This is a genomic window from Nocardia testacea NBRC 100365 (genome assembly GCF_000308775.1).
In the GTDB taxonomy this organism is placed as follows: domain Bacteria; phylum Actinomycetota; class Actinomycetes; order Mycobacteriales; family Mycobacteriaceae; genus Nocardia; species Nocardia testacea.
Window position 1 is genome coordinate 1 of the sequence record NZ_BAGJ01000271.1, and the last position, 57,671, is coordinate 57,671.

Consider the following 57,671-nt stretch of genomic DNA (forward strand, 5'->3'; position numbering starts at 1 on the left):
CATCACCGAGGACCCGGTGCCCGGCCTCACACATATCGCCGACGACGGCCGCTACGCCTATCTCGCGGCGGATGGGGAGACCACCGTCCTGGACAGCGGCAGCTGGGTCGTCGACCACGGCGACCATGTGCACTACTACCGGGCCGAGCCGCGCCGGGTCGGCACGCTGCCGGGGTCCGTCCGGTCCGCGGCCGGTGACACCGTCGTCGCCGCGGCGGTACTGGGCGACGGTTCGACCGCCACCGCGGACCGGGCCGCACTCGACGAGGGCGCCCTCAGCCCCGGTCCGGTGGTGAACGGTCCCGCTCTCCCCTACGGGGGCCACCTCCTCGTCGCGGACGCCGGCCGGGTCCAGGTGCGTGGCCGGGAGAACGCACCGGTGCAGACCCTGGAGCCGCGGTGCGATCGGCCCGGCGGGCAAACGGTGACCCGCCGCGGCGCCGTGTTCTCCTGCGCCGACGGCGCGCTGGTGGTCACCGAACGCGACGACCGGTTCACCGCGGAGAAGATGCCGTACCCGGCGGGGACGACCGGCAGCGCGGCGGGGTTCTTCCACCGGCGCGGCAGCGATGTGCTGGTGGCCGTGCGGGATTCGCGGGTCCTGGTACTCGATATCGCCCGCCGCACCTGGCGGCCGATCGGCCCCGGGCCCGTGGTCGCGGCGACCACGGCGGGGGCGGGCACCGATGTCCTGACCCTCGACGCCGCGGGGGTTTTGCACTCCTACGACCCTGAAACCGGGGCCGAGACCGGGCACCGGGCCCTCCCGTCGGGACCCGTGGACCCCGCGAGGCCACCGGTCCTGCTGGTCGACGCGGATCGCGCCTATGTCAACGAACCGGCCGCCCGCCGGATCCACGAGATCGACTATGCCGACGGCCTCCGGATCGCCCGCACCTTCGATCTCGACATCACCCCCGATCTGATGGTGGAGACCGGCCGATGAACACCGCACTCCGACTCTGCGTGGCGCTGCTCGTCGCGATACTGCCTCTCGCCGGCTGCGGCGTGACGAACTCCGGCGGCGGCGGGATCGTCGTCACCACGGATATTCTCGGCGATATCACCCGGACCGTGGTCGGGGAAGCGGCAGCGGTCACGGTTCTGATGCCGCCCGGTTCCGACCCGCACTCCTTCGCCCTCTCGGCGCAGGAGGCCGCCGTCCTCGACGAGGCCGACCTCATCGTCGAGAACGGCCTGGGCCTGGAAGAAGGATTGGCCCGCCACGTGACGACGGCCGCGGACGCCGGGGTCGCGACCCTGCCGGTCGGCGCCGAGATCGATCCCCTCCCCTACCGCGGTGGGGACGCCGCGGGGCAACCGGACCCACATTTCTGGACCGACCCGCAGCGGGTACACCGCGCAGTCGAGGTCATCCGCGACCGGGTGATCGACACCGTTCCCGGGATCGACGCCGACACCGTGCGCGCCAACGCCGACCGGTACCTCGTCGAACTCGACCGGTTGCAGCGGTGGATGTCGGATCAGTTCGCCGGTATCGCACCCGAGCGCCGCAAACTGGTCACCAATCACCATGTGTTCGGTTATCTGGCGGCACGTTTCGACTTCGAGGTGGTGGGCGCCGTCATCCCCGGCGGCACCACCCTGGCCTCGCCGAGCGCCGCCGACCTCGCGGACCTGGCCGCGGCCGTGCGCAGCACCGGGGTCCCGGCGATCTTCGTCGATTCCGCCCGGCCGGACCGGCTGGCCCGCGCCCTGGCCGAACAAGCGGGCGTGCGGGTGCGCATCGTCGGCCTGCACTCGGAATCACTGACCGCGCCCGGTGCCGGCGCGGCCACCTACCTGGAAATGATGCGCGCCAACACCACCGCGATGGTCGAGGGTCTGGCTTCCGCGTAACCGGGAACGCTGCGATATCCCGCAGCCAGCAGAAAAGAATGAGGGAGCGTTATGCACATTCGGACCGGCCCGATCCGGGCCGCGGCCCTGACCGGCCTGCTCACCGCGGTCGTCGCCGCGAGCGGCTGTGGTACCGGCACCACCGAGGAGACGGCGATCGCCGATCCGCTGGCCGTGACCTACGACGGCGGTATCCATCTCCTGGACGGCAACACACTGGTGCGCGCCGGCGGTGTCGAACTCCCGGGATTCAACCGGGTCAATCCGGCCGGCGACGACCGGCACATCATCGTGTCGACCGCCGCGGGTTTCCGGGTGTTCGACGCCGTCGGCGGCCGGTTCACCGATATCGAGTTCCCCGGGCCGAAGCCCGGGCACGTCGTGCGGCACGCCGGTCGCACGGTGCTGTTCACCGACGGTACCGGCACCGTGACCTCCTTCGACCCGGCCGAACTCGCCGCGGGCGCACCGCAGACCAGCGAATATCGTGCCGCGCACGCACATCACGGGGTGGCTGTGGAACTGGAGAGCGGCGAACTGGCCGTCACGCTCGGTACCGAGGAGGAGCGGGTCGGGCTGGCGATCCTGGACGTCGACCGCACGGAGATCACCCGCAGCGAGCAGTGCCCGGGAGTGCACGGCGAGGCCACCGCGGCCGGCGATACGCTGGTCGTCGGCTGCCAGAACGGGGCACTGGTCTACCGCGACGGCAAACTCACCAAGATCACCAGCCCGGATTCCTACGGGCGGATCGGCAATCAGGCCGGTAGCGAGAAGTCGCCGATCGTGCTCGGCGACTACAAGAAGGACGAGCACGCGGAACTGGAACGTCCCGAACAGATCTCGCTGATCGATACCGAAGCCGGAACCATCCGCCTGGTCGATATCGGCACCAGCTACACCTTCCGTTCGCTCGCCCGGGGGCCGGAGGGCGAGGCGCTCGTCCTCGGTACCGACGGCGGACTGCGGGTGATCGACCCGGTGACGGGCAAGGTCGTGCGGACGATCGATGTGCTCGACCCGTGGCAGGAACCCATCGACTGGCAGCAGCCGCGCCCGGCGCTGTTCGTGCGGGACGGCATCGCCTATGTCAGCGATACCGCGACCAAGCAGATCCACCGGATCGATCTGGCCGCCGGCACGGTGACCGCGTCGGTGACCCTGTCGGAAATCCCCAACGAGATCAGCGGCGTCCTCGCGTCCTGATCGGGGCGCGGAGGTCCGCCCGGCACGGCGTGAGGGGCCGGGCGGGCCTCCTGTCGCAGGCACCGGACAAGACCGCCCGCCACACCGGCGCGATCAGAAGCTCCACGGGTCCGGCCCTTCCGCAGGATCGACGTGGTCCAGGTTGGCGACCCGCATGGCCGAACGCAGGAGGCGGGCTCGATTGACCTCCGTCGGATCGTCGTAGTAGGCCTGCGCCACCGCGAGATGGGCCGCCGACAGCCGGCTGCCGATCGACCATCGGGTATCACGGCCCACGGCGTTCCATTCGGCGGGCGAGATCGCGGCGCGCAGCGCGCGCCCGGAATCCCAGTTCCGCTCGACCCGGCGGATGAAGTCCCGGTCCAGGATCGCTTCCGCGGCGGGCGCGTTGCTGTGCCGCGCGAAACCTTCGGCCGCGACCACCGCCTGCGCCGCGAACGCCCGCGCGCCCGGTTCGTCCGCGCGGTTGTAGGCCGCGAACGCGGCGGCCACGGTCTTCTGCAGGGGCAGGAAACCGTAGGGCCCCTGCGATCTGGTCGACTCCTGCACCGAGAACGCCTCCAGCGCGCCCGCGACCAGGTGGTCGGGGGCGCCGATCGCACGTAGCACCGGGACCAGCTGCGAGTCGGGGATCCTGTTGTCGCGCATCATCTTCAATGTTCGCGCCACCCCCATTTCGCTGCCGGTGCCGCCGAATCGCTCCGCTTCCCGCAAGGCGACCAGGCGCCAGTTGTACCGGGCCAGATGACTCCACCGGAACGATTCCTCCATGCTCGCGCTGGAGGCGATGGCCGCCCGCTGCACCGTGCGGACGCCCCGCGCCAGAGGGTCGAACGGACGTACAGTACCGGCCGCCATCCACGCCACGAGCGGCGAATTGTCGAGGGTGTTCACATCCCCGAGTGTTCTGATCATTCCGGGCGGGGATCCGCCGGCCGCTCGCCCGCCTCCCGCACCGCCGCCGGACCCCGGCCCGACCGCGCGACCGCCGAGGGCCGCACCGATCCGCCCGGCCACCTGGTCCGACCCCCGGGAGAGGCCTCGCCGGAGGCGGGACAGTTGCGAGATCGCCACGATCTCGACGAGTGCCGCGAGCACGAGCACCGGGAACACCTGCCCGGGCGCCTGGCGGAAGAGGTTGCCCAGGAAGAGCAGATAGACCCCCAGGAACACGGTGAACGCGCACATCCGGACCGCGGCGAAGCCGCAGGTGACCAGATTGCGGACGAGGAAGGTCTGGGTGGGGCCGTAGACGTAGCCGCCGGCGGCGAACCCGAAGATCGCCAGGAACCCGTGGTAGATGGAATCCAGCGCGCACCGCAGCACGAGTCCGGCCAGGTAGACGGCGAAGACCAGCAGCACGGTGGCACAGGCGAGCAGCAGCAGGCCCGCGCCGAGCTGACCCATCGTCGGCCGCGCCATCCGTTCCGCGGCGCCGCGATCACCGCACGCCGCGATATCCGCCCGCAGGGCATCGATATCTCCGGCGTTGACCCCCGCGCTCCACACCGCGCCGCACCGATCGTCGAGTACATGCCCGAAATTCCAGACCTGCACCGGGCGCCGGGCGAAATCGTCGGCGGTACTCGCCGACAGGGCCTCGACGAGCCGACCGGGTTCGGAGTTCGCGCCGTCGAGGCCCGCCGCGACCGACATTCCCACATCACGTCCTCGGGCCAGCAGCCCGTCCGAAGACACCAGATCCGCACCGGGACCGAACACCAGCAGCCCGCCGAGCACGCCGACCGCCGCCATCGTCACAATTTGCCGGGCCGCCGCGGCCGGCCTTCCGCGAATTATGAACCACGCCACTATAAATGCGCCGAACGTGGCCGCGGTGAGCGATATCACCGGATCGGAGAGTTGCCTCGAAAGCGCTTCCGCCACACCGTGCAGCGCGGCCGAGAAAAGGTCCAGCCAACGAAAACTCAACGCATATACGATGAACCATATCGCCGTGGTCACGATAACCATATAACCCACGAATTCCAGGCCGATCAACGTCCACAGGACCGTGGCGCCGGGGTTGGCCAGGCTGCTCCGGTCGACCAGGAACGGATAGTCGGCCAGGGCGACGCCACCCGAATCCACCACTCCTGTCCAGGCCAAACCATCCATCCGGGATACCGCCGGGTGCGCCTGCCCGGGCTCCGCGGCCACCGCCACCGCGCCGACACCGCCCGGGATGATCAGAATTACGTAAAGCAATGCGACACAATACTTCCCGCGTCGCCACCACGCATTCGCAGCAGAATTCCGCCCGCGAAACGGCGGAGATATCGAACCCACTCGGGTCAACGTCCGAACAGAACTGGCATGATTTTTGACGCTCTTTTCCACTATCAACCCGGCCTCGGGGTACCGAAGGATTATCCATTTCGATTCGGGACCGGCAAGAAATGAATTCTCGGTGGTGGAAATGGTTGCCGGGCGCCGGGCGGGTGGGAGCGCGAGCGGCGGAGCCCGCGGGTGTCGTGAACCCGGGGCCGGGGCCGGCCGGCGAGACCTAGGCTGGACGCCGACCACCGAGTCGAGCGACCGGAGTGCAGATGTCCCGAGTGATCAGCAAAGGCGGCAACGCCACCGTGGCGGGCGGACAGTTGCGGGTCTCCGCGGCGCCGGCCGGCCTCGACCTGACCGTGCTGTGCCTGCGCCCGGACGGCAGGGTCGGCAGTGATGACGATTTCGTCTTCTACAACCAGCCGGTCTCCCCGGACGGCGCCGTCCGGCTGGCCGGGGCCGCGATCGAGATCGACCTGCCGGGGGTCGCCGCGAGGACGGACCGGCTGGTGGTCGCGGCCTCGGTGGACAGCGGATCCTTCGGTGGTATCGCACTGCACGTGGTGATCGCCGAGCGCGCCGGCGAGACCTACGAACTGCCGATCACCGGGCTCGGCACCGAGACCACCGTCATCCTCGCCGAGGTGTACCGGCGAGGCGGTACCTGGAAGATCCGCAATGTGGGCCAGGGGTACGCCAGCGGACTGGCCGGACTGGCCACCGATTTCGGTATCACGGTGGACGACGCGGCGGACCCGGCTCCGGACGGTACCCCGCCGGCGGTGCCGCAATCCGCGCCGGCGGCCGGATACCCGCCGCCGCTCGCACCCCCGCAGCGACCCACACCTCCCCCACCGGCTCCGTCGGCCCCACCGGCACCGCCCACGATGCCGCCGCCGGGGCCCGTCCCGAATCCCGCGCCCGCCACCGCCTCGGCGCCCGGGGTCGACTTCTCCAAGGGCGCCGTCACTCTCACCAAGGGTGCGCCGCCGGTGCTCCTGCAGAAGGCGCCACTGTTGCGGTTACGGGTGGCCTGGGCCAGCGGTACGGATTACGAGGCATACGCGCTGGTCGTCCTGGCCGACGGGACCGTCGTGCACGTCGCGACCTTCCCGGCCGCCGGTATCCCCGCCAATCCCCGGCACGGCGATCTGGTGCGCCATCTCGGGGACCGGGGCCGCGGTGACATCCGGCGCGGCGGCGGGCAGACCGAGGAGATCATCGAAGTTCGGCTCGCCCCCGAGATCGTGGCGGTGATCCCGGTGGCGTATTCGGCGATCAACAACGGCACCGGCTCGTTTCACAAATACCGGGTGACGTTGTCGATCGAGAACGGCGCCGATACCGTGTCGATTCCCGCCGATCAGGCCAAGAAATCCGGCTGGATCTTCACCTGTGTGCCGGGCATCGTCCACAACCGCGCGGAGGGTGTACTGATCGAGCGGCTCGAGCTCTACAGCCGGCGTTTCTCCGAGCGCCGCCCGGCCGCGATTCTGCACCCGGACGGGCGGGTGGAGGTGCGGATGGACAAAGGCCCGGTGAACCAGTTCAAGGCGGACAACACCTGAATTCTCATCTTTACAAGCATTACAATCTTTTAAGAGCTAATAGGTTCACTGATAAACTCGCGGAATGGTGCACATTCGCGACCGGAAGCGGTTCTCGTGACGGCCCCGCGCCGGGGGCGGGTCACCCAGCACCGGGTGGCCCAGACCGTGGCGGCCGAACTACGGACCCGCATACTCAACGGCACCGACGACTACCGGCTGCCGACCCAGGACCAGCTGGTCCAGGAGTTCGGTGTCTCCTACCCCTCGATCCGGGAGGCCATCCGCATCCTGGAAACCGAGGGCCTGGTCACCGTGCGGCGCGGAAACGTCGGCGGCGCGGAGGTCCACCGGCCCGACGAGACCTCGGCCGCCTACCATCTCGGGCTGGCCCTGCAGGGCGGCCGGGTGACGTTGCGCGATCTGGCCACCGGCCTGCAGATGCTCGAACCCATGTGCGCCGCGGAATGCGCCCGCCGCGAGGACCGGCTCGAGGTGGTGGTTCCGGCGCTCACCGCGAATATCGAGAAATCCGCCGAGGTGATCGACGACGGGGTGGCCTTCACCCAGACCGCACGCGAATTCCACGATCTCGTGGTGTCCTTCACCCCGAACGCCACCGTGCGTTACGTGGTCAGCAGTCTGGTCGCCCTGTGGTCGGCGCAGGAGGAGGCCTGGGCCGAGGCCCTGACCGGCCGGGGCGAATACCCGTCGCCGGAGCAGGCCCGGGCCGCGGTACGCACCCACCAGAAGATTGTCGACGATATCGCCGCCGGGCAGGCGTCGGCGGCCGAGCACATGGCCTGCGCGCATCTGGCCGCCACCCAGGCACTGCTGCTGGAGCGGTTCGACGACGGCATCGTCAACGCGTCGTCGGCGCCGGCCCAGCAGGCCATCCGGTCCGGCGCCGGCCGGCGCTGACTACAGCCGGGCCGCGCTGGGGATCTCGCGCACCGGTCCGGTGTCGAACGCGCGGATCATGGCGTCCTGGGTGAACGACGCGATCAACGCTCCGGCGCGGGTGCTGATCTGACCCCGGATATGGGCCGTACCCGCCCCGACGAACGTCGCTTCGTGGTGGTAGCGCAGCCAGCCGTCCCAGGCCACCGGGTCGTGGAAGGTGATCCCGATACCCATGGGCGCGGTCGACAGCGTGTGGTGTGCCTGTGCCGTGCCCAGGCCCGGATGCGGCCGCAGCGCGGTCGAGATGCCCAGGTGGCCGGTGAAATGGGCGAGCACCGCGCGCCGGAGTTCGTCGGCGGCGGGCACCTCCTCGTAGCGCAGCCACGCGTCCACCACGGGCGGGCCCACCTCGTCCGGATCGTTGATATCGGCACAGTCGATGATGCGCACCTCGCGGCCCGGTAGCGCCAGACTCGCCTCCGGGCCGGCGGTCTCGGGGCCGGCGACCGGCGGTCCGGCGGGGGTGTCCCGGCGCACCAGATCCGGCTGCGGAACGTCCAGCAACAGGGTGCAGCCGGTCCGGATCTTCGCACCCTGCCGGGCGTCGACGGTGACACCGGCGAAACTCCGCCCCGTCCGGATCGGGGTGGCGGTGAACTCCAGCGGCAACTCGGGATCGGCGGCGGAGACGAACAGCGCGTGCGCGGTGCGCACCGTCCGGCCGGGCAGGGCCCTGGACGCGGCGACGATGCTCTGCCCGAGTATCTGGCTGCCGTCCACCACCCGTCGGGTGCCGCCGTCACTGTCGCCGAGGAAGCGCCCGGGGATCGCGGGATCGGCTCGCACATCGAAGATCTCGATCATTCGCGCCATCGACGACGCCGGGCGCTGTCCGGGCGGTTCCGGCGCGGGTTGCCCACTCACGACCGGACCCCGGTGTAACGTCCCGCCCCGATGGTGACGGCGACGGCGCTCTGGTCGAACGCGATGTACCCCGCCAGCCGCGCCACCGGGGGATGGGGCCGCGGATAGGACCAGGCAATCCAGGGCCGATCGCCGCCGGGCAGGGTCCAATAGGACGCTTCACCTTTGAAGGGGCATACGGTGTGCAGCGCGACGGGCTCGAGCTGGGCGGTATCCACCGCCTCGGGCGGGAAGTACACGACCAGACCGTGGTCCTGTTCGTCCACCAGCAGACAGGCGGCGCTGGACGCCAGCTGCCGGGCGCCGACGGTCGCGGTGAAGGAGTTGGTGCGGGCCAGCAGGTCCACCCGGTAGTCGGGACGCTGCCGGTAGCCGGACGGTACTTCGCTCATTGCTGCTCCGAATCCTCGCTGCTCCGAATATGCGCTGTCGGTGTCCGCGCCCCCGGTCCGGACCCGGGCGCGGACCTCGGGGCGCCGCTACTCACCGGGCACCGGAAGGTACGGCTCGACGTCCGGCTCTGGACGCACTCCGAAGGAACGCAGGGCCATGGCATCGCGTAGGTGCCCACGGTGAAGACTATGTCCATAAACTGCTGCGGGTCGAAGGTTTCCGCCAGTACCCGCCAGGTATCGTCGCCGACCACACCGGCGCGGTGCACTTCGGCGGCGGCCCGCAGCAGCGCGGCCTCTTCCGGCGGCCGGCCGAAGGGCAGCCAAGGCCCTCGTGAACGCCGGATAGCGGGCCGGCGTGTCGCCCGGCCTACGCCTCGGCCGCTTCCGGCGCGTACCCGAGAATGCCCTTGACCTCCAGGTATTCCTCGAAACCGGCTTCGCCCCATTCACGCCCGTTACCGCTCTTCTTGTAACCGCCGAAGGGCGCGGCGAAATCGAATCCGCCGTTGATACCGATCGAACCCGCGCGGAGGCGGCGGGCCACCGCGCGGGCCTGTTCCAGATCGCGTCCCGCGACGAATCCGGCCAGACCGTATTCCGTGTCGTTGGCGATGGCGACGGCGTCGTCGATATCCCGGTAACCGATGATCACCAGAACCGGACCGAAGATCTCCTCGCGGGCGACAGTCATCGTATTGGTCACGTCCGCGAACACGGTCGGTTTGACGAAGAAACCCTTCTCCAGGCCGTCGGGCCGGCCGGGACCGCCGGCGACGACGGTCGCCCCCTCCTCGATCCCCTTCTGGATGAGAGCCTGGATCCGATCCCACTGGGCCCCCGCGACCACCGGGCCGAGCGCGACCTCTCCGGTGGGATCACCGATGGTGATGCCCTCGACGGCGGCCCGCGCGGCGGCCACGGCTTCGTCCATCCGGCCCGACGGGACCAGCATGCGCGCCGGCGCGCTACAGGTCTGGCCGGAGTTGCCCATCATATTCGCCACGCCCTGGCCGACATTCACGGCGAAATCCTCGTCGTCGAGGATGATGTTGGGCCCCTTGCCGCCGAGTTCCTGGGTGACCCGCTTGACGGTCGCGGCGGCATTGCGGGCGATATCGATCCCGGCGCGAGTGGACCCGGTGAAGGAGATCATGTCGACCTCCGGATGCGACGACAGCGGCACGCCCACGCTCGGCCCGTCACCCTGCACCAGGTTGAACACACCCGCCGGGACCCCGGCCGCGGCCAGTACCTCGGCGAAGATCTGCCCGGTGAACGGGGACCGTTCGGAGGGTTTGAGCACCATGGTGCAACCCGTGGCCAGGGCGGGGAAGACCTTCACCGCGATCTGGTTCATCGGCCAGTTCCACGGCGTGATCAGTCCGCAGACTCCGATGGGCTCCTTGACGAAAAGGGTCGCCCCGCGTTGCTCCTCGAAGCGGTAGTTCCGCAGTATCCCGGTCGCGGTTTCGAGATGGCCGGCGGCGAGATCGACCTGGAATCCGTTGGCCAGCCCCGCCGGTGCGCCCATCTCCTCGGTGAGCGCCGCGGCCAGATCACCGGCGCGCTTCCGGTACTCCGCGCCGATGGCCCCGAACAGGTCCAACCGCTCGCCGACGGTGCTCGCGGCCCACCCGGGGAACGCAGCGCGGGCCGCTCCGACGGCGGCATCCACATCGGCGGCCGAGCCGAGCGCGACAGTCCCGCAGACCTCCTCGGTGGCGGGATTGATCACCTCGAAGGTCTGGTCACCGGCCGGGTCGGTCCACCGGCCGTCGATATAGAACTTCCGGTATTCGCGCATCACTGCATCCCTTCCGCGTACCAGGTGCGGAACTCGTCGTAGCTGGGCATCTCCTCGGAGTTCGCCTTCGGGTCCACGGCGACGTGGATGACGCCGGGCCTACCGGCGGCGAAGGCGCGTTTGATGGCGGGGGCGATATCGGCGTCGGATTCGACGTATTCGCCGTAGCAGCCGAAGCCCTCCGCGACCTTGTCCAGCCGTGTGTCCTTGCTCCAGTGGACGGCGGTTTCCCGGGAGCCGTGACCGAAGGTGCGCTTGTAGACGCCGACCTCGAGGCCCCACGCGTAGTCCACGGCGACCACGCAGACCAGCGGCAGATTCAGCCGCGCCGCGGTTTCCAGCTCCGCGATCTGGAACTGGAACGAGGAGTCACCGGTGAGCAGCAATACCGGACGCTTCCCGCCGTCGGCGACCGAAGCACCCACCGCGTAGGGCAGGCCGGTGCCGAGGTGGCCGAAGTTCTGGTTCCAGATCACGTCGTGGGGTTTGCACTGGGTGTAGGTCCAGCCGAAGATCGTGGTGGCGCCGCCGTCACGGACCAGGATCCCGTCGGCCGGGAAATCCTTGGTGGCCTCCACGACCAGCCGGGCGGGGTGTACGGGAGTACCGCCGGTGGGCGCGTTCTCGGCGAGTTCGGCGAGCCGGGAGGCATCCTGTTCGATCCACCGCGCGAGTTCGGGGGTCGGGGGGCGCGGGGTGTCCTTCAGGGCCGCGGTGAGTTGCGGGACGATGGCGCGCAGATCACCGACCAGCGGTACGTCGATCGGCCGGTTGACGCCGATGGCGGCGGGGTCCTGTTCGATCAGCACCCATGTGCGATCGGCTTCGCCGGCGACCCAGTGCCGGCCGCGGCCGTAGTGCACGGGTTCGCCGAGTTCGGTGCCGATGGCCAGGCACAGATCCGAATTGACCACCGCGTCCACCGCCGACGGGGAGAACCCGTACGGGAAGGTGCGGTCCTCGAGACCTTCGATGAACGAGGTGCCGCCGGAGGTCTGGATCACCGGGCCGGCCACGAGATCGGCCAGCGCCTGCACCGCGGCAGCCGCGCGCGCGGTGTGCACGCCGTGGCCCACGAGCAGGATCGGCTGTTTCGCCTGGCGGATGAGGTCGGCGGCCGCGTCGATCTTGTCCTGGCCCGCGGTCTGCCCGACCAGCCGGTACCGCTCGGGCGGGAGCGGCGGGGAGACCTCGAGCTCCTCCTGGATGATATGAGCCGGGTATTCGATGTACACGGGGCCGGGCGTGCCGGACAGCGCCTTGCGCAGGCCCTCGCGGATGATCTCGTCGGTCTGATCGGCGTATTCGATACTCGCCGCGTATTTCACCGACGGCTCGAACAGGCCGGACTGTTTCACGAACTGGATCCGGCCCCGGCGCACCCGCTGTTCGGTGATCCGGGCACGCTGACCGCCCAGGAAGATCACCGGTGAGTTCTCCACCTTCGCGCACATCATGGCGCCGGCCATATTCGCCACCCCGGGACCGAGAGTGCCGATGCAGACGGCGGCCCTTCCGGTCATCCGGGAGACGGCCTCGGCCATGAACCCGGCGGATTCCTCGTGGTGCGGGGCCACCACATTCCAGCCCCGTTCGTCGGCGAGGTGGAACAGGTGCACGAAATTCGGGTCCGGGATACCGAAGATGGTGTCGATACCCTCGGCCTCGAAGAGATCCAGAATCCGTTCGTAGACTTTGACCGTCATACTCACTTACCTCCCATGGCCATTGCGAAGCTCCGGCCGATATGGTCGCTGTGGGCCGAGGGCACGACCGGCAACAGCCACGAATCCGCCGTATCGCGTATTTCGCCGATCCGGGCCCCGACGTCCTCGATGGTCCATTCCGGCTGGTACACACCCGGGGTCTCCGCGATATATGCCCGCGCCACCCGGCCCGCCAGTGCCACCAGCATTTCCCCACTGATCGAACAGGATTCGTGGGCCAGCCAGCCCACGGCGGGGGCCACCAGCTCCGGTTCCATCGGCGGATATTTCGATGTGTCGAGGCCGTCGGCGAGCCGGGTGACCGCCGCGGGCACGATCACATTGGATTTCACATCGAATTCGGCGCCCTCGAGCGCCACCACGTTGGACAGTCCGATCACGCCTGCCTTGGCAACGGCGTAGTTGGCGACATTCCGATTGCCGTACAGGCCTCCGATGGAAGAGGTCAGTACGACCCGTCCGTACCCGGCCTCCCGCATCACCGGGAACGCCGCGCGCACGACATGGAACGCACCGCGCAGGTGCACGTCCAGGACGGAATCGAAATCCTCGTAGGTCATTTCGGTCAGCGGCGCGTAGCGCACATTGCCCGCGTTGTGCACGACCACATCGATCCGGCCGTAGGCGTCGAGCGCGGTATCCACGATCGACCGGCCGCCGTCCGCGGTGGCCACCGAATCGGCATTGGCCACCGCCTGCCCGCCGGCGGCCACGATCTCCTCGGCCACCGACCCAGCGACCCCGATATCGCTGTCACCGCCCGGAATACCGCCGCCCACATCATTCACCACGACGCGGGCGCCCCGGGCGGCCAGCAGCAGGGCATACGCCCGGCCCAGACCGCGCCCCGCCCCGGTCACCACCGCGACCCGTCCGTCGAACCGGTTCTCCGGCAACGCTTCTCCCAATTTCTCGCCGCCGTTCGTCATTCGCCGAGCGCCAGCCCCTCCAGCCGGCCGGTTTCGCGCCAGCTCTGCAGGATGTCCTCGAGCGCGTAGAAACCCGGCCAGTACGGTTCGCCGAGATGCGAGCGGATGTTCTGCTCGCCCTCGTTGTTGTAGTAACCGGGAGTGCATTCGCGCTGGAAGTTGCTGTTGTCCACGGCGGTCTCCCGGATGGTGGCGCACCAGCCGGCCACCGCCTCGGCGGTCGGTTCCACCGTGCGCGCGCCCCGGTCCAATGCCTCACCGATGATGTAGGCGGCGTGGGTGGCCTGCTGATCGAACATATCGGTGGTGCTCGCGGTGACTCCGCCCTGGATGAACCCGGTGAAGAAGATGTTCGGGAAACCGTTGCTGGTGAGCCCGTGCAGCGTCCGGTAGCCCTGCGCCCAGTGGTCGTAGAGCGAGAGCCCATCGCGCCCGGCGAAGGGATGGATACCGTAGCGGCGATCGAGTTCGGTGGTGATCTCGAAACCGCTGGCGAAGACGATGCAGTCCACCTCGTGCTCCACCCCGGCGGCGACGATCCCCTTCGCGGTGATCCGCTCGACGCCCTTGGTCGCCGAGACATCGACCAGCGTCACATTGTCGCGGTTGAAGGTGGGCAGGTATTCGTCGTTGAAACACGGTCGTTTGCACAGGAATCGGTAATACGGTTTGAGCGCCGCGGCGGTCGCGGGATCGGTGACGATCTCGTCCACCCGCTGCCGGACCCGTTCCATCGCCCGGTAGTCCTGGTGCTCGCGGATCTCGACGAATTTCTCCGGGGTGAGCTCCGCCCATAGGTGGTTCTCGTCCAGATAGGCCTGCACATTGCGGCTGACCTCGGTCCATCCGTCGCACACCAGATCCGGCTGGCCGGGTGCGAACGCCTCGAACGCTGCGGTGTGGAAATTGCGGCGGCGCTGCAACTGCCAGCCCGGTTGCAGCGATCTCACCCATTCCGGATCGGTGGGGACGTTACCGCGCTCGTTGATATAGGACGGGGTGCGCTGGAAGACATAGAGATGTTCGGCCGAACGGGCGATGTGCGGAATCACCTGGATTCCGCTGGCCCCGGTCCCGATCACCGCGACCTTCTTGTCCTCGAGACCGGTGAGCCCGCCGCGCATATCGCCGCCGGTGTAGGCGTAGTCCCAGCGTGCGGAGTGGAACATATGGCCGGTGAAATCGTTCAGCCCCGGGATACCCGGCAGTTTCGGCTTGTTGAACGGTCCCTGCGCCATCACCACGAAACGGGCGCGGATATCGTCGTCCCGATTGGTACCGATCCGCCACCGCTGGATGGCCTCGTCCCATGCCAGGGATTTCACCATCGTGGAGAAGACGGCCTTCTCGTACAGCCCGAAATGTTTGCCGATCCGCTGCGCGTGCTCGAAACATTCGTCGCCGTAGGCATATTTCTGGGTCGGGATGTACCCGGTCTCCTCCAAGAGCGGCAGATAACAGTATGCGTCGGAATCGCATTGGATGCCCGGGTACCGGTTCCAGTACCAGGCGCCACCGAAATCGCCGGCGAGTTCGATGATCCGGAAATCCTCCACCCCGGCCTGGGTCAGGCGCGCGCCCGCGGTGAGTCCGGCCCAGCCGCCGCCGAGCACCGCGACATCGATCTCCTCCGTCAGCGGTTCCCGCGGCGTCACGGGGGTGTAGGGGTCGTCTTCGAAGAAGTCGGTGAATCCGTCCTCGGTCACCACGTACTGCTTCTGTCCCTCGGGCCGCAGCCGCTTATCGCGTTCGGCCAGGTACTTGGCCCGCAGTGCGGCATGGTCGATCTCGGGGGTCTGCGTGGGTGCGCAGTTGTTCATTCGGATTCCTCGATGGGGTGGATCGGGCCGGCGGCGCCGGGGTCAGGTGAGGTCACGCGGTGCGCCGGTGCCCATGTACTTCGCGAGATTGTGGTGCAGGTTGACGACACTGCGCTCGCGATACGGATTCGGTTTCGGGCCGGAGAAGCCCAGCGTCTTCATGCCCTGCTGGACCGCGGCCATATTGTCGAAGTCCTGCGGGAGGACGGTGCGCCAGCCCGGATCGTCCTGGGGGGTGTGCACCCATTCCGTCTCCGGCGCTTCGCCTTCGGGAAACAGCTCGTAGACCGCGGCCTCGAAAATACATTTATCGGGGTCGTAACCGTAGGGGCGGGCGCTGTAGCAGAGCATATTGTTCACCGCGTGCCCGATCTGGAAGTTCGGGAAGATCTGCCACGCGGTACCGGCCGCCGCGACATCGGCCGGGGTGACGGTCGGCCAGAAGACACCGCGCTTCTCGTCGGCGGCGCGGGCCGAGGCCAGCCAGTGCGCCATCACCTCCGGCGCCGGGGTGCCCTCGGGCAGTTCCTCGGTGAGCCGCCGCGCCGCCTCGACCATGGTCCAGGTGGTGTTGGTGTTGGCGTTCTCCCAGGTGAAGTTCTGCAGTTCGATGGTGGATTTGCGGGCGTCGGGCCCGTGCCCCAGGCGGATCTTGCCCTGACTCTCCTCTTGGCCCTTGGGCGCGTCGTAGCCGATATTGCTGTGTTTGCCCTGTGCCCGCGCCCAGCCCAGGAACATGCCGAAGTTCATGAACTCCGGATGGGTGTAGGGCACGTGGTAGGTCTCCATGAAGGCCTCCAGCGCGACCTTCCAGTTGCAGTCGAACACCAGCCAGCGCCGCCACCGGTAGCGCATGTTCTGCAAGTGGAACGGATCGAGCAGGGTCGCGGCCGGTTCCAGGTACTCCAGCAGCGTTTCCGCCGGGTTCGGATCCAGGTTGATCCAGAGCCAGCCGCCCCAGGTGTCGACGTGCACGTCGACGAGGCCGTCGTTGCGTTCGGTCAGGCCGCAGGGCCAGTCCGCGCGTTCGGGCACGAAGGTGTTGCGGCCCTCGAGGTCGTAGCGCCAGCCGTGGAATCCGCAGACGAACTGCTTCTTGCGACCCTTGGCGTTGCGCTCACCCGCCGGTGTGTCCACCAGGCGGCGGCCGCGGTGCGCGCACACATTGTGATAGGCGCGGATGGTGTCCTCGGCGGTGCGCACGACGATGATCGAGTCGTCGAGGATCTCGTAGGTCAGGTAATCGCCGACCTTCGGGATCTCCTCGACCCGCCCCACCTGCTGCCATACCTTGCGCCACAGTTTGTCGCGCTCGTCCTTCACATAGTCGGGGCTGAGGTAGGCCTCCACTCCGATCGTCATCGGCGTGGACAGCGGTTCGGCGTTCGCGGCGATATCGTCGACGGTCTCACTCATGGTGTTCTCCCACCCCGGGTCCGGGGACAGTCGGTGCATTCGGTATCAGCTGGTGATCGCGGCGCGGAAACCCTCGTCCTTCAGGAAAAGCGAGGTGTTGTCGGCGCCGAGATGGGTCCATTTGAGGTTCAGTCCGCCGTCGACCAGCAGCGTCTGCCCGGTGATGTAGGACGACAGCCGTGACAGCAGGAACAGCACGGCGCCGGCCTGCTCCTCGGGACGCCCGCGCCGCCCCATGGCGATCGCGGTCCGGTCGCGCCGGGGATCCTCGTCCACGTAGGTGCCCGAGGCCGGGGTCTCGGTGACACCGGGGGCGATCGCGTTCACCCGGATATCGCGCAGCGCCAGCTCGACCGCCAGCGTCCGGGTGGCCGCCACCAGCGCCGCCTTGGCGGTGCCGTAGGCGATATGGAAGGGGCGGTGTTCATCCCGCTGATGGACGACAGCGAGACGATCGACCCCGGCCGGCCGGCTCCGCCGATCTCCGCGGCCACGGCCTGGCTCATGAAGAACATGGATTCGAGGTTCTGCTCGAACAGCGACCGCCAGTCCGCGCGCGTCACGCGGGTGGCGGGCATCCAGGTGGCGGGCGCGGCGCCTCCGGCGATGTTCACCAGACCGTAGAGGTCTCCCTCGGCGCGGCGGGCCGCTTCCAGGACGGTGGCAACTCCTTGGTCGGTACCGGCGTCGGCCCGCACCGGAATCACCTTCAGCCCCTCCTCCGCAAGCGGTTCCACATGCTTCGCCAGGTTCTCCGCGCCGCGGCTCACCCCCAGCACGGTGGCTCCGGCTTCGGCGACCAGCCTGGTCACCGCGGTCCCGATCCCGCCGCCGCCCGCACCGGACACGATCACCACACGTCCGCCGAGGCCGAAGAAGTCGGTCGTCATGGATTTCTCACCCGTCCTTCCGGAACGCGAGCACACTGCCCTCGGCATCGGCGGCGACGTAGAGGGTGCCGTCGGCGCCCGCCGTGATACCGGCGAACGGACCCTGCGGCCCCGAGAACGGCGGCATACCGAGCAACGGCTTCGGAGTCACTCCCGGCGGCGCGCCCACCGGCAGGTTCCAGGCCAGGATTTCGCGCGCTTTCGTCTCCAGGTCGACGGCGACCAGATTTTTGGCCCCGGAGTCGACGATCAGCAGTTCGGAACCGCGGATCAGCAGGCCCTGCGGGGTATCCAGACCGTCTACGACGGTATCCACCCCGGTGGCGGTGACCGCGACCACGCGACCGGCGCCGGACTCGGAGACCAGACACGTACCGTCGCCGGTGAACACGACTCCGAGCGGTTTGTCGAGACCGGACGCGAGCACCTCGACTCCGCCCCCGCCGCGCACACCGATCACCCGGCCGGTGCCGAACTCCGCGGTCACGATGAGCCCGCCCGGCGCTACCGCGATGCCGTACAGCTGGTCCAACGGCGTCTCGCCGCCGGCCAGGATCTCGCTCTCCGCGGTGCCGGGCCGCCAGCGGGTCACCTGTCCGCCGGAGGTGGCGACGACGAATTCGCCGGGGCCGGTGGCGGTCACCCCGCGCACGAATCCCGGATAACCCGGATGGAACAGCATGCCGACGGTTTCGAGGCCACCGTCACGGACCGCGTAGAAGTAGGTGCCGTCGGCGACGAACAGGGTGCCGTCCGGACCCACGGTCAGGTCCAGCGGCCAGTTCAGTCCCCCGGGCAGGGTCGTGCGGGTCTCGCCACCGGCCAGGATCTCGGTGATCTCGCCGGTGAAGTTGGAGACGAAGAGGCGGCCGTTCACCAGCGTGCAGTTGTCCAGCCCGGGATTCAGCTGGGCGAGCAGGGTTTTTTCGCCGTTGCGCGGGTCGATCCGCAACACCTGTCCCGACGCCACCTGGGTGGACACGATGTAGCCGTCCGGATCGAACTTCACCGAATCGGGCACCCCGAGATCACCCGCGACCCGTTCCGGTTCACCACCGTCGGGATGGATACGCCAGATCTCGTTGGTCCCCATGACCGGGTAGTAGAGAAGCCCGTCGGGCCCGACCTCCATCGCGTTGGGCTGTTCGATGTTCTCCAGCAGGATGCGGGGAGAGCCGCCGTCCAGCGGGAGCTCCATCAGGCGGCCGCCCGGCCGGCATTCGTTGACGAACAATCTGCCCTGGTGGACGGTGATGCCGTTGGCGCTGGGCAGATCCGCGCGCAGCAGCCGGGTGGTGCCGTCGGCGTGCCGGGCGCTGACCCGGCCGTCCATCACCTCGGTGGCGTAGAGAGTGCCGTCGGGGTGGAAGGCACAGTCGTCGGGGGCGATGATGTCGCCGCCCTTGGCGCTGATGGTTTCGATCGCCCCGGTGTCGATATCGAGCGCGCTGATCTGGCTACCGGTGACCTGGGCGATGTAGATCCGGCCGTCGGGGCCCGTCCGCAGCCCGTTGGCGCCGAACAGCCGGCTCGGCGGCGTGACGCGTCGCTGACTCCACCCCGCCGCGAGCCCGATCGATCGGCCGCCCTGAAAACGGGTCTCCTGCTGCAACATTCCGCGTGACTCCCAACCGACCCGGCCGATAGCGCTGATCCGCCTCGATGTCGAGGACTTGTAAGGAATCTAACGCCGTATCCGGGCAAGCGCAATAAGTATTGCAATCTTTGTAAGGATAGGCCAGGACAGCCGGACCAGACGCCTCCCCGCCCCGCCGACTGCGCCAGTATTTCACTGCCCCCTTGGGAGAATAACATTCTCTAATTAGGAAATATGCAGGTCCGGCGATATCCGAGGATCGCGGCAGACAAGGAACCGGATGCCGCGGCACCGCCGCCGCGACCCGGCGCCATTCCTTCCACCGACCGCTCGGCGGAGTCCGCGTGCCAACCACCGCGGCACCGGACGTCGATGCCCTCAGGGCCCGGCACCGGACGATCCGAATGCCCCGCGCGTAGGCGATTCCGAAATCAATCGCGCCGGTTGTCCCATGCCATCGGGGTCGATGTGAGCACCCCGGCCCTGGACGAGCCGTTCCCGGACCAGGTGCTGCGCGGACCGGCGGATCCGGAGATTCTCACCGGCAGTATCGGCTTCCGCGAATCCATACTCGAACAGATCCGCCAAACCCGGCCCACCGTGCGGGAGTACCTGCGCCAGACGCGCTATTCCGGTTCCGGGCACGGCGGTTTCGTCGGCACCCCCGAGCAGCCGGCCGACCGGATCGAGCAGTGGTATCGCGAATACGCCTGCGACGATTTCGATCTGCAGCCCGATGTGCTGCTCGACAGCCTGGAGGTGATCGCCGACGAGGTGATCCCGCTGCTGCGGACCCGGGGGCTGTACCGCGACGAGTACGAAACGAGCACACTACGCGGCCATTTCGCGTCGGCCCGGCCCGAGCACGCGCCGGCGGTGAGCGCGGGACGGCGCTGAGGCCCGTGCCCGCGGGTGTAGCGTCTCGGAGGTCCACCAGTTCGTCGATTGCGATCTCGTGAGGGTGCCATGCCGCGGGAACTGACCGACCTGCCATTCGCGAACCTGCTGGAGCCGGCCGGTGCGATAGCGGTGAAAGGCGAATACGACTGCCTCCGCTTCGACGGCACGGACCTGTCCGAGCCGGATATCCGCCACACCGTCTTCGACCAGTGCGCCTTCCGGTCGGTGCGGCTGGACGGAGGGACAGCGCGCGGGTCGCGGTTCACCGAGGTCTGGCTGCACGGGGTGCGGATCACCGGAACCGAGCTGGCGGACGCGGCCTGGATGGACGCCGAGATCATGGAGGGCGCCTGGTCCGGTGTCGAGGCGAGCGGCGCCGAACTGCGGCGGGTGGAGTTCCACAACTGCAAACTCGATTCCGTCAATTTCCGGGGCGCGACCCTGACGAAGGTCCGGTTCGTCGACTGTGTGCTCCGGCATGTGGATTTCGGCGGCGCGAAACTGAACGAGGTCGACTTCCCGGGGTCGGAGATCTCGGCGCTGGTGGTCCGGGACGCGCGCTTGACGAAGGTGGATTTCCGCGGGGCCGAAGCGTTACGGGTCGCCGAGGGGGTCACCGCCCTGCGCGGTGCGATCGTCACCCCCGGCCAATTGCTCGATCTCGCCCCGGCCTTCGCCGCCTCCGTCGGGCTGCTGGTCGAACCGGAGTAGACCGGGCCGGGACCTCCCGTGCTTTGCCCGGCCGGTGACCCTGCGCTTCGGCGAATGACCGCGGCGGCCGGCCACGACCGCGCCGATACCGGGTTCACTGCGACATGGTGCCCAGGACCGCCGCCGCCGCGTCGGCGACCGCGGCGTCGGCGCCCGCGGCCATCGGATACCCGGTCGTCGAGCGGCTGAAGATCACCAGCACCAGCGACGTCCCGGTGGGACCCCACACCACGCCGGCGTCATTGGCCGTGCCGTAGGCGCCGCTGCCGGTTTTGTCCGCCGCCACCCACCCGACCGGCAAACCTGCGCGCAATCGTTGCCGCGAGGTGACGCTCGACCGCATCCAGCTGGTGAGCATGCGGCGGTACTCAGTGCTCAGGCCGTCCCCGAGGATGAGTTTGCGGTAGCCCGCGGCGAACGCGGACGCGGTACTGGTATCGCGGGAGTCACCGGCGCGCGCCTCGTTGAGCTCGGGCTCCCAGCGATCCAGCCGGGTCTGCGAATCGTTGATCGAGCGCGCGAACGCGGTGACCGCGGCCGGGCCGCCGAGCCGGCGCAGCAGCAGATTCGCCGCCGTATTGTCGCTGCGTACCAGCGCCGCCCGGCTCAACTCGTAGTAGCTCATGAGCTCGCCGATGTGATCGTAGGAGACCGGTGAGTTCATCACGATGTCCTGGCGGGTTATCGGCACCTTGTCGTTGAGATCCAGTTCCCTGCGTTCGGCGAGCCGCAGGATCGCGGCCACCGCGTACACCTTGAAGGTCGAGCACATCGCGAACCGATCGTCGGCGTTCCATTCGAAGGTCCGCCCGCCCCGGGTATCGACCGCGGCGATCCCGAAGAGCACATTGTATTTCGCCTGCAGCGTCATCAGCGTATTGCTCAGGTCCACGGTCCGCTGCGCGGTGGTCGTGGCGGGCGCGGACGGTGAGCCGGTGTCGCCGCCCCCGCAGGCGGCGGCGGACAATGCGACCGCGGTCAGCGCGAGGGCCAGTGATCGCCGACTCGACGGGATGCGGAATGCGGATCGGTTCGGTTTCACTCCCGCAGCAGACACCGGCCGATCGGTGGTCGCCAATATCCGACACTCCCGCATACCAGTCACATTTGATATGGCCGCAGGTAGTGTCCGGTTTCAATGCTCGAAACGGCCCGGAAATACACAGTTCGGAAGCGGCGCGCCGGGCCGCTGGTTCAATATCGCTATGGACCTGATCCGCCACCTCGGCTATTTCGTCGCGATCGCCGACGAAGGTCATTTCGGACGGGCCGCCACGGTACTGGATATGACCCAGCCGCCTCTGTCACAGGGACTGCGGCGGCTGGAGGCCCGGCTGGGCGTCGAACTGGTCCACCGGACCCGTCAGGGGGCAGTGCTCACTGCGGCCGGCCGGCAACTGCTGCCCCGGGCACGGCTGCTGGTCGACGACGCGGAAAGACTGCTCGCCGAGGCGCAACGGATCGCCCGCACGCGCGGCACGGTGCACTGGGGCGCCACCTCCGCCCTGCCCGACCGGATCGTCACCGCCTGCGTCACCGCGCTGCGTACCGGGAACACCTCCGGTGAAGCGGTATCCACCGATACCGGTCCGACGGTGGATCTGGTGGCGGCCGTCCGGTCCGGTCTGTGCGATCTCGCGGTGATCGAGCATCCGGCGCTGGTGGACGGGGTGGAGGCCCGGTCGGTGGTGAAACTCCCGCGCTGGATCGTGGTTCCGGCCGACCACCGCAGCGCGGCCACCGAGCGCCCCACCTTCCCGATGCTGGCCGATCTGACCCACGCCGCGTACCCCCGGGCCGCCAACCCCCCGGCGTCCGACACCGTCCGCGACCTGCTGCGGGAACGCGGCCTGGACGCGCAGACGGTCACCGTCCACGACGATCGCGCGGTACTCGCCGCGGTCGCCGCGGGGCGAGTTTCGGGCTCACCACCACCCCGCCGTCCGATATCCCGGGGGTGTCCTGGTTGCGGATGGCCCCGCAGGCGGTGGCGCTGCGCTGCCGGGTGATCCACCGGCCCGGCGCCGAGCACCAGGCCGACGCGGTGGACCGGGTGCTCTACCGGGAACGGCTGCGATGAGCGCCGCCGAGCGGATCCGCGCGATCTTCGCCGACGCCGGGTGCACCGGCCGGCTGCACGCGCGCCGCTGCGACGGCAGCGACGAGGAGGTCTGTATCGGCGGGACCGAGCGGGTGGTCACCGCCTCGGTCTACAAGCTTCCGCTGCTGCTCGCCTACTGCCGCGCCGTGGACGCCGGCCGGCTCGACCCGCTGGCGCGGCTCACCCTCACGCCCTCGGAATGTACGCCCGGCCCCACCGGGATCTCGGCCCTGCACGATCCGGTCACCATGAGCCGGCGCGATCTGGCGACCTCGATGATGACGGTCTCCGACAACGCGGCCGCCGATCTGCTGCTCGGCGAGGTGGGACTGACCGCGGTACACGAACTGCTGGAATCGCTGGGACTGGACCGGACCCGGCTGGTCGGCGGCACCGCCGATATCCACCGCAGCCTGGTCCGCGACACCGACACCCACGGCACCGCGGAGGCGTTCGCCGCGCTGGCCGACAACGACGAGGCCTGGACGGTCGCCGCCTACGATCCGGCGTACACCAGCGCGACGACCCCGGCGGAGATGACCCGGTTGCTGGCCGCGCTGTGGCGCGGGGAGGTGGTGTCCACGGAGCAGACGGATTTCGCCCGCGCGGTCATGCGCCGCCAGGTCTGGCCGCACCGGATCGCGGCCGGATTCCCCCACCGCGGCGTGGCGGTGGCCGGGAAGACCGGCACCATCGGCATCATCCGCAACGAGGTCGCCGTGGTGGAGTTCCCGGGCGAATATCCGGTCGCGGTGGCTGTTTTCACCCGGGCCGCCCGCGCCGACCCGGCACTGCCCGCCGTGGACGCGGCGATCGCCGAGGGCGCGCGGATCGCGGTGACCGAGTTGCGCCGGGCCCTGCCCACCGACTGATCCGGGCCGGGCACCGATTACGCACCGCCGAGCCGCCTTCCGAGCCCACGACCGTCGGGTTCGCGACCGGCGCCCGGCCCGGCGGCCATCATTGCGCGGTGACCAGCAGTTCCGCGCGATAGTCCGCCGCCGGGACCACTGCGCTCTCCGGCCGGGACGGCCGCAGCGCGACCAGTTCGATCCGGTAACCGCCCACCGCGGCCCCGGTGGCGAAACGCCCGTTCGTATGGAGTTCGTGCCGGGAACTCCGGCCGCCCACCGCCACTTCGGTGACCACCGTGGCGTCACCTTCCCATACACACGTGGTCCCGGCCGGGCACCTGCTGTCGGCGGGCACCTCGCCGAACGACACCGCCAGCCGGTCCCGGTCCAGCCGGGCCGTTTCGCCCGGCGCCAGCGTGAACGGGGCGCCCAGTCGCGGGGACACCGGCAGCGGTTCGGCCGACGCGCCGCAACCCAGCGCGGCCGTCAGCGCCACCGTCACGACTGCCCACCGGCCGATCCGCCCATCCCGCATGGCAACCGATCATGGCATATCGAGCGGCCGTGACCCCGCCGGAAGTACCGGTGAGCGCTGCGGATCATCCCGGACGGGACGTGCCGCCGATCGGCCGGGCTCTCCACGCCTCACGCAACCGGAGCCACGACGAGTCGCCGACGAAGGTGAGACCGAATCGAGCGCCCAGCCGGTTGAGCGCATCCGGGTCGCCGAATACGGCCTCCACGCCGTGGTCGTCATCGGTGGGCTCCACTGAACACAGACAGCCGAGGCGGTTTCCGGCCAGGCCGTGCACAGAGGTGGCGAAGACGAGGGCGGCCTCCATCTCCTCGTCGTCGTCACCGGGAAAGATCGGCCATGCTTCGGGAACACCGTCCCAGTCGAATCGCAGCTCCCATTCGCCGTCCTCCTCGACCATCTGCACCTCGGTAACCGTCACGGTGCCCCGGGTACAGGCCGCGACGGACTCCAGCTCGTGCCGATACCACGCGAGCCGGGTCACGTGGTCGAGGTCTGCGACACCACGGAAAGCCTTGTTGCCCAGCGTGTAACGGATGCCGAGGCGCCCGAGCAGACTGCGCACGGCATCCCGATCGGTATGACCGAACCGGCTCAGCGGCCCGGCGAATACGCCGGATTCGAATACCTCACCCGGCGTCGACGGATCGACCAGGCCGAGTTCGACGATCAGGTCCACCACCTCCCGAGTGGTGTACTCCGAACCCACACTTCCTCCTCCCGGCGGGGGCCGGGTGGCGCCGCCCGGGCGAGTATCCACGGCGGGCAGGCCCGGTACCAAGCGATAGCTTCCCATGGCCGGTCACCCGTGCAGGGAGGGGCCCTTGGTGGTGGCGGTCCGGCTCGACGCATGGGCGCAGACCCGGCGCGGTCGCCGACGGCGGCACCGTGGGGCCGTGCCGGCCGTGGCCCGGGCGGTGACCCCGCCCGGGCCGCGGCCGCGAGACCGCAGCGGACTACTTGAGCATCGACCCACAGTCCACCGGCAGCGTCACACCGGTGAGATAGCGGGCTTCGTCGGAGGACAGGTACAGCACCGCGTTGCTGATATCGATCGGGTCCACCCACGGCACCGGCAGGGTGTGGAACAGCTGGCAGATCGGCGCCATATCGTCGGCGGTCGGGTTCTCCAGATCCGGGCGGAACATCTTGAAGGTTTTCTCGTTCATGATCATCGCGGTGCTCACATGTGTCGGGTGCACCGAGTTGACCCGGATATTGTGCTGCCCGAGTTCCACCGCGAAGGCCCGCATCAGGCCGACCACACCGTGTTTGGCGGAGACGTAGTGCCCCGTCTGCGGGTATGCCTTGAGACCGCCGACCGAGCTGGTGAGCACGATCGACCCGCCGCGGCCGCCCTCCAGGATGTGCGGGACGCCGGCCTTCACCGATTTCCACACCCCGCTGAGGTTGACGTCGATCATGTCCTGCCAGACCTGTTCGTCGGTCTCGGCCAGGGTGTCGCCGCCGCTGGCGATCCCGGCGTTGGCGACGATGATGTCGAGCCGGCCCAGTGTGCCGACCGCTTCGGCGAGCGCGGCCTTCAGGGCGGCCGAATCGCGCACGTCGACCTCGGCGGTGACGACCCGGCGGCCGGTGGCCTTGACCAATTCCTCGGTTTCGACGAGATCGTCCGGTGTGGCCAGCGGTATCTCGACCGTATCGATCGGTTTACAGATATCGATGGCGATGATGTCGGCGCCCTCTTCGGCCAGCCGCACCGCGTGGCTGCGGCCCTGGCCGCGGGCCGCGCCGGTGATGAAGGCGACCTTGCCCTCGACCCGTCCGGTCATGACTTCCTCTTTTCCTCGTTCCAGCGGACCGCTGAATGGCTTTGCTGTGACTTCTGTTTCACGACTTCGGCGTATAGGTGATGTGCAGATCGGTCAGGCCGCGCAGGATGAAGGTCGGTTCGAAATGGAAGGTGGGATCGTCGAGCGGGCCGTGCTTGTCCGTATCGAGCCGGATATCGAGCATCCGGTCCAGGATGCGTTCCAGCGAGACCCGGCCCTCGACCCGCGCCAGCGGACTACCTGGGCAGGTGTGCACACCGCGGCCGAATGCCATGTGCTCGCGAAAGTTCGGGCGGTCCAGGTCGAATAGGTGCGGGTTCTCGAAACGGCGCGGGTCGCGGTTGGCCGCGCCGGGGCAGACCATCACCAGCGAGCCCGCCGCCAGGGGTACGTCACCGATCTCCACGGGTTTCTTCGCCAGCCGGAATCCGCTCTTCACCGGCGCCTGCATCCGCAGGGTCTCTTCGATGAACACGGGGATCCGGCTGCGGTCGGCCCGGAGCGCCTCCTGCAGGTCGGGCCGGACGACCATGAACTGCATGGCGCTGCCGAGCAGTTTCGCGGTGGTCTCCTGGCCGGCGCCGAAGAGGAAGGTCGCGGTGCGCACGACCTCGATCACCTCGGGCGTCGACCCGTCGGGATATTTCGCCTGGGCCAGCGAGGTGAGCACATCGTCGCGCGGATTGGTGCGCCGCTCGGAGATGAGCTCGCTGAACAGGTTGTCCAGCCATTCCAGCGGATTGACCGGCACGATCTCCTTGTCGATCGAACCGACCGTCGGCCCGCCGGCCAGGTTGATGCGCAGTTCCTCGTGATATTCCTCCGGGACCCCCAGCAGGTCGGCGATCACGAGCAGAGTGAAGACCTTGGCGTAGGCGGAGAGGAATTCGCAGCGGCCGTCGTCGATGAACTCGTCGAGTTGTCTATCGGCGAGTTTCCACATGAACTCCTCGTTCTCCTTGAGCCGGGAGGGCACGAGCAGTTTGTTGAGCAGCGAGCGGGCGGCGGTGTGATCGGGCGGATCCATGGTGACCATGTGCTCGTGCATCGGCAGTTGTTCGCGGTGTGCGGCGATCTGGCCGGTGATGTCGTCGCCCTCTGGGGTGAACGGCAGCGGCGGGAAGGGCCCGCCGACGGCGATGCAGGAGGAGAACGTGTCGGAGTCGCGGAGGACCTCGACGGCTTCCTCGTAGCCGGTTACCGCCCAGACGCCGTAGTTGGGTTCCCGGGTCACCGGGCATTTGGCGCGCAGATGGTCGTAGTACGGATGCGGGTCGGGTACCAGCGCGGGATCGGTGAAGTAGTCGACCGTATCGAAATCGGTCACGGGAACCTCCTGATATCAACAGAATCTTTTCGCCAACCGTGGGTCACCGGTTGATACGGCTCGGTTGCTGCGCGGCCCTCGCGGCCTGTCGCCGCCGGAAGCCGTCCACGGCGCGCGCTGCTGCTCCGGATCGCCCCACAGCCGCCTCCTCGCGCCGCCCCACACACTCCATCCGACGCCGCGGCCGGTACCCCGGTATCGAGCCGGGACAGCTGCTGAGCGAGCGCTCAGATGTGATGCTGAGCACATGCTTAGCATGGGCGGAGGGAGCGCGTCAACAGTCGTCGACCGCGGGATACGATCGCCGGTGATCTCGCGACCGGCGTGGTAATACGAAAAGTCCAGAGGAGGCCTGAACATGTCATCACCCCGCCGGCTCGGCGCACCCGAGGCCAAGAACCGCGGCGTCCTGATGGACGCGGCCGAACAACTGATGCTGGAACAGGGCTGGGCCGCGGTGACCTCGCGGCGACTCGCCGAACACGCCGGTCTCAAACCACAATTGGTGCACTACTACTTCCGGTCGATGGACGACCTCTTCCTGGCGGTGTTCCGGCGCCGCGCCGAACAGGGGCTGGAAACCCTCGCGCAGGTCCTGAAATCCGACCGGCCGCTGCACGCACTGTGGGAGTTCAGTACCGACACCACCGCCGCCCGGTTCACCATGGAGTTCGTCGGCCTGGCCAATCACAAACCGGCGATCCGCGCCGAGGTGGTGCGCTATTCCGAGCAGTTCCGCGCGGCGCAGACCGAGGCACTGGCCCGGCTGCTCGACGGCTACGGCGTGGACACCGGCAGATTCCCCGCCGATGTGCTCTCGGTGCTGATGACCAGCGCGGCGCGGATGGTCGTCCTGGAACAGGCGCTCGGGATGACCGCGGGACACGCGGAAACCTTCGCCTTCGCCGAACGCGAGATCGGATTGCTCGAGAACGGGTCGTAACCGGCGGCTCATCCCGGCCTCACTTCCCGCGGTTCATCACCCGGTCGGCCGCCGCCCAGTGCGCGTCGGCCACCCACAGTTCGGCGAAGGCCGCCACCGCCTCCTGCGGACTCGCGCCGTCGACCACTCGTTTGACGGCTCCGGCCGAGGGGTTGGCCAGCGACCGCGCCAGCGCCCGCCAGCCGGTATCGAACTCGGCGCGCGGCAGCACCCGGTCCACCAGGCCGACTCGTTCGGCGTCCGCGGCCGACAGGATTTCCCCGGATCCCGCCAGCAGCAGCGCCCGGCCGCGGCCGACCAGCCGCGCCAGCCGTTCCGCCCCGCCCCAGGCCGGCATGATCGCCAGCGCCACCTGATTGAAGCCGATCCTGATATCGTCCGCGGCGATCCGGATATCCGCGGCCACCGCGACCTCCGCGCCGCCACCCAGCGCGTGACCGTTCAGTGCGGCGAGCACCGGCCCGGGGAATCGTGCGATCTTGTCACAGACCTCTCGCATCCGATTGGCCATGGCCGAGGCCTGTTCCACCGTCCGCAGCGCGGCCAGTTCCTTGAGATCACCGCCGGAGACGAACGCACGGTCGCCCGCACCGGTGATCACCAGCGCCCGGGCACCGGCGGCGCCGTCGATCGCCTTGTCCAGCTCGTCCATCGTGTCCAACGCGATGGCATTGCGCGCGTGCGGCCGGTTGATGGTGACGACGGCCAGACCGTCCGCGAGTTCGAGCTCGATCATCGTCTTGTTCTCCTCGGCGGAAATATGATTCTCTTACTCAGAGAACCATATACTTTCCGCTGGACTCCGGCGGTCGGATCGGGAGTTCGATATGGCGCAGCCCCGGCACGAGAGCACAGACCCCGCGTGGAAACACTCCACCTCCGTCGCCTCCCCGCGTGAGGTCCCCGCCGAGCTGGGCCTGCGCTATCGCGAGGCGGGCTGGTGGACCGACGAGACACTCGGCGAACTGCTGGCGCGCGGCCTGGCCGCGGCACCCGCCGCCACCTTCGCGGTGCATTCCCGGATCCGCCCCTGGACGGGCACCTTCGCCGAGGTCGAACGGATCGCGCGGCGACTGGCCGCCGGATTGCGCCGCCGCGGGGTGGGGCCGGGCGATATCGTCGCGTTCCAGCTACCGAATTGGATGGAGGCGGCGGCCACCTATTGGGCCTCGGCGCTGCTGGGCACCACGGTGGTCCCGGTCGCACACTTCTACGGCCGGCGGGAACTCGGCTACATCCTGGGCGCGGTCGCGCCGAAGGTATTCATCACCTGCGAACGGTTCGGGCACAACGAATTCGACCCGGGCCTGTCCGCGACGGTGCCGGTGGTAGGCGTGGTGGATCGGGATTTCGACGCCCTGCTCGAACCCGAGCCCATGACAGGTGCGCTCCGGACCGACCCGGACGGCCCGGCGTGTATCGCCTTCACCTCCGGTACCACCAGCGCACCGAAAGGCGTGGTACACAGCCACAACACCCTGGGTTACGAGGTCCGCCAGCTGGCCGGGATGTACCCGGACGACCGAGGCGATCAGCTCACCTCGGCGCCGGTGGGCCATTTCATCGGCATGCTCAACGCCCTGCTCATCCCGGTCCTCGACGGCGCCCCGATCCATCTGCTCGACCTCTGGGATCCCGGCCGGGTCCTCGAACTGATGGCGAGCGAGAACATCTGCGTGGGCGGCGGAGTGAGCTATTTCGTCACCAGCCTGCTCGACCATCCGGACTACACGCCCGAGCACCTGACGCAACTGCGCTACGCCGGCCTCGGCGGCGCGGCCGTACCGGCGGCGGTGAGCACCCGCCTCGAGCGACTCGGCATCACCGTTTTCCGCTCCTACGGCAGTACCGAACATCCCTCGATCACCGGTTCACTGTCCACCGCACCGGCGGACAAACGCCTCTTCACCGACGGTAAGGCGCTGCCCGGCGTCGAATTCCGGCTGACCGGCGACGGCGAGATCGTCAGCCGCGGCCCCGACCTGTGCCTGGGCTACACCGATCCCGATCTCACCGCCCGCGCTTTCGACGCCGACGGCTGGTACCACACCGGTGATATCGGCACCGTGGACGCCGACGGTTACCTCACCATCACCGATCGCCTGTCCGACATCATCATCCGCGGCGGCGAGAACGTGAGCGCGCTCGAGGTGGAGGAGGTGCTGCTCACACTGGCGGGCGTGGCCGAGGGGGTCGCGGTCGCCGTGCCGGACCCACGCCTGGGTGAACGCACCGCCGCGGTGGTGCGGTGCCTGCCCGGCCACCGGCCACCCGATATCGAGGCGCTGCGCGCGCATTTCGCCCGGGCGGGCCTGGCCAAGCAGAAGTGGCCCGAGGAATTGCATATCGTCGCCGACTTCCCACGGACCCCCAGCGGAAAGATCCAGAAGTTCGCCATCCGGCGGGAGCTGACCGCGGCGCGCGACGAGGCCGTTGCGACCGAACCATAATGAGAATACGATTCTCATAAATAGCCAAGGAGGATTCCATGAGCAAAGTCGAGCTGCCGTACCAGCTCTTCGACGCGGACAACCATCTCTACGAGACCAAGGAAGCGCTCACCCGCCACCTGCCCAAGCAGTACGAGGGAGCCATCCAGTACGTCGAGATCAACGGCCGCACCAAGATCGCGGTACTCGGCCAGATCAGCGAGTACATCCCCAACCCCACCTTCGAGGTGGTGGCCCGGCCCGGCGCCATGGAGGAGTACTTCAAGCACGGCAACCCCGAGGGCAAGAGCCGGCGTGAGATCTTCGGCAAGTCGATGAAGGCGATCGACGCCTTCCGCAATCCCGAGGCCCGGCTGAAGGTCATGGACGATCTCCAGCTCCAGCGCGCGCTGATGTTCCCCACCCTGGCCAGCCTGGTCGAGGAACGGATGCGCCACCACCCCGAACTGATCCACGCCGTGATCGAATCGCTGAACCGCTGGATGCTCGACGACTGGGGCCAGGACGGCAACTTCGTGCACTCCGGCCGGATCTTCACCGTCCCGGTGATCACCCTGCCGATCGTCGAGCGCGCTATCGCCGAACTGAACTGGGCCGTGGTCGAACACGGCGCCAAGGCCATCCTGGTACGCCCGGCCCCGGTCCCCGGCTTCAAGGGCATGCGCTCGTTCGCGCTGCCGGAGTTCGATCCGTTCTGGAAGCGCGTCGTCGAACTCGATGTGCTGGTCACCATGCACTCCTCCGACAGCGGCTATTCCCGCTACGACGCCGAATGGGACGGCAACAGCCTGGAGATGCTGCCGTTCCAGACCAATACCTTCGCCATGACCAACCAGTGGCGCCCGGTCACCGACGCGGTCGCGTCCTGGGTGTGCCACGGTGCGCTGAACCGCTTCCCGGATCTGAAGATCGCTGTCATCGAGAACGGGTCCGCCTGGCTCGAGCCGCTGCTGCAACAGCTGTCCGACGTCTACAAGAAGGCACCGGAGGGCTTCGGCTTCCGCAACCCGATCGAGGCCATCAAGCAGAGCCTCTACGTCAGCCCCTTCTGGGAAGAAGACCTGGTGCGCCTGTCGGAGGTCATGGGCGCCGATCATGTGCTGTTCGGGTCCGACTGGCCGCATCCGGAGGGCCTGGCCGAACCGGCGCGCTACATCCACGAGATCAAGGACATGCCGCTGGAGAACCAGGCCAAGATCATGGGCGGCAACCTGGCCCGGCTGCTCGAGGTCTGAGCGCGGTGGCGGACACAGCATGACCTGGGAAACCATCCCGCAGCTCGCCCTGTCCACCGCGGACCGCTTCGGTGATGCCGAAGCGGTCGTGGACGGGGACCTGCGGTGGAACTACACCGAACTGGTGGACCGGATCCGCCGGGCCGCGGGATCGTTCGCCGAATCCGGGATCGGCAGAGGCGACCGGGTGGCCATCTGGGCGCCCAATTCGGCGGAGTGGATCGTCGCCGCCCTCGGCCTGCTGACCGCGGGCGGGGTGCTGGTGCCGGTCAACACCCGGTTCAAAGCCGAGGAGGCCGCCGATGTCATCCGCCGCAGCGGGGCGAAGGCCCTGCTGGTGCAGAAGGGTTTCCTCGGCGCGGACTACCCGGCGCCTCCCGGGGTGCCGGTCTACGATCTGAAATCCGATTTCCTCACCGCCGGTGCGCCGTTCGAACGCGATGTCGCCGGCACCGATATCGCCGACATCATCTACACCTCCGGGACCACCGGCCGCCCCAAGGGCGTGATGATGAACCATCTGCAGACCCTGCGGCTGTACTCGGAATGGTGCGATCTGGCCGATCTGCGCCACGGCGACCGCTATCTGATGGTCAACCCGTTCTTCCACACCTTCGGTTTGAAGGCGGGCATCGTGGCCTCCCTGGTCCGCGGCGCGACCATGCTGCCGGTGCCGGTGTTCGACGTGGACCGGGTGATCGAGCTGGTGGAAACCGAACGCATCACCATGCTCCCGGGCCCGCCGACGCTGTACCACTCACTACTGGAATACCGGGGTGCGCGCGATATCTCCTCATTGCGCGCCGCGGTGACCGGCGCCGCCGATATCCCGGTCGACCTGATCCGCCGGGTCCGGCAGGAACTGCCGTTCCAGTCGATCATGACCGGCTACGGTCTCACCGAAGCCGGTACGGCCACCGCCTCCCGTCCCGGGGACACCTTCGAGCAGATCGCGACCACCGCGGGCACCGCCTGCGACGGTATCGAACTGCGGATCGCCGAGGACAGCGAAGTACTCATCCGCGGCTACAGCGTGATGCAGGGTTACCTCGACGACCCGGAGAGCACTGCCGCCGCGATCGACAGCGACGGTTGGCTGCACACCGGCGACCTGGGCAGCCTCGACGAGGATGGCCGATTGAAGGTGATCGGGCGCAAGAAGGATATGTTCATAGTCGGCGGATTCAATGCCTACCCGGCCGAGATCGAGGGGTTTCTGCTGGAGAATCCGGCGGTGTCCCAGGCGGCGGTGATCGGGGTCCCCGACGAGCGCTTGGGCCAGGTCGGCAAGGCGTTCGTCGTGCACAACCGTGACAGCGCCGCCATCGATGCCGAGACACTCATCGCCTGGTGCCGGACGCGTATGGCCGGATACAAGGTTCCGCGCACCGTGGTGTTTCTCGACGAGCTGCCGTTGAATGCCACCGGCAAGGTCATGAAGGATCACCTGAGGTGATCGACGTGCACTGAACGACGGGCGGCATCCGGCACAGGCATTCAGCAGCGGGAACACCACGCGGGACCCCGAACGAGGGAGAACCAATAGAGTTCCCCCGTGGCATGCGTACGGTCCGAGTCGGCGAGCTGAAACGATATGATTCCCAATCGCTGCTTCTTCGTGTGTCTCCAGCCGATGGAGTTCTCGCTCGTCAGCTACCTGGCGGTCCGGTCGGCGGCCGAGGTCAACACGCCCGATGAGCTGATCGTCTACTGCGACCGCATCCCGTCCGGCGCCTGGTGGGACGCGGCCGACGACTACATCACCGCGGTGGTGCGGATCGACCCACCGGATTCGATCGGCGGAGTTCCGGTCCCGCACCCCGCGCACCGGTCCGATCTGGTCCGACTCGACGTGCTGATGCGCGACGGCGGTATCTATCTGGATCTGGATGTGTTGTCCGTTCGCCCTCTCACTCCTTTCCTGGGTGAGTCGTTCGTACTCGGACAGGAGGGAGTGGGGGGCCATATCGGTCTGTGCAACGCGGTGATCCTCGCCGAGCCGGACGCACCGTTCGGACGGGAGTGGCTGCGCGGGTGGGATCCGGCGACATCGCGCTGGAGCGGTTTTCGTTCCACCGGGATGGATCAGTTCTGGTCGGAGATGTCGGTACAGTACCCCGCCTACCTGGCCGGATTGTTTCCGGAACTGATCACCGTGGCGCCCATGACAATTTCCACTGGCCCACTTGGACCGCCGAGCATCTGGCGTGGTTGTTCGAGGGACAGGGCGACGAGTTTCCCAACGCCTTCTGCCATCATCTGTGGCAGACGGCATCGGGGCCACGGTATCTCCAGCACCTGACGCCGGAAATCATCATGCGGAGCGACACGAACTTCAATCTTCTGGTACGTCGATACTTCGACGGTTCGGCGGTATCGACTCCCTGACCGGCGCGCGGTGATTCGATCACCACGCCTTCGCGCCCGCCACACGGCCCCGGCGGCGGCCGACGTGGCGTTCGGCATCCCGGCCGGGCGCGATCGCCACTCGGTGAGCCGCCCGGACGCAAAAGCTCTCGTCGCCCGGTCGCGGCAAGGCACTCCCGCCCGGCGGTGCGTCGTTCCCGCATACCCCCACGAGGTCGCGCCGGCAGAAGGCACCCATGCCCTGAAGCCGAAGATGCCACCGGTACTGCGCAGTTGTCGACCCCGCAGCCGGGTGTATCGTTTATCCTTGACGAGAGTGACATTCTCTTATTGGCAGATTTGCAATCTCGCAACTCGGGATGCCCGAGCGTCGACCATGAACAGCGAGGAGTCCGGTGAATATCGACGACATGATTCTGGTGAGCATCGACGACCATGTGGTCGAGCCGCGCGATATGTTCGACAATCACGTGCCGAAGAAGTACGCCGAGTACGTTCCCAAGGTCGTCGTCGACGACGCGGGGATCGATCGCTGGATCTACCGGGACCGGCCCACCGGTGTCACCGGCCTCAACGCGGTCGTCTCCTGGCCGCCGGAGGAATGGGGTTACGACCCCGCGGGGTACGCCGAAATGCGGCCCGCCGTCTACGACATCCACGACCGGGTACGCGATATGGACGCCAACGGCGTTCTCGGCTCCATGTGCTTCCCCACCTTCACCGGTTTCAGCGCCGGGCATCTGAGCCGCGGCGGGATGGACGAGATCACCGTCGCGATGATCTCCGCCTACAACGACTGGCATATCGAGGAATGGGCCGGCGCCTACCCGGATCGCTTCATCCCGATCGCCATCCTGCCGCTGTGGGAGCCGCAACTGGCCGTCGACGAGATCAACCGCGTCGCCGCCAAGGGCTGCCATTCGGTCACCATGCCGGAACTGCCGCATATCGACGGCCTGCCCAGCTATCACGACATCGACTACTGGGGGCCGGTGTTCCAGGCGCTCAGCGATAACGACACCGTGATGAACCTGCATATCGGCCAGGGTTTCGGCGTCCTCAAGCTGGCCCCGGACGCGCCCATCGACAACCTGATGGTCCTCGCGCCCAGTATTTCGCTCATCGGCACCCAGGATCTGCTGTGGGGTCCGGCCTTCCGTAGTTATCCGAAACTCAAGGTCGCCCTGTCCGAAGGTGGCGTGGGCTGGATCCCGTTCTTCCTGGACCGTTCCGACCGGCACTACACCAACCAGCGTTGGCTGCGGCGCGATTTCGGCGGCAAGATGCCCAGCGAGGTGTTCCGCGAGCATGTGCTCGCCTGCTACGTCACCGACCCCACCTCGCTGAAACTGCGGCACGAGATCGGCATCGACAACATCGCGTGGGAATGCGACTACCCGCATTCGGATTCACTGTGGCCGGGCGCGCCGGAATTCGTGCTCGCCGAGCTCGAGGGCGCGGGGGCCGACGATTCCGATATCGACAAGATCACCTGGCAGAACGCCTGCCGCTTCCTGAACTGGGATCCGTTCGCGCGTACCTCCCGGGAGCAGGCGACGGTCGGCGCGCTGCGCGCGAAGGCCACCGACGTGGACCTGTCGACCACGACCCGCGCCGAGTACGCCGAGCGCTTCGCGGCCAAGCACGCGAGCTGAGCCCCGGTCGCGGCCGGGCATTCCCTCATGAGCCCGCCGCGACCGCCGGTACGCCGCCTCCCGGACTCCGTGGAGCCCGGGAGGCGGTCGGCGTTCCCGCGCACCGCGCCGCCGCCACGCCGAGCCGTGGCAACGGCCCGGTCCGGTCCGGTCACCCCCTCCGGCCCACGATCACGCGGGGCCGGCAGGCACCCACGGTCGCGGATCCCCCTCCCCGGCGCCGCGGTAGCCGGCGCCGTCGTGGATGTGCAGGATCGCATCGGCGCCGTCGATCGAGGCGCGGTCGAGCGGGAAGAAGCCGTGCTCCGGGCGGTGATCGGCCCGGGTGCGGGCGGTGGGGATCTCGGTGGGTGCGATCAGCCCCCGGTCCGGGATACGGGTCTGCAGGAAACCCTCGTAGGTATCGGGCCCGGGCTCGGGCAGGCCGAAGGTCTCGTCGCGGCCCAGGCTGCCGAGGATCAGGGCGTAGCCGGTGCCCACGAGGGAGTGCACGACGGCGCCGGCACTGTGCCAGTCGAGTTCCATGGGTCCCATGGTCATATGGCTCGGATTCCGTTGCAGATGCGCGTTCTGCGCGAATACCAGCGTCGGACCCCGGTCGGCCTCGAAGCGGCGGATATCGAGGAGGTTCTGTGCCATCAGCGCGTCCCGGGCGGCACACATACGGGTCCAGCGGGCAGTCTGGTCGACGTGGCGGGCCGCCAGTTTGTGGTACCGCAGCAGACCGAGGCCCGCGGTGAGATACGTTTCGGCCCGGAACCACTCGGCGCGTGTGGTTTTGCCCATCAGCTCGGGTGCCCGGAGGTACAGCTCGATGAGCATATCGTCGGCGTGCGCACGGAGCGTATCGGCCGCCGCGGTCGCGCCGATCGATTCATCCGGGTCCATGACCGCCGCTGTGCGGTGCCACTGTTCGTCCGCGCCGAGCAGGCCGGCCAGGTCGAGGTCGAGGCCCAGGTAGTCGCGGGCGTATTCGAGGTACCGACGGGGACTGAACGCGCTCATCGTCTCCGCCGACATATCGAAGCCGTGGAATGCCAGTCGCTCTCCGGCGGGACGGTTCTCGTTGTATTCCCGCATCCAGGCGACCAGCTGCCGGTTGGCGGCGAGACCACCGAACCCGTGCGAGAAACCCTCGTCCATGACCGTATCGAGGGTGCCCACACCCCGCTGGACATAGTCGCCCACGGCGAGGGCGGCCACCCGATCGGTTTCCAGGGCGATCGATCGATAACCGCGGCCGGTCAACTCGGCGAACAGATCGTTGCGGGTCCAGGCGAAGGCGGGTTCCAGATGGGTCGGTTCACCGAATGCCAGCAGTTCGGGGGAGGTGGCGACGAAAGTGTCGATGTCGAAGTTCATTTCTTCGATCATATCTTTGAAGTCTCGGTTGAAACTTTTCGCGCGTCTACTCGGATATTGGCGGTAAAGTCTCAAATCGATGATCACTCTGCGGCCGGCCGACCTCGCGCGCGAGCACGGGCTCTCGTCCCAAGCCGTCCGTAACTACGAACGAGCCGGGTTCCTCCCGGCCGCCGAACGCACGGACAGCGGCTACCGGATCTACACCGAGGTCCACGCGGCGGCCCTACGCGCCTTTCTCGCCCTTGTCGCGGCATACGGGCACGCGCTCGCCGGCCGGATCATGACCGAACTCCACGCCGGCGACCTGGACGCCGCCCTGAAACTGATCGACCGCGGCCACCAGCAGCTGCTCCGCGACCGCGAAACCCTGGATACGGTCCGGCGGGCCATCGCCCACCTCCCCACCGGGCGGCAATCGGCACCCGATCGTTCCCGCGCGTCCACCGACCGCACCGTGGGCGAGCTGGCGAACCATCTGCGTGTCACCCCGGCCACGCTGCGAGCCTGGGAAACCGCCGGCATCCTCACCCCCGGGCGCGACCCGGGCACCGGGTACCGGATCTACCGCGCATCCGATATCCGCGACGCCGAACTGGCCCATTTGCTCAGGCGGGGAGGTTACGGGTTGGACCGGATCGCCGTCGTGGTCGATCAGGTCCGGACAGCCGGCGGCACCGACGCCCTGGCCACCGCGCTCGCCGCCTGGCAGCGCCGGCTCACCGACCGGGGGCTGGCCATGCTCCGGGCGGCGGGCCGGCTGGGAGATTACCTGCACCATCTCCCGCCCGGACAACACGAGCGAACCGGATGACGGTCCCCGGGCGGATGCATCGCGACACTCCGAAGAGGGCCGATGACCGGCGGTATCGATCGCACCCCTGAATCCCACCGGCCGAACGTGAATACTGCGAACAGGTACCCGAACAGCCGTCCCTTTCCCGAGACGAGAGGAGCAGCGACAGTGCGATACCTCGCGAACACCCTGGGCGTCGTCGTCACCGGCGCGGCGGTCACGCTGGCCGTCCCGCTCACCGCGCACGCGGATCCCGGCGACTTCGTCTACGTGTCACAGCAGGGCGGCCCCGCCGTATTGAGCGATCCCGTCCCCGATCGATGCCACAACACACCCGGGGCCGCCGGCATGATCGCCAACGACACCCGCCTCCGAGTCGCCGCGTTCCCCGGGCCGAATTGCGAAGGAGCCCCCACGGCCCCGGAGCAGAAGTCGGCCTTCGAGAGCGTGGTGTTCAGCGCGTAGTTCTCCGGCCGCACCCGTCGCGGTGGCCGGAACCCCGACGAGCGGGCGGCCGACACCGCCGTGCTCGGGCCCGGAATCGCGACCGGGTCAGAAGCCGCGTATGCGGTCGGGCACCACCCGGAGGGGCACCGAGTACTCGGCGCGGAACTGATCGCCGGTCATGGACAGACCGGCCAGCCCCGACTCGTACTTGCCGAGATAGGCGGCGATCTCGTCCGCGTCGACGGTGGGGTCGAGCTGGGCCGCGCCGCCGAAGACCACGACTTCGCCCCCGCTCTCGGTGCTGTTGAAATGCAGCGCCACTCGCGGATTGCGGGCGATATTGCGGAGCTTGGGACGGTCGGGCTGACTGAATATCAGAAAGCTGCTCCCGTCCCACCGGAACCACACCGGGTTGGGCTGTGGGGTGCCGGTGGGGCCCACGGTGGTGAGCCAGACGATCTGCTCGCGGTCCAGCCGCTCGGCGACGCGGGCACCGAAATCCGTGGCGGGGTCGATCAATTCATGCGCGCGCGGTGTCGTCATGAGCGGCCTCCGGAGGATGGGCGGGCGGGATGCGCCCGGAACAACATCCGGGCCCACGCGAGGATTCCCGCCCGAGAACGCGGTTGCCCTGCGTTCCGGTAAGTATCCGGTAACTATTTTTATAGGTCACTTTTCCATTAAATCCAGGCTCGTCCGGCCCGAGTCGTGCAAAACTTCGGCGATTCGTCCTTCCCGCGGAAAGAAGCCTTGATGAAAACCCTGTCCATCCTGGGCACCGCCGCTCTCGCCGTCGGCTCGTTCGGCCTGACGGCAGCCGCCCCGGCCGGGGCGGCACCGGCCGGATGCCACGCCTCCTACGACCCCTGCGTGCCCATCACCAGCGATGTCGACTGCGCGGGTGGCAGTGGTAACGGCCCCGCCTACACCGGGCGGGTACGGGTGATCGGACCCGATGACTACGACCTGGATCGCGACGGCAACGGAATCGGCTGCGAGAGCAGCTGAACGGACACGCGGCGGTGCCGGAACCCCGGGGTTCCGGCACCGCCGCGTGCTGTCGGTCAGGCCACCGCGCCGCTGGTCTTCAGCTCGATGATCCGGTCCCAGTCCCAGCCGAGTTCGAGCAGGACCTCCTCGGTCTGCGCCGCGAACTCCGGCCCGGGGCGCAACTCGGGCGCCCTGACGTCGAATTGCACCGGGCTCGAGACCAGCTCCAGTTCTCCGGCCGGGAGAATGTACTCGTTGGACCTGATCTGATCGTCCTGCCCCACCTGATACGAGTCCTGGACCGGGGCCCAGGGGCCCTTCAGTGTCGCGAATTTCTTCGTCCACTCGGCCAGCGTCCGTTGCGCGATGGCCTCGCGCAGGATCTCGACCCCGGCCGCGGTATTGGCGGCGATCTGCGCCGCGTCGGCGAAGCGGGGGTCCTCGGCCAGCTCCGGGCGGTCGATGTGGCGGCAGACGTCGGCCCAGAACTTCCCGGGTTGCAACATGACGAACGAGAGGTAGCGGTCGTCGGCCGTGCGGTAGAGACCCGACAGCGGATTCGCCATCGCGCCGTGCGTCCCGGGCCGGGGCGCGAGCATGGGCTCCCCCTGATACGCCGACAGCGCGACCGTGTGCCCCAGCGACCAGAGGCCGCTGCCCAGCAACGAGACATCCACGACGGACGGTTCCCCGGTGCGCTCCCGCTTCAGTAGCGCCGCGGCGATCCCACCGGCCAGGTTCGTCCCCGAAATGGTGTCCCCGAACGCCGGACCGGGCGGCTGGATCATCCCGTCGGTGCCCTCCGGAGTGATGGTGGCGGCCACGCCGCCGCGGCACCAGAAGGCGGTCATGTCGTAGCCGCCGCGGTCGGCCTCTTGGCCGCGCGGCCCCAGGGCGCTGCCCCGCGCGTAGACGATCGAGGGGTTCACCGCGCGGATATCGCCGACATCGATCCCGAACTTCGCCCGCGCCGAGGGCAGGAAACTGGTGAGGAACACATCCGCGCGCCGCGCCAGTTCATGGATGACCGCACGGCCGTCCGGATTCGACATATCCACGCCGATACTGCGTTTCCCGCGGTTGGCGTGCTCGATATTGGGGTTCGGATCGCCCTCTACCTTGAACTTGCCGATCTGGCGCAGCCCCCGCTGCGGATCACCGGTGACCGCGTGCTCGACCTTGATCACATTCGCACCCCAGTCGGCGAGCACCGCGCCCGCCGAGGGCACGAACCCGTACATCGCGACCTCGAGAACCGTGATCCCCTCCAGCGGTTTCACGAAACCACCACTTCCGCGATGGTCTTGCTCTCCATGAACTCCTCCATGCCCACGACGCCCATCTCCCGCCCGACACCGGACTGTTTGTAGCCGCCGAAGGGCGCGTCCGGGTGGAAGTAGTTGCCGCCATTGATACTGAAGGTGCCGGTGCGGATCCGGCGGGCCACGGCCCGCGCGCGCTCCGCGTCGGCGCCGAAGACGCCGCCGGACAGGCCGTAGATGGAGTTGTTGGCGATCCGCACGGCGTCGTCGATATCGTCGTACGGGATCAACGCCAGCACCGGGCCGAACACCTCCTCTTGCGCGATCTCGCTGTCGGGATCGACATTCGCCAGCAGCGTCGGCTTGTAGAAGTAACCCGGGTCCACCTTCTCGCCACCGGCCACCAGGGTGGCGCCCGCGGCGACCGCCCGCTCCACCAGACCGTGCACCTTGTCGCGCTGGCGTTCACTGATCAGCGGGCCCATGTAGTTCTTCGGATCGGCCGGGTCGCCATAGGTGATGTTGGCGAGATTGGCCGCGACCAATTCGGCGACCTTGTCGTGGTCGGCCCGGGGCACCAGCAGCCGGGTGGTGATGGCACAGCCCTGCCCGGCGTGCGAGCAGATGCTGAAAGCGGCGAACATGGCGCCGAGGTTGTAGTCGGCGTCGTCGAGCAGGATGGCCGCTGATTTTCCGCCGAGTTCGAGGAAGACCTTCTTGAGGGTGGCGCTGGCGGCGGCCATGATCTTGCGGCCCACCGGAGTGGAGCCGGTGAACGAGACGACATCGACGTCGGGGTGCGTGGTCATCCGTTCCCCCACCGCCACCTCGGAGCTCGCGAGGATGTTCACCACCCCGGCCGGGATATCGGTGTGGTTCGCGATGAGCTCGCCCAGCGCCAGGGTGATGAGCGGGGTGTCGGGAGCGCCCTTGAGCACCACCGTGCAGCCCGCGGCCAGCGCCGGCGCGAGTTTGGCGAAGGCCAGCTGGTAGGGATAGTTGTAGGCGGCGATGGCGGCGACGACGCCCGCACCCTCCCTCTCCACCCAGCGCTGGTGCTGCGCACCACGGATCTCGACCGGGCCGAGGTCCTCGGTCCAGGTGTAGTCCTTCAGCACGCCCGCGTAGTACTTGACGATCTCGAACGGGGTCTCGAGCTGGTTGCCCTTGGTGAGGATGTAGCTCGCGCCGACCTCGGCGATCATCAGCGCGCGCAGGTCCTCCACATTGTCCTGCAGCGCCTGGTAGAGCTGTTCCAGGCAGCGCGCGCGGAATTCGTGGTTCGTCGACCAGTCGGTGGTGTCGAACGCCCGGCGGGCGGCGGCCACCGCGGCATCGACCTCGGCGACACCGGCCTCGGGCGCGTGGCCGACCACTTCCCCGGTCGCGGGGTTGAGTGAGGCCAGGGTCGCCCCGGTCTCGACCAGCTGGCCGTCGATGAGCAACCGCTGGGTGGCCGTCACCGCCTCTTCCTGCGTTGACATCCCGCCTCCTCGAAAGTTTATGAAAATTGCATTCTCGTTTGAGGAGAATAGTACATTTGGCAAGGGAGTCCGGCTGCCGATTCGGTGAGCTGGGGCAATCCGGAACCGTCCGCAGGCCGGCCGCCTTCACGCGGCACCCGCCGATCTTGCGGACCCGAACTGGACGAGAGTACGGTTCTCACTATTCGGAATGCATATTCTTGCGCCGGTGGGCGCGGGAGAGGAGAGGCAGGCGTGAAAACCGCAGTTGTCACCGGCGGCGCCTCGGGCATCGGACTGGCCATCGCGCGGCGGTTGCGCAGCGACGGGTTCCACGTGGCCGCCCTGGACCGTAATGCCGCCGCGGAGGACGATTCCGCCTACCGGGCCGATGTGACCGATCCGGACAGCATCGCCGAAGCCCTCGGGGCCGTGCGCGAGAAATTGGGGCCGGTCACCGTGCTGGTGAACGCGGCCGGGGTCGACGGGTTCAAACGGTTCCAGAACATCGACTTCGCGGAATGGCAGCGGGTCATCGAGGTGAACCTGCACGGCGTCTTCCACACCATCCAGGCCGTACTGCCGGATATGATCGACGCCGGCTGGGGCCGCATCGTGAACATCTCCTCCTCGAGCGCACAGTCGGGTCAGCCGTTCATGTCCCACTATGTCTCCTCGAAATCAGCGGTCAACGGCCTCACCAAATCGCTGGCGCTGGAACTGGGCCCATCGGGGATCACGGTGAACGCGGTGCCACCCGGTTTCATCGACACCCCGATGCTGCGCCGCTCCGAGGAGCGCCGGCTGCTCGGCGGCACCGTCGAGGACCATATCCAGCGCACCCCGGTGCGGCGTGTCGGCAAACCCGAGGATATCGCCGCAACCTGCGCTTTCCTGATCTCCGAGGAGGCCGGCTACATCACCGGCCAGATCATCGGCGTCAACGGCGGACGCAACACCTGACAGCCCCGGGTAACCGCCACCGCATCCGAAGGGAAGTGACAACCGTGAAGGTTCATGTCGATCAGGAACGCTGCCAGGGGCACACCCTGTGCTCGATGATCGCGCCGAAAGCGTTCGAACTCAGCGAAATCGACGGGCATTCCTCGCCGGTCGACGAAAACGTAGCCCACGACCAAGAGGACCTGGTGCGCGAAGCGGTGCACTCGTGCCCCGAGCGCGCGATCTCACTCACCGAATAGCACGAGGGGGGACCGATGTCCGCCGCCGAATCCACCGACCGCCTGCATCCCCGGCTCGATTTCGACCGCTACGGCCCCGGCTACCGGGAAGCGTTCCAGTCGATCACCGAGCATATGCACCGGCAGTGCCCGATCGCCTGGACCGACCGACACGACGGTTACTGGGTGGCCGCGGGAAACCGGGAGGTCTTCGAACTCGCCCGGTGCCCGTACGTCTCCAACGACCGTGACGTCGACGGTGTGCGGCGCGGGTATCAGGGCATCACCATCCCTTCCACCAACCAGGCCGCCATTCGCAACGGCATCCTCGAGATGGACGACCCGGAGCACCGCGAACTGCGGGCGGTGCTCAACCCGTATCTCTCGCCCGCCGCGGTGCAGCGGTGGATACCGTTCGTCGACGAACTGGTCCGCGCCGCGCTCGACGAGAAGATCAGCACGGGCCGTATCGATTTCGTCGACGACCTGGCCAATATCGTGCCCGCGGTGCTGACTTTGGCCATGTTGGGCGTACCGCTGCGCAACTGGTCGGTCTACAGCGAACCCGCGCACGCCACGGTGTACACCCCGCCCGACTCCCCCGAGTTCGAGCGGGTACACCGGATGCACCAGGAGATGGGCCTGGACCTCTACACCAATCTCACCGAGATCCGGGCGAATCCGCGGCCCGGTCTCATCCACGCCCTCGCGACCGAGGCGACGCTCGGCGGAAAGCCGCTGTCCGATATCGAGATCCTGGGCATGCTCGGCCTGCTCATCGGCGGCGGGTTCGACACCACCACCGCACTCACCGCGCATTCGCTGGAATGGTTGTCCGAGCATCCGGGCGAACGGGAAACACTCAGCCGGGAACGGGACCAGCTACTGGATTCGGCCACCGAGGAGTTCCTGCGCTACTTCACCCCGGCGCCCGGTGACGGCCGCACGGTGAACGCCGATGTCGAACTGGCCGGGGCGCGGTTCGCCGAAGGCGAACGACTGTGGTTGTCCTGGGCCATGGCCAACCGCGATCCGGCCGTGTTCGACCGGCCCGATACGGTCGTGCTGGACCGTAAAGGCAATCGGCACTTCAGTTTCGGATTGGGCATCCACCGGTGCATCGGATCCAATGTGGCCCGCGCGGTGTACAAGCGGATGCTGGTCGCGGTGCTGGATCGGCTACCGGACTTCCGGTGTATCCCGGAGGAAACCGTGCACTACGAGACCATCGCGGTGATCCAGGGGATGCGGCACCTGCCGGCCACCTTCACCCCCGGGACCCCGGTGGGCCCCGGGCTCACCGAGACACTCGAGAAACTGCAGACCATCTGCGATGAACAGCGGCTCGCCGAGCCGGTGACCGTCCGCAAGGACGCGGCGCAGATCTGACGCGGGCCCGCACAACACGATTCCACCCCGGGCGGGCGGCCGCGCGGCTCGCCCGGGGGTCGGAACACCGGACGAGGTCGCCACCGGCGGCACCGGGCCCCGGCACCGACGCCACGAGGAGGCGATATGTCATCGACGACCGGCGAGGAACCGGCACCCCGATCGGGGCGGCCGCTACCGCTGCTGTCCCTGGACACCGAGTTCTTCTGGACGTCGGGCGCCGACGGGAACCTCCGGATCCAGGAGTGCCGGGCGTGCGCGGCCCTGATCCACCCGCCGCAGCCGATCTGTCGCTACTGCCGGAGCCGCGAGCTGGCGCCCCGGATCGTCTCGGGCACGGCGGTACTGGCCTCGTTCACCGTCAACCACCGATTCGGCCTGCCGGGTCTCCCACCGCCGTACGTGGTGGCGACGGTGGCGCTGGACGACGATCCGCGGGTCCGGCTGACCACCAATATCGTCGACTGTGATCCCGGCGAGCTCACTCTGGGCATGCGGCTGGAGGTGGTGTTCCGGCAGGACGACGATGTGTGGCTGCCGCTGTTCCGGCCCGCTGCGCACCAACCCGGCCCGGCCCCGCTTCCGGTCGACGAGATACCCGCCGATCAGTTCGCCCTCCACGTCACCACGAGGCGGCCGCGCGCCAAGTTCGAGGACAGCGTCGCACTCACCGGAATCGGGATGTCGCGGATAGGGCGGCGGCTCATGCGGCCACCGCTGGAACTCACCGTCGACGCCTGCCAGCAGGCGATCACCGATGCGGGCCTGGGCCTCGACGATATCGACGGGCTGTCCTCGTATCCTGGTGGCGGCAACCTCGGCGGTTTCGGGGAGGGTGGGGTCACCGCGCTGGAGTCCGCGCTCGGTATCCGGCCCACCTGGCACAACGGTGGAATAGAGACCTTCGGACCGGGCGGGTCGGTGATCGCGGCCATGCTCGCGGTGCACGCGGGTCTGGCCACCCACGTGCTGTGTTTCCGCACGGTCTGGGAGGCCACCTTCAACGAGCTGATGAAACGGGGCACGATTCCCGCGTCCGGCGGCGGCCGCACCGCGAGCTGGATGCATCCCTTCGGTTCCACCTCCGCCGCGCATACCCTGGCGCAGAAGGCGCAGCGGCATTTCCACGACTACGGCACCACCCGCGAAACCCTCGGCTGGATCGCGCTGAACCAGCGCGCGAACGCCGCGCTGAACCCGAGCGCGGTCTACCGCGATCCGATGACGATGGACGACTATCTGAACGCGCGGCCGATCACCACACCGTTCGGACTCTACGACTGCGATGTCCCCTGCGACGGCGCCGTCGCGGTGATCGTCTCGGCCCGGGAGGCCGCCGCGGATCTTCCCGTACCCACCATCCGAGTGGAGGCGGTGGGCACCCAGATCGTCGAACGAATCGAATGGGATCAGAGCACGCTGACGCACGAACCGCAGGTCCTCGGTCCCGCGGCCCATCTGTGGACCCGCACCGAGCTACGACCCGACGATGTGGATGTCGCCGAGCTGTACGACGGATTCACCATCAACTGCCTGTCCTGGATCGAAGCGCTCGGCTTCTGCAAGATCGGTGAGGCCAAGGACTTCCTGGACGGCGGGAAGAACATCGCCCGCGACGGCATCCTGCCGCTGAACACGCACGGCGGCCAACTCTCGCACGGCCGCACCCACGGCATGGGGCTGATGCACGAGGCGATCGTCCAACTGCGCGGGACCGCCGGGGAACGGCAGGTGCGCGACGCGAAGGTGGCGGTGGTGTCCAGCGGGGGCCTCACACCGGGCGGTGCGGTGCTGCTGCGGAGCGAATCCTGATGGCCCGGGGCGCGCGGTGACGCTGACCGGGTCCGAGCTGACGCCGGCCGAATCCACCGGCCCGCTGCCGGTGGTCGCCGAAGTGCCCGGAGTCGACGGGATTCCGGTATCCGGACTGCTGGCCGAGGCGCCCGACCCGCGGGCGGTCGTGGTCGCCCTGCACGGCGGCGCCGTGGATTCGCGGTATTTCGACTGTCCCGGCCATCGGGATCACTCGCTGCTGCGCACCGGGCAGCGGCTCGGCTACACCGTGCTCGCGCTGGACCGCCCCGGCTTCGGCAGTTCGGCTCCGCACGCCGAGTTCCTGGAGCCGCCGCGGCGCCGGGTGGACCTCGTCTTCGGAGCAGTCGACGCGCTCCTGGACGGGCTGCCCCGCGGTGCGGGCGTCTTCCTGCTCGCGCATTCGGCGGGTTGCGAACTCGCGGTCCGGATGGCGGCGTCCGAACGCGGCGCCGACCTGCTCGGACTCGAACTCGCCGGAACCGGGCGCCGGCACCGGCAGGCCGCCCACGACCTGCTCTGGGGCGCCGACCGGGTGGCCGGCCGGCGGCCACGTGGGGTCGGCCGGCTGATCTGGGAGCCGGCCCGGCTCTACCCCGACGACGTCCTGGGCGGTGGCACGGTCTCCGCACAGGGCTCGCATCTGGAGTCGCGGGCGCTGCACGACTGGGCCGCGCGGGAATTCCTCGGCCTGGCGCCCGATATCGGTGTTCCGGTGCGGTACAGCCTGGGTGAATACGAACGGGTCTGGCGCAACGATCCCGCGGAGATGGTCGCGGTCGGGGGCCTGTTCACCCGCTCCCCTCGGGTCGTGGTGAACCTCATGCCCAATACCGGTCACAACGTGAGCCTCGGCCGCACCGCCCCGGCCTACCACCTCACCGTCCTGGCCTTCGCCGAGCAGTGCATCATCGCCCGCAGGACCGGAGAGTTCTCCGGCCCTGCCCTGCAATTCGACGGCGGCGCGGCCGCGCCGCCGGGAAGGTAACCGAATGGACGTCACCGATATCGCATTGCTGCTGCTCCGACTGGTCGTGGGCGGCACCATGATCGCGCACGGGGTCAACCACTGGATCGGCGGTGGCAAGATCGCCGGCACCGCCGGCTGGTTCAGCGGACTCGGGTTACGCCACGGCGTACTGCAGGCCTGGTTGAGTGTGATCACCGAGATCGGCGCGGGAGCACTGCTGGTCGTGGGTTTGCTCACCCCGCTGGCCGCCGCGGCGGTGATCTCGGTGATGCTGGTCGCCGCCCTGCTCGCGCACCGCAAGAACGGCTTCTTCGTGTTCAAGGACGGCTACGAGTACGTCCTGGTCCTCGCCGTCGTCGCGCTGGCGCTCGGCATCCTCGGACCCGGATGGCTGTCGCTGGACCACGCTGCCGGGATCGAGCTCACCGGCTGGGGCGGCGGCGCCGTCGCGCTGGGGGTCGGTGTGGTCGCCACCGCCGGTCTGCTGGCGGTGTTCTGGCGACCGGCCACCCCGGAACCGGAGTCGGCGGACGCCGATTCCTGAGCTGTGTGAGAGAGGAACATCATGCGCGTCGGATTCATCGGACTGGGAAGTCAGGGCGGGCCCATGGCCCGCCGAATCGTCGAGTCCGGGTACCGGACCACGCTGTGGGCGCGCCGCCGCGCCGCCACCGAACCCTATGCGGATACCGCGGCGAAAGTGGCCGGCAGTCCCGCGGAACTCGCCGGCGACAGTGATCTGGTGTGCCTGTGCGTGGTCGGTGACGCCGATGTGCGTGAAGTCCTCGAACGCGCCGACGGCGTGCTGGCGGGATTCGCCGCCTCCGCCGCCGGGCGCGAGACGGCACCGGTGATCGCGATCCACAGCACGGTCCATCCCGACACCTGTCGCGAGCTGGCCGAAATTGCTGGCACCCAGGGGGTTTCGCTCATCGACGCACCGGTCAGCGGCGGGGCACCCGCCGTCGCGGCCGGGCGGCTGCTGGTGATGGCCGGGGGCGACGAGCAGACCTTCGCCCGCTGCCGGCCGGTATTCGAGACGTACGCGAACCCGGTCGTGCATCTGGGCGGTGTCGGCGCCGGGCAGACCACCAAACTGCTCAACAATCTCCTGTTCACCGCGCATATGGCCACCGCGGTGAGCACCTTGGAACTGGGCGCCCGGCTGGGTGTGAGCCCCGACCGGCTCGGCGAGGTGATCGGCAACGGCAGCGGGAACAGTTTCGCGCTCGGCCGCATCCTGGCCGGTGGTGGAACTCTCGACCAGATCGCCGCGCATGCCGGTGATCTACTGCGCAAAGACGTCCGGCTGATCAGCGAACTGGCCGATGCCGCACAGATCGCCCCCGGCGTGGTACTCGATACCGCCGACGCCACGCTCGCCCTGATGGGCCGCCCCCGCTGACCCTTCGGCACCGCATCCCTGCCGACCCTGCCGAAATCGGCAGCCCCGGCGCCACCGATGCGTCCGCACGACCGCCGGCCCCACCGCGGAGCGGGAGGCACAGCAGACCGGGACTTTTCGAACGAAGGAGAACCGAGTGCGTATCGGATTCATCGGCGCCGGCCGCATGGGAACCCCCATGATCCGGCGCCTGACGGCCGCCGGGCACAGTGTCCGCGCGCTCGGGCGCGATCCCGGCGCCCGCGCCGCGATCACCGCGACCGGCGCCACCGCGCTCGGCTCGGCGGCCGAGGCCGGCCGGGACGCCGAGGCGGTGGTGGTCTGTGTTTTCACCGATCAGCAGGTCCGCGAGGTGTGTCTGGACAGCGGACTACTCGAGACGATGCCGCCCGGCTCGGTCCTGATCCTGCACACCACCGGCAGCCCCGACACCGCGACGACGATCGCCGCCGCCCCGGCCGCTGCCGGACGCCATGTGGTCGACGCCCCGGTGAGCGGGGGCCCGCACAATATCGCCGACGGTTCCCTCACGGTCTTCCTGGGCGGCTCGGCCGACGCGACCGCGCGGGCGCGACCCGTGCTGGCCGCGTACGCCGATCCGGTCTTGCCGGTCGGGGAACTGGGTAACGGGCAGCGCGTGAAACTCGTCAACAATTCGCTGTTCGCCGCCCAGATCGGCCTGGTCACCGAGGCCGTGCGGCTGGCGGGGGAACTGGGCCTCACCGAGGCCGAAATCCTTTCCGCACTGCCCCATGCCAGCAGTTCTGGGCGTGCGGTACTGAGTGTGGCGGCCAAGGGATCGGTGGCGGCGTTCGCGGAGTCGGTGGGCGATTTCCTGCGCAAGGATGTCGCCGTGGCCCGCGAAGTCGCCGACCGGCTGGGCAGCGATCTCGGCCTGCTCGATCCGGCCATCCGCGCGGCGGTCGGACTGGGCCCTACCGCCGTGAGCAAGGGATAGAGCCCGGGACAACGGCCGCCGGGTCGCGATGGGATCGGGCGGGACCGGCGGGCCTCAAACCGGCAATGCGCCGAACCTCCCTCCCCCGGAGGCCAAGTGCGGCTGAACCACACGCGCCCGTGCCGACCGGATCCCCGGTGGCCCGGGACGAGCCGCTTCGGTGGGCATGTCACACCCGGCGAGCCCGCTCCGTCGACTCTGTAGCGGTCACCAACGGGTGCCGCACCCCCGAGATCCACGGAGTTCCGATGACCGCTGCCGCGCAGACCGCCCCCGTCCTGGTTCGTTCCGATGAGGCCGAAGCCCTCCAGGACGGCGCGCTGAGCCTGATCACACTGCTCGCCGACGCAGACGCCACCGGCGGCGCGCTCACCGCCAACAAGGCGACGCTGCGCAAGGGTTCCCCCGGTGCGCCGGCGCATTTCCACACTGCCGCCTCCGAGATGTTCCTCGTCATCGACGGTTCGGTGCGAATCCTGCTCGGCGAGGAGATCGTGCGGCTCGACAAGGGCGACTTCCTGACCGTGCCGCCCACTGTCCCGCACGCGTTCGCCCCGGCCGCCGAGACCGAGGCCGAACTGCTCGTGGTCTTCACGCCGGGGTTGCACCGGTTCGACTACTACCGGTTGCTCGAGCGGGTTCATCGCGGTACGGCGAGCGTGGCGGACATCCGCGCGAGCTCCGAACTCTACGACAATCACTATGTGGACAGCCCGGTGTGGCGCAAGGAGCTCACGGGTGCGTGATCGCACGAGCCCGCCGCGCCGTCCGCTGGCGCGCTACTCGCTTTTCGGCCATGCGGGCGAGCGCCCGAGCAGTCGCAGGATCCGGTCCAGCGGCGCGCCCGGGTCGCCATCCGGCAACGCGTGGGCGAAGGGGGATCCGGGCTGTTCGCGCTCCGGGCCGTCGGGGACGGATTCGGCGATACGCAGCACCGGGCCGGCCGCGGCCTCGTCCAGTTCGTAGCCCACTCCGAGGGCTCGCGCGAGATCCCAGCCGTGGACGACATAGTCCACCAGATGGAAGCCGAGGGCCTGATGCCCCGGGACCGTCACATCCGGCCCGAACTCCGGCATCGCGAAGAGACGTTCGGTCGTCCCGGGCTCGGCGAAGGCCCGCAGCACCTCGGCCGCGGACTCGGTGTACTCGGCCGGGGTGTGTGGTCCCGGTGGCCGCTGCCGCCAGTGCGCGAGATCGGCGCCGTCGCCGCGTGCGCCGGCGGCGAAGCCGCGATGCTGGGCGGCCATATGCGCCAGCAGATCGCCCACTGTCCATCCCGCGCACGGGGTGGGCAGGCCGAGCTGGTCTGGGGTCACGAGTTCGGCGGTGGTCACGGTGGCGAGCACCGCTCGGCGGTCGAGTTCGATGAGGTCTGTGGTCATAACCGCAACAGTACGCAGAAGCTTATAATACGTCAATGCTTATTATTTTCGTATGGGTAGGTTCTACTCATGGGAACCACGGACCGACCGGATCTGGCCGCGATGCTCGCGCCACTGACCCGCACCCTCATCGCCCTGGAACGCCCGATTCTCGAAGCCCACGGACTGACCATGTGGGCCTACACGGTCCTGATCGCGCTGAGCCGGGGTACCGCACGCGGGCAGGGCGTACTCGCCCAGGAGATCGGCGCGGACAAGACCCGGATCATCGCGGTACTCGACGACCTCCAGGACCGCGGCCTCATCGAACGCACCCCCGACCCCGCCGACCGCCGGGCCAGGCTGCTGGAGTTGACGGCGGAGGGCCACCGGATCGCGGCCGCGGTGCAGGCCGAGATCCAGGCGCGTGAGAACGAACAGGTCCTCGAGCAGCTGCCCGCCGCCGACCGCCGCGGTTTCCTGAACGCGCTGCGCATCCTGACCGCGCTCCCCCGGGATCCCGCACCGGACGGCAGCGACTGACAGCACCCCTCGATTACCGCACTCGCCGAACTACCCGGCTTCGCTCGCCCGGAGTACCCGCAGCGGCGCGTGATTCGCCCAGCCCTCCGCCGGCCAGTTGAACCACCCGGCCGACGCCCATGTCCCCCCGTCGGGGTGCAGGGTGGTCCCGGTGAGGTAGGACGACAGGCGGGAAGCCAAGAACACCGCGCACTCCGAGATATCGGTGAGGTACCCGGCCCGGCCCATGGGTATGGCCACTTTCACACCTTCCGGATCGGTCATGGCGTTGTCACCGGTGCCGATGCGCTCCAGGTTCGGTGTGGGGACGAAATCGGGGGCGATATTGTTCACGCGGATCCCGTCCGGGGCCACTTCCACGGCCAGGGTGCGGGCGAACTGCTCCACCGCTGCCTTCGCCGCGGCGTACACCGCGAAACCAGGGGCGGCGCGATGGGCTTCGATGGTCGTGATGTTGATGATGCTGCCGCCGCGTCCGCCCGCGCGCATCCGGGGTACGGCCAGATGACAGGCGTGCAGGACATGGGTGAGATTGGTCCGCAGCAGCGCGTCCCAGCCCTTCGGGCCGGTTTCGGTGAAGGGGGCGCGGAAGGTGCCGCCGACCACATTCACCAGAGTGTCGAGACGCCCCCACCGGGCGTCGGCGGCCTCGAACAGTGCCGTCAGGACCGCCGGGTCGCGGGCATCGCCGTGGTGCACGACGGCCTCCTGCCCGGCCGGCGAATCCCGTAGCTCCGCGACCCCGGCGGGATCGAGATCCACTACCGCCGGATGTACACCGTTCGCGACCAGATCCGCCACGATCGCCCGGCCCAGACCGCCCGCACCGCCGGTCACCACCGCGACCGTCCCGGCGAGACCGCCTCGTTCCTCGAACCAGCCCATTGCGATCCGCCTCGCTAACCGATGTAGTCCGCGCCGAAGGACGCCAGGAAATCGAAGGTGACCGCCGGGTCGAGGGTGTCGTGTACACCGGCGCGGGTGGAGACGGTGATCCAGTCGACCCCGGCCCGCGCCAATTCGCCGAATGCTTCCCGGTGCGGCCCCGGATCGGTGCCGGGGCCGGTGAGCCCGGCGTGGCTGTAGGAATACACCAGGTCGATATGGTCGGTGCGGCCGCTGTCCGCGGCCGCCGACCGCACCTCGGCGATCTTGCCGGCCAGCTCCGCGATCGTGCCGAGCTCCGGGGTCCGGGCGGTGCTGCTGAGTTCGGCGCCCCCGGACATCGGGATCCAGCCCTGGGCCGCCCGGGCCACCCGGCGCCGGCTCAGCGCGGAATTACCGCCGATCCAGATGGGGGATCGGCTGCTGGACCGGGGTCGGCCGGGCCTGCACTTCGCGGGCGCTGAAATGTTTACCGGTGTAACTGAACGGCTCGCCTGTCCAGTGCAGGGGCAGCACCTCCAGGGCTTCGTCGAACAGGATGTTGCGCTCCTCGAAATCCACTCCCACCGCGTGGAATTCCCCCTTCAGATACCCGGTGCCGATCCCCAGGACGGCTCGGCCGCCGGACAGTTTGTCCAGGGTGGCCGCCGCTTTCGCCAGCAGCATCGGATTCCGGTAGGGCGCCACCGACAGGTAGGTGATCAGGCGGATTCGTTCGGTCAGCGCCGCCGCGTAGCCGAGAGACACGAAGGGGTCCAGGGTCTGATGCCCGCCGGCCCCCAGCCAGCGGGCGCCGGGCGCCGGATGCTCGCTGAGCGAGAAGCCGGCGAAACCCGCCTGCTCGGCCGCGCGCGCGACCTCTCCCAGCGGGCCCGGGTCGAGCACATCGCCCGCCGCACCACCGGTCTCGGGATAGTGGAAGATGAATCGCATCGCTACCTCCGTGCCCTCGCACCGGTTCCGGTGTCACCGGCCACGCTTCACCTCGTTGAACGGCACATCCCGGTCGGCGGCGTACTCTCGCGGCATCCCGAGTACACGTTCGCTGATCACATTGCGGGCGATCTCGGTGCTGCCACCCGCCAGGCTCCACGCGGCCCGGAACAGGAAATCGGTGCCGATACGCGCGGTGTCCACCGGATCGCCGGGAGCGTGCGTCGCGGCGGCCGCACCGGCGACCTTCACCGCCAGATCGGTTTGCAGCCAGGAATTCTCGGCACTGAACAGGCGGGTGATGGATCCGGCGGCCGGCGGCAGCTCCCCGGCGAGCACACTGCGGGAGATGTGGTCGATCAGCTGATCGCGCACCACCTGCATGGCCCGTGCCTCGCCGATGTCCTCACGGACCCGGATATCGTCGAGCTGACCACTGTTGCGGGCGATATCCAGAATCGGGGACTCCTCGCCGCCGATATGCGGCCGGGCGCCGCTGAGATACGGCGAGGTCCCGCCGATGGCCGCACGCTCGTGGTAGAGCAGCCGGGACGCGGCCTCCCAGCCGTCGTCGACCCGGCCGATCACGGCCTCGTCACCGAGCACCACATCGTCGAAGAACTCCTGGCAGAACTCGGTGGATCCGGTGACCTGTTTGATCCGCTGCACGGTCACCCCCGCGGCCGCGATGGGCACCAGGAACATGGTGAGCCCACGATGCTTGGGCACCTCCCAGTTGGTACGGGCCAGGCACAACCCGTAGTCCGCCGCGTAGGCGCCCGAACTCCAGATCTTCGAGCCGTTGAGGATCCAGCGGTCGCCGTCCCGTTCGGCCCGGGTGGTGAGTCCGGCCAGATCCGAACCACCGCGTGGCTCGGACAGCAACTGCACCAGTACCTCGTCCCCGCGCAGCACCGCGCTCAGATGCTCCCGCTTCTGTTCCTCGGTACCCAGGTCGAGCAGGGTGGCCGCGCAGATGGACAGCGTCGGCACATTGAGGATCACCGGCATCTCGTAGGCGTAGGACTCCTTGGTGAACGCCTGCTGATGGGCGGGAGTCAGGCCGAGGCCGCCGTATTCCTCCGGGAAGCAGATACCCGCGAAACCACCGTCGTGGAGTATCCGCTGCAACTGCCGCGCCCGGTCCCACTCCTCTTTGCTGTCGGGCGGGCCCTGATCCGGCGGAGCGGGTGGAAGATTGGCGCGCAGCCAGAGCCGGGCGCGCTCGCGGAACTCGGCTACGGGTTCGAGCTCGGTGGTCATAGGAGTACTGCCTTCCGGAGAGCGGCCGCGCTAGGCGGCGGTGAGGAGGAGATCGGTGATCCGGCGGCGATGCTCCTCGGGCGTACCGTAAAGCGCGCGACCCAGTCCGATCCGCCGCAGATACAGATGCAGATCGTGCTCCCAGGTGACCCCGATACCGCCGTGCAACTGCACACAGTCCTGACCGATCACCGGAGCCTTCGCGCCGACATAGGATTTCGCGACGCTCACCGCTTCCGCTGCGGACAGCGGATCGTCGTCACAGGCCGCCGCGGCCGCGGCGGTGGTCGCCCGGCAGGCCTCGTACCAGGTCTTGTTGTCGGCCATCCGATGTTTGAGCGCCTGGTAGGAGGCCAGTGGCCGGCCGAAGGTGAAGCGGTCGGCGAGCCAGGCCAGAGTCGCCTCCATCGCCTTGCCGGTGGCGCCCACCGTCTCCGCCGCCGTCAGTACCGCGGCGGTGTGCAACTGGGTGCGGACGGCGGCGGCCGCGGCGGCGCCGGTGTGCACCACGGCTGCCGCGGGTACCGCTACCTCCGCGAATTCGATCCGGGCGGTACGGCGGACCAGGTCCAGGGTCCAGGTCGGAGTGACGGTGACGCCCGGTGCGTCGGTGGGCACCAGCAGTTGTACCGGGCCGTCCGCGCTCTGCGCGCTCACCAGCAGGATATCGGCGCGGTCCCCGGCCTCGACGCGGTCCTTCGCTCCGGTCAGCCGGTAGCCTGCGCCGTCCCGGACCGCGCGTGCCCATTCGCCGTCGGTGGGCGCTTCGCGATCGGCGAGCGCGTCGACGATATCGAGACCGCGTCCGGGTTCGTAGACGGCCCAGGAGGCGATCAGGGTGCCGGCCACGATCCCCGTGATCGTGTCGCCCAGCGCCGCGCTCGCGCTCGCCAGCCCGGCGAGTACCGCGTTGGTGGTGACGAAGGGGCCCGGCGCACAGGTCCGGCCGAGTTCGGTGGCGATCAGCGCCAATTCGGTCATCGGGCGCCCGGATACACTGCCGCCGCCGTATTCCTCGGCGACCAGCATGGCGGTCCAGCCCAGTTCGGCGGCCGAGCGCCACCACTCGTCGTCGAATCCGGTACCCGCCTCACCGAGCGCGCGTACTGTCGGCACCGGGACGGTATCGGCCAGGAATTCGCGGGTTGTCTGCTGGAAGAGCCGCTGGTCAGCGGTGAGATCAAGGGTCATGTTCGCCGGTCCTCCGGTTGACGCACGGCACACCGTGTGGAAATCTCATATTCACAGATGAGAGTTATATTCTCAATTGCGAAAGTCAACCGGCGGAGCTGCTCGTGGCGGTGGGTGCCGGCCGAGCGAAGGGAACCCGTCACGTGAAAAACTTCGAGGATCTGGACTTCTTCCTCGGCCAGGAGCTGGTCGCCGATCCCTATCCGTACTTCGACGCCCTTCGCGAGAAGTGCCCGGTGACCCGCGAGAAGCACCACAACGTCATGATGGTGACCGGCTACGACGAGGCACTGGAAGTTCTCAACGACGCCGAGCGCTTCTCCTCCTGTATCTCGGTGACCGGGCCGTTCCCCGGCTTTCCCGTCCCCATCGACGAGAACTCCGACGCCGACGCCCTCATCGCCGAACACCGCGATTCGCTGCCGTTCAGCGACCAGCTGCCGGCCCTGGATCCGCCGGCCCATACCGCCCACCGTGGGCTGCTCATGCGGCTGATCACCCCCAAACGCCTCAAGGAGAACGAAGAGGCGATGTGGGATCTGGCCGACAAGATGCTCGACGAGTACCTGGCGCCCGGAAAAGGGGAACTCATCCGGGATTTCGCGGGCCCCTTCACCCTCTACGTGATCGCGGACCTGCTCGGTGTACCGCCGGAGGACCAGGAGGAGTTCCTCAACACGTTGCAGCGCGATCCGCACCGTACCGGCACGGTCGGCAGCACCAGCTCCGATCACGCCATGGAGCACAACCCGATCGAGTTCCTGTACGAGAAGTTCTCCACCTATATCGAGGACCGCCGCAAGAACCCGCGCGGCGACGTGCTGACCGGTCTCGCCGAGGCCACCTTCCCCGACGGCAGCCGGCCGGAGGTGATCGACGTGGTCCGGGTCGCCGCCAACCTCTTCTCGGCCGGCCAGGAGACCACCGTGCGGCTGCTGTCCTCGGGATTGAAACTGATCGCCGAGGATCCGGAACTGCAGTCCTGGCTGCGCGGAGACCCGGAACGCATCAACAACTTCATCGAAGAGATGCTGCGGATGGAGAGCCCGGTGAAGGGTGATTTCCGGCTGGCGAAGACCACGACCACAGTAGGCGGCGTGGAGGTCCCGGCGGGCACGGTCCTGATGCTCGCCAACGGTGGCGCCAACCGCGACCCGCGGCGTTTCGAGAACCCGGGCGTTTTCGACGCCAAGCGGTCCAATGCCCGCTCCCATATCGCCTTCGGCCGGGGTATCCACACCTGCCCCGGCGCCCCACTGGCCCGCACCGAGGCGAAGGTGGCGTTCAAGCG

General features: G+C 68.5%; 51 protein-coding genes and 4 pseudogenes (1 of these 55 running past the window's edge). 29 read left to right on the forward strand and 26 right to left on the reverse strand.

Going from position 1 to position 57,671, the window contains the following annotated elements; translation table 11 throughout:
- The 3 genes and pseudogenes from ON38_RS30955 to aztD all read left to right on the forward strand — a co-directional run.
- Window positions 1-946, forward strand: a pseudogene (locus ON38_RS30955) (zinc ABC transporter permease AztB); the annotation flags it as partial.
- Entirely contained in the window at window positions 943-1,860 is a 918-nt protein-coding gene (aztC, locus tag ON38_RS30960; RefSeq protein ID WP_039828695.1) for a zinc ABC transporter substrate-binding protein AztC, read from the forward strand. The pseudogene ON38_RS30955 and the gene aztC, both read left to right, overlap by 4 nt.
- A 51-nt stretch (window positions 1,861-1,911) precedes the next feature.
- Entirely contained in the window at window positions 1,912-3,066 is a 1,155-nt protein-coding gene (gene aztD / locus ON38_RS30965) for a zinc metallochaperone AztD (protein WP_039828696.1), read from the forward strand.
- Between the two features lie 93 nt (window positions 3,067-3,159).
- Here the strand turns inward: aztD and ON38_RS30970 are convergent, their stop codons facing one another.
- A complete protein-coding gene (locus ON38_RS30970; protein ID WP_039828697.1) occupies window positions 3,160-5,274 on the reverse strand; it encodes a hypothetical protein in 2,115 nt (704 codons plus the stop codon).
- A gap of 341 nt (window positions 5,275-5,615) precedes the next feature.
- On the opposite strand from ON38_RS30970, the gene ON38_RS34515 reads away from it, so the two are divergent.
- Window positions 5,616-6,914, forward strand: coding sequence for a TerD family protein (locus tag ON38_RS34515; protein ID WP_157182018.1), 1,299 nt, complete (start codon window positions 5,616-5,618; stop codon window positions 6,912-6,914).
- 96 nt (window positions 6,915-7,010) lie between these two features.
- On the forward strand, window positions 7,011-7,814 hold the full coding sequence (locus ON38_RS30980; RefSeq protein ID WP_039828698.1) for a FadR/GntR family transcriptional regulator: 804 nt from the start codon (window positions 7,011-7,013) through the stop codon (window positions 7,812-7,814).
- Here the strand turns inward: ON38_RS30980 and ON38_RS30985 are convergent, their stop codons facing one another.
- From ON38_RS30985 to ON38_RS31025, 9 genes and pseudogenes are all read right to left on the reverse strand, one after another.
- The gene (locus ON38_RS30985) at window positions 7,815-8,720 is read right to left on the reverse strand and encodes an acyl-CoA thioesterase (protein WP_245564444.1); all 906 of its coding nucleotides are present in this window, start codon (window positions 8,718-8,720) and stop codon (window positions 7,815-7,817) included.
- Window positions 8,717-9,112 carry a DUF427 domain-containing protein gene (locus tag ON38_RS30990; protein WP_039828702.1) on the reverse strand — a complete coding sequence of 132 codons (396 nt, stop codon included), beginning with the start codon at window positions 9,110-9,112 and terminating at the stop codon, window positions 8,717-8,719. Before ON38_RS30990 ends, ON38_RS30985 begins: the two co-directional genes overlap by 4 nt.
- 370 nt (window positions 9,113-9,482) lie before the next feature.
- The gene (locus ON38_RS30995; protein WP_039828705.1) at window positions 9,483-10,919 is read right to left on the reverse strand and encodes an aldehyde dehydrogenase family protein; all 1,437 of its coding nucleotides are present in this window, start codon (window positions 10,917-10,919) and stop codon (window positions 9,483-9,485) included.
- Entirely contained in the window at window positions 10,919-12,625 is a 1,707-nt protein-coding gene (locus ON38_RS31000; RefSeq protein ID WP_039828706.1) for a thiamine pyrophosphate-binding protein, read from the reverse strand. The genes ON38_RS30995 and ON38_RS31000 overlap by 1 nt, the downstream gene beginning before the upstream one ends.
- Before the next feature lie 2 nt (window positions 12,626-12,627).
- Window positions 12,628-13,542, reverse strand: coding sequence for an SDR family NAD(P)-dependent oxidoreductase (locus ON38_RS31005; protein WP_039828790.1), 915 nt, complete (start codon window positions 13,540-13,542; stop codon window positions 12,628-12,630).
- A 29-nt stretch (window positions 13,543-13,571) separates the two neighbouring features.
- Window positions 13,572-15,395, reverse strand: a complete 1,824-nt coding sequence (locus ON38_RS31010) for a flavin-containing monooxygenase (RefSeq protein ID WP_039828709.1) — start codon at window positions 15,393-15,395, stop codon at window positions 13,572-13,574.
- A 42-nt stretch (window positions 15,396-15,437) separates the two neighbouring features.
- Entirely contained in the window at window positions 15,438-16,811 is a 1,374-nt protein-coding gene (locus ON38_RS31015; protein WP_039828711.1) for an aromatic ring-hydroxylating oxygenase subunit alpha, read from the reverse strand.
- Between the two features lie 45 nt (window positions 16,812-16,856).
- Window positions 16,857-17,701, reverse strand: a pseudogene (locus tag ON38_RS31020) (SDR family NAD(P)-dependent oxidoreductase).
- Between the two features lie 7 nt (window positions 17,702-17,708).
- A complete protein-coding gene (locus ON38_RS31025; protein ID WP_039828713.1) occupies window positions 17,709-19,316 on the reverse strand; it encodes an SMP-30/gluconolactonase/LRE family protein in 1,608 nt (535 codons plus the stop codon).
- 450 nt (window positions 19,317-19,766) lie between these two features.
- Between ON38_RS31025 and ON38_RS31030 the strand changes: the two genes are divergently transcribed.
- Window positions 19,767-20,195: an LLM class oxidoreductase gene (locus tag ON38_RS31030; RefSeq protein ID WP_174372475.1), complete on the forward strand. Its 429-nt coding sequence runs from the start codon at window positions 19,767-19,769 to the stop codon at window positions 20,193-20,195.
- Between the two features lie 69 nt (window positions 20,196-20,264).
- Window positions 20,265-20,909 (forward strand): pentapeptide repeat-containing protein, encoded by a 645-nt coding sequence (locus ON38_RS31035; protein WP_039828717.1) that lies wholly within the window; start codon window positions 20,265-20,267, stop codon window positions 20,907-20,909.
- A gap of 94 nt (window positions 20,910-21,003) precedes the next feature.
- On the opposite strand, the gene bla is transcribed toward ON38_RS31035, so the two are convergent.
- Complete coding sequence (gene bla, locus ON38_RS31040; protein ID WP_051165513.1) at window positions 21,004-21,951, reverse strand: class A beta-lactamase; 948 nt, start codon at window positions 21,949-21,951, stop codon at window positions 21,004-21,006.
- A gap of 163 nt (window positions 21,952-22,114) precedes the next feature.
- On the opposite strand from bla, the pseudogene ON38_RS31045 reads away from it, so the two are divergent.
- Both ON38_RS31045 and ON38_RS31050 read left to right on the forward strand, forming a co-directional pair.
- A pseudogene (locus ON38_RS31045) lies at window positions 22,115-22,989 on the forward strand (LysR family transcriptional regulator).
- On the forward strand, window positions 22,986-23,882 hold the full coding sequence (locus ON38_RS31050; RefSeq protein WP_039828719.1) for a serine hydrolase: 897 nt from the start codon (window positions 22,986-22,988) through the stop codon (window positions 23,880-23,882). The pseudogene ON38_RS31045 and the gene ON38_RS31050 overlap by 4 nt, the downstream one beginning before the upstream one ends.
- A gap of 88 nt (window positions 23,883-23,970) precedes the next feature.
- Here ON38_RS31050 and ON38_RS31055 read toward each other — a convergent pair whose 3' ends face one another.
- The 4 genes from ON38_RS31055 to ON38_RS31070 all read right to left on the reverse strand — a co-directional run bounded on the left by ON38_RS31055 (window position 23,971) and on the right by ON38_RS31070 (window position 27,519).
- A complete protein-coding gene (locus ON38_RS31055) occupies window positions 23,971-24,399 on the reverse strand; it encodes a hypothetical protein (RefSeq protein WP_039828721.1) in 429 nt (142 codons plus the stop codon).
- A 64-nt stretch (window positions 24,400-24,463) separates the two neighbouring features.
- Complete coding sequence (locus ON38_RS31060) at window positions 24,464-25,108, reverse strand: hypothetical protein (protein ID WP_157182019.1); 645 nt, start codon at window positions 25,106-25,108, stop codon at window positions 24,464-24,466.
- Window positions 25,109-25,355: 247 nt separating this feature from the next.
- A complete protein-coding gene (locus ON38_RS31065) occupies window positions 25,356-26,192 on the reverse strand; it encodes a mycofactocin-coupled SDR family oxidoreductase (RefSeq protein WP_039828723.1) in 837 nt (278 codons plus the stop codon).
- A gap of 58 nt (window positions 26,193-26,250) precedes the next feature.
- Window positions 26,251-27,519 (reverse strand): cytochrome P450, encoded by a 1,269-nt coding sequence (locus ON38_RS31070; protein WP_039828724.1) that lies wholly within the window; start codon window positions 27,517-27,519, stop codon window positions 26,251-26,253.
- Window positions 27,520-27,877: 358 nt separating this feature from the next.
- On the opposite strand from ON38_RS31070, the gene ON38_RS31075 reads away from it, so the two are divergent.
- Entirely contained in the window at window positions 27,878-28,462 is a 585-nt protein-coding gene (locus tag ON38_RS31075; protein WP_039828725.1) for a TetR/AcrR family transcriptional regulator, read from the forward strand.
- Window positions 28,463-28,481: 19 nt separating this feature from the next.
- Here ON38_RS31075 and ON38_RS31080 read toward each other — a convergent pair whose 3' ends face one another.
- Window positions 28,482-29,198, reverse strand: coding sequence for an enoyl-CoA hydratase/isomerase family protein (locus ON38_RS31080; protein ID WP_039828726.1), 717 nt, complete (start codon window positions 29,196-29,198; stop codon window positions 28,482-28,484).
- 91 nt (window positions 29,199-29,289) lie between these two features.
- On the opposite strand from ON38_RS31080, the gene ON38_RS31085 reads away from it, so the two are divergent.
- From ON38_RS31085 to ON38_RS31105, 5 genes are all read left to right on the forward strand, one after another.
- Complete coding sequence (locus ON38_RS31085; RefSeq protein WP_083873243.1) at window positions 29,290-30,912, forward strand: AMP-binding protein; 1,623 nt, start codon at window positions 29,290-29,292, stop codon at window positions 30,910-30,912.
- Window positions 30,913-30,950: 38 nt separating this feature from the next.
- Entirely contained in the window at window positions 30,951-32,147 is a 1,197-nt protein-coding gene (locus ON38_RS31090; protein WP_039828727.1) for an amidohydrolase family protein, read from the forward strand.
- 19 nt (window positions 32,148-32,166) lie between these two features.
- Complete coding sequence (locus ON38_RS31095; protein ID WP_039828728.1) at window positions 32,167-33,603, forward strand: FadD3 family acyl-CoA ligase; 1,437 nt, start codon at window positions 32,167-32,169, stop codon at window positions 33,601-33,603.
- Window positions 33,604-33,780: 177 nt separating this feature from the next.
- A complete protein-coding gene (locus ON38_RS31100) occupies window positions 33,781-34,449 on the forward strand; it encodes a glycosyltransferase (RefSeq protein WP_051165514.1) in 669 nt (222 codons plus the stop codon).
- 460 nt (window positions 34,450-34,909) lie between these two features.
- On the forward strand, window positions 34,910-36,169 hold the full coding sequence (locus ON38_RS31105) for an amidohydrolase family protein (RefSeq protein WP_039828729.1): 1,260 nt from the start codon (window positions 34,910-34,912) through the stop codon (window positions 36,167-36,169).
- 171 nt (window positions 36,170-36,340) lie between these two features.
- Here the strand turns inward: ON38_RS31105 and ON38_RS31110 are convergent, their stop codons facing one another.
- Complete coding sequence (locus ON38_RS31110) at window positions 36,341-37,531, reverse strand: erythromycin esterase family protein (RefSeq protein ID WP_051165527.1); 1,191 nt, start codon at window positions 37,529-37,531, stop codon at window positions 36,341-36,343.
- A 79-nt stretch (window positions 37,532-37,610) separates the two neighbouring features.
- Here ON38_RS31110 and ON38_RS31115 point away from each other — a divergent pair, with 79 nt between their 5' ends.
- Together ON38_RS31115 and ON38_RS31120 are read left to right on the forward strand one after the other, a co-directional pair.
- On the forward strand, window positions 37,611-38,345 hold the full coding sequence (locus ON38_RS31115; RefSeq protein WP_039828730.1) for a MerR family transcriptional regulator: 735 nt from the start codon (window positions 37,611-37,613) through the stop codon (window positions 38,343-38,345).
- Between the two features lie 150 nt (window positions 38,346-38,495).
- On the forward strand, window positions 38,496-38,792 hold the full coding sequence (locus ON38_RS31120) for a hypothetical protein (RefSeq protein WP_039828732.1): 297 nt from the start codon (window positions 38,496-38,498) through the stop codon (window positions 38,790-38,792).
- A gap of 87 nt (window positions 38,793-38,879) precedes the next feature.
- Here ON38_RS31120 and ON38_RS31125 read toward each other — a convergent pair whose 3' ends face one another.
- On the reverse strand, window positions 38,880-39,317 hold the full coding sequence (locus ON38_RS31125) for a TIGR03667 family PPOX class F420-dependent oxidoreductase (protein WP_051165515.1): 438 nt from the start codon (window positions 39,315-39,317) through the stop codon (window positions 38,880-38,882).
- Window positions 39,318-39,527: 210 nt separating this feature from the next.
- On the opposite strand from ON38_RS31125, the gene ON38_RS31130 reads away from it, so the two are divergent.
- On the forward strand, window positions 39,528-39,782 hold the full coding sequence (locus ON38_RS31130; RefSeq protein WP_039828733.1) for a hypothetical protein: 255 nt from the start codon (window positions 39,528-39,530) through the stop codon (window positions 39,780-39,782).
- A gap of 56 nt (window positions 39,783-39,838) precedes the next feature.
- Here ON38_RS31130 and ON38_RS31135 read toward each other — a convergent pair whose 3' ends face one another.
- Window positions 39,839-41,044 (reverse strand): CaiB/BaiF CoA transferase family protein, encoded by a 1,206-nt coding sequence (locus ON38_RS31135; protein ID WP_039828734.1) that lies wholly within the window; start codon window positions 41,042-41,044, stop codon window positions 39,839-39,841.
- Window positions 41,041-42,510, reverse strand: a complete 1,470-nt coding sequence (locus ON38_RS31140; RefSeq protein ID WP_051165516.1) for an aldehyde dehydrogenase family protein — start codon at window positions 42,508-42,510, stop codon at window positions 41,041-41,043. Before ON38_RS31140 ends, ON38_RS31135 begins: the two co-directional genes overlap by 4 nt.
- A gap of 234 nt (window positions 42,511-42,744) precedes the next feature.
- Between ON38_RS31140 and ON38_RS31145 the strand changes: the two genes are divergently transcribed.
- The 9 genes and pseudogenes from ON38_RS31145 (at window position 42,745) to ON38_RS31185 (ending at window position 50,950) form a co-directional block, all read left to right on the forward strand.
- Entirely contained in the window at window positions 42,745-43,452 is a 708-nt protein-coding gene (locus ON38_RS31145; RefSeq protein WP_039828735.1) for an SDR family NAD(P)-dependent oxidoreductase, read from the forward strand.
- A gap of 44 nt (window positions 43,453-43,496) precedes the next feature.
- The gene (locus tag ON38_RS31150; RefSeq protein WP_039828736.1) at window positions 43,497-43,691 is read left to right on the forward strand and encodes a ferredoxin; all 195 of its coding nucleotides are present in this window, start codon (window positions 43,497-43,499) and stop codon (window positions 43,689-43,691) included.
- Window positions 43,692-43,706: 15 nt separating this feature from the next.
- On the forward strand, window positions 43,707-45,059 hold the full coding sequence (locus ON38_RS31155; protein WP_051165517.1) for a cytochrome P450: 1,353 nt from the start codon (window positions 43,707-43,709) through the stop codon (window positions 45,057-45,059).
- Window positions 45,060-45,185: 126 nt separating this feature from the next.
- A complete protein-coding gene (locus ON38_RS31160) occupies window positions 45,186-46,871 on the forward strand; it encodes a thiolase C-terminal domain-containing protein (protein WP_051165518.1) in 1,686 nt (561 codons plus the stop codon).
- A 64-nt stretch (window positions 46,872-46,935) separates the two neighbouring features.
- A complete protein-coding gene (locus ON38_RS31165; protein WP_085995531.1) occupies window positions 46,936-47,859 on the forward strand; it encodes an alpha/beta hydrolase in 924 nt (307 codons plus the stop codon).
- Between the two features lie 4 nt (window positions 47,860-47,863).
- On the forward strand, window positions 47,864-48,385 hold the full coding sequence (locus ON38_RS31170; protein WP_039828738.1) for a DoxX family protein: 522 nt from the start codon (window positions 47,864-47,866) through the stop codon (window positions 48,383-48,385).
- 21 nt (window positions 48,386-48,406) lie between these two features.
- Entirely contained in the window at window positions 48,407-49,246 is an 840-nt protein-coding gene (locus tag ON38_RS31175; protein ID WP_039828740.1) for an NAD(P)-dependent oxidoreductase, read from the forward strand.
- A gap of 127 nt (window positions 49,247-49,373) precedes the next feature.
- A pseudogene (locus ON38_RS31180) lies at window positions 49,374-50,204 on the forward strand (NAD(P)-dependent oxidoreductase); the annotation flags it as partial.
- A 248-nt stretch (window positions 50,205-50,452) separates the two neighbouring features.
- Window positions 50,453-50,950: a cupin domain-containing protein gene (locus ON38_RS31185; RefSeq protein ID WP_039828742.1), complete on the forward strand. Its 498-nt coding sequence runs from the start codon at window positions 50,453-50,455 to the stop codon at window positions 50,948-50,950.
- A gap of 33 nt (window positions 50,951-50,983) precedes the next feature.
- Here the strand turns inward: ON38_RS31185 and ON38_RS31190 are convergent, their stop codons facing one another.
- Window positions 50,984-51,586, reverse strand: a complete 603-nt coding sequence (locus ON38_RS31190) for a TIGR03086 family metal-binding protein (RefSeq protein WP_039828744.1) — start codon at window positions 51,584-51,586, stop codon at window positions 50,984-50,986.
- 69 nt (window positions 51,587-51,655) lie between these two features.
- Between ON38_RS31190 and ON38_RS31195 the strand changes: the two genes are divergently transcribed.
- Window positions 51,656-52,108, forward strand: a complete 453-nt coding sequence (locus ON38_RS31195) for a MarR family winged helix-turn-helix transcriptional regulator (protein WP_039828746.1) — start codon at window positions 51,656-51,658, stop codon at window positions 52,106-52,108.
- A 30-nt stretch (window positions 52,109-52,138) separates the two neighbouring features.
- On the opposite strand, the gene ON38_RS31200 is transcribed toward ON38_RS31195, so the two are convergent.
- The 5 genes from ON38_RS31200 to ON38_RS31215 are packed head-to-tail and all read right to left on the reverse strand — an operon-like array spanning window position 52,139 to window position 56,380.
- Window positions 52,139-52,993, reverse strand: coding sequence for an SDR family NAD(P)-dependent oxidoreductase (locus ON38_RS31200; protein WP_039828747.1), 855 nt, complete (start codon window positions 52,991-52,993; stop codon window positions 52,139-52,141).
- 14 nt (window positions 52,994-53,007) lie between these two features.
- Window positions 53,008-53,334 (reverse strand): hypothetical protein, encoded by a 327-nt coding sequence (locus tag ON38_RS37800; RefSeq protein ID WP_245564447.1) that lies wholly within the window; start codon window positions 53,332-53,334, stop codon window positions 53,008-53,010.
- Between the two features lie 52 nt (window positions 53,335-53,386).
- On the reverse strand, window positions 53,387-53,926 hold the full coding sequence (locus ON38_RS37805) for a TIGR03619 family F420-dependent LLM class oxidoreductase (RefSeq protein WP_245564448.1): 540 nt from the start codon (window positions 53,924-53,926) through the stop codon (window positions 53,387-53,389).
- A 33-nt stretch (window positions 53,927-53,959) separates the two neighbouring features.
- A complete protein-coding gene (locus ON38_RS31210; RefSeq protein WP_039828748.1) occupies window positions 53,960-55,189 on the reverse strand; it encodes an acyl-CoA dehydrogenase family protein in 1,230 nt (409 codons plus the stop codon).
- Window positions 55,190-55,219: 30 nt separating this feature from the next.
- Window positions 55,220-56,380 carry an acyl-CoA dehydrogenase family protein gene (locus tag ON38_RS31215; RefSeq protein WP_039828749.1) on the reverse strand — a complete coding sequence of 387 codons (1,161 nt, stop codon included), beginning with the start codon at window positions 56,378-56,380 and terminating at the stop codon, window positions 55,220-55,222.
- Between the two features lie 143 nt (window positions 56,381-56,523).
- Between ON38_RS31215 and ON38_RS31220 the strand changes: the two genes are divergently transcribed.
- Window positions 56,524-57,671, forward strand: the 5' portion of a protein-coding gene (locus ON38_RS31220) for a cytochrome P450 (RefSeq protein WP_039828802.1). It continues 142 nt past the right edge of the window; only the first 1,148 of its 1,290 coding nucleotides appear in the window; its start codon is at window positions 56,524-56,526; the stop codon falls past the right edge of the window.

What these genes read in the sequence shown, in the direction of transcription:
- ON38_RS31185 (WP_039828742.1), top strand. Translation starts at nt 50,453, where the DNA reads ATGACCGCTGCCGCGCAGACCGCCCCCGTCCTGGTTCGTTCCGATGAG.
- ON38_RS31215 (WP_039828749.1), bottom strand. Translation starts at nt 56,380, where the DNA reads ATGACCCTTGATCTCACCGCTGACCAGCGGCTCTTCCAGCAGACAACC.
- ON38_RS31055 (WP_039828721.1), bottom strand. Translation starts at nt 24,399, where the DNA reads ATGCGGGATGGGCGGATCGGCCGGTGGGCAGTCGTGACGGTGGCGCTG.
- ON38_RS31190 (WP_039828744.1), bottom strand. Translation starts at nt 51,586, where the DNA reads ATGACCACAGACCTCATCGAACTCGACCGCCGAGCGGTGCTCGCCACC.
- ON38_RS31160 (WP_051165518.1), top strand. Translation starts at nt 45,186, where the DNA reads ATGTCATCGACGACCGGCGAGGAACCGGCACCCCGATCGGGGCGGCCG.
- ON38_RS31110 (WP_051165527.1), bottom strand. Translation starts at nt 37,531, where the DNA reads ATGAACTTCGACATCGACACTTTCGTCGCCACCTCCCCCGAACTGCTG.
- aztD (WP_039828696.1), top strand. Translation starts at nt 1,912, where the DNA reads ATGCACATTCGGACCGGCCCGATCCGGGCCGCGGCCCTGACCGGCCTG.
- ON38_RS31000 (WP_039828706.1), bottom strand. Translation starts at nt 12,625, where the DNA reads ATGACGGTCAAAGTCTACGAACGGATTCTGGATCTCTTCGAGGCCGAG.
- ON38_RS31035 (WP_039828717.1), top strand. Translation starts at nt 20,265, where the DNA reads ATGCCGCGGGAACTGACCGACCTGCCATTCGCGAACCTGCTGGAGCCG.
- aztC (WP_039828695.1), top strand. Translation starts at nt 943, where the DNA reads ATGAACACCGCACTCCGACTCTGCGTGGCGCTGCTCGTCGCGATACTG.
- ON38_RS31090 (WP_039828727.1), top strand. Translation starts at nt 30,951, where the DNA reads ATGAGCAAAGTCGAGCTGCCGTACCAGCTCTTCGACGCGGACAACCAT.
- ON38_RS37805 (WP_245564448.1), bottom strand. Translation starts at nt 53,926, where the DNA reads ATGCGATTCATCTTCCACTATCCCGAGACCGGTGGTGCGGCGGGCGAT.
- ON38_RS30990 (WP_039828702.1), bottom strand. Translation starts at nt 9,112, where the DNA reads ATGAGCGAAGTACCGTCCGGCTACCGGCAGCGTCCCGACTACCGGGTG.
- ON38_RS31125 (WP_051165515.1), bottom strand. Translation starts at nt 39,317, where the DNA reads ATGACGACACCGCGCGCGCATGAATTGATCGACCCCGCCACGGATTTC.
- ON38_RS31100 (WP_051165514.1), top strand. Translation starts at nt 33,781, where the DNA reads ATGGAGTTCTCGCTCGTCAGCTACCTGGCGGTCCGGTCGGCGGCCGAG.
- ON38_RS31175 (WP_039828740.1), top strand. Translation starts at nt 48,407, where the DNA reads ATGCGCGTCGGATTCATCGGACTGGGAAGTCAGGGCGGGCCCATGGCC.
- ON38_RS31210 (WP_039828748.1), bottom strand. Translation starts at nt 55,189, where the DNA reads ATGACCACCGAGCTCGAACCCGTAGCCGAGTTCCGCGAGCGCGCCCGG.
- ON38_RS31095 (WP_039828728.1), top strand. Translation starts at nt 32,167, where the DNA reads ATGACCTGGGAAACCATCCCGCAGCTCGCCCTGTCCACCGCGGACCGC.
- ON38_RS31170 (WP_039828738.1), top strand. Translation starts at nt 47,864, where the DNA reads ATGGACGTCACCGATATCGCATTGCTGCTGCTCCGACTGGTCGTGGGC.
- ON38_RS31050 (WP_039828719.1), top strand. Translation starts at nt 22,986, where the DNA reads ATGAGCGCCGCCGAGCGGATCCGCGCGATCTTCGCCGACGCCGGGTGC.
- ON38_RS31065 (WP_039828723.1), bottom strand. Translation starts at nt 26,192, where the DNA reads ATGACCGGACGGGTCGAGGGCAAGGTCGCCTTCATCACCGGCGCGGCC.
- ON38_RS31200 (WP_039828747.1), bottom strand. Translation starts at nt 52,993, where the DNA reads ATGGGCTGGTTCGAGGAACGAGGCGGTCTCGCCGGGACGGTCGCGGTG.
- ON38_RS31010 (WP_039828709.1), bottom strand. Translation starts at nt 15,395, where the DNA reads ATGAACAACTGCGCACCCACGCAGACCCCCGAGATCGACCATGCCGCA.
- ON38_RS31130 (WP_039828733.1), top strand. Translation starts at nt 39,528, where the DNA reads ATGAAAACCCTGTCCATCCTGGGCACCGCCGCTCTCGCCGTCGGCTCG.
- ON38_RS31195 (WP_039828746.1), top strand. Translation starts at nt 51,656, where the DNA reads ATGGGAACCACGGACCGACCGGATCTGGCCGCGATGCTCGCGCCACTG.
- ON38_RS31155 (WP_051165517.1), top strand. Translation starts at nt 43,707, where the DNA reads ATGTCCGCCGCCGAATCCACCGACCGCCTGCATCCCCGGCTCGATTTC.
- ON38_RS31140 (WP_051165516.1), bottom strand. Translation starts at nt 42,510, where the DNA reads ATGTCAACGCAGGAAGAGGCGGTGACGGCCACCCAGCGGTTGCTCATC.
- ON38_RS37800 (WP_245564447.1), bottom strand. Translation starts at nt 53,334, where the DNA reads ATGTCCGGGGGCGCCGAACTCAGCAGCACCGCCCGGACCCCGGAGCTC.
- ON38_RS31075 (WP_039828725.1), top strand. Translation starts at nt 27,878, where the DNA reads ATGTCATCACCCCGCCGGCTCGGCGCACCCGAGGCCAAGAACCGCGGC.
- ON38_RS31025 (WP_039828713.1), bottom strand. Translation starts at nt 19,316, where the DNA reads ATGTTGCAGCAGGAGACCCGTTTTCAGGGCGGCCGATCGATCGGGCTC.
- ON38_RS30995 (WP_039828705.1), bottom strand. Translation starts at nt 10,919, where the DNA reads ATGCGCGAATACCGGAAGTTCTATATCGACGGCCGGTGGACCGACCCG.
- ON38_RS34515 (WP_157182018.1), top strand. Translation starts at nt 5,616, where the DNA reads ATGTCCCGAGTGATCAGCAAAGGCGGCAACGCCACCGTGGCGGGCGGA.
- ON38_RS31115 (WP_039828730.1), top strand. Translation starts at nt 37,611, where the DNA reads ATGATCACTCTGCGGCCGGCCGACCTCGCGCGCGAGCACGGGCTCTCG.
- ON38_RS31085 (WP_083873243.1), top strand. Translation starts at nt 29,290, where the DNA reads ATGGCGCAGCCCCGGCACGAGAGCACAGACCCCGCGTGGAAACACTCC.
- ON38_RS31080 (WP_039828726.1), bottom strand. Translation starts at nt 29,198, where the DNA reads ATGATCGAGCTCGAACTCGCGGACGGTCTGGCCGTCGTCACCATCAAC.
- ON38_RS31015 (WP_039828711.1), bottom strand. Translation starts at nt 16,811, where the DNA reads ATGAGTGAGACCGTCGACGATATCGCCGCGAACGCCGAACCGCTGTCC.